Raw genomic sequence first — 56,061 nt, forward strand, 5'->3', positions numbered from 1 at the left:
CTAATACCCTATCGTTTTCATAGATTCTCTTAACACATTATTGGAGTGTTTAAAGGCGTTTAATTCGTTTGGTGTAAGTGGGAGTTCAAGGACTGACTCGACTCCATTTTTTCCGATGATCGTTGGTACTCCTGTGTATATATTAAATTCATCATATTCTCCTTCTAGTAACGCAGATGTTGGAATGATTATTTGTTCATCATTAAAAATAGCTTTAATGATTCTCACAACGGCAGCCGCAATACCGTAGTAGGTGGTCCCTTTTCGTTTGTAAATTTCCCATCCGACTTGCATCGTTTGATAAGCAATCGCATTTAAATCCAGTGGTTCTTTTATATATTCTGTTAAAGGAATTCCCGCTACTTTTGCATTTGACCATGGTACCATTTGTGAATCTCCATGTTCTCCTAAAACATAGGCGTGTATATCACGTGGATCGATGTCATTTAAGTAAGAAGATAGAATCGTTTTTAAACGGATGGTATCAATGGAGGTTCCGGTTCCAATCACTTGATTCTTAGGAAGACCTGATAGTTTCATAATATGATAACTAATAATATCTACGGGATTTGATGCAACCACAAAGAAACCGTTAAATCCTGATGCCATGACTTCTTTAATGACTGAATCACAGATAGCGGCACTGACTCCTAGTGTATCTAGTCGTGTTTGATTCCCTTTTGGTGCGGCTCCTGCAGTGAAAACAATGATATCTACATCATGAAGTTCTTTATAACTTGCAACTTTTACTTTTGTACGAGATGACATAAATGAAACACTATTAAGTAAATCTATCATTTCACCTGTTGCTCTTTCTTGATTGATATCAATTAATAGTATCTCGTCACATACTCCTTGATTAATTAAAGCATATCCACAACTTGATCCGACTAATCCTGTTCCTATAATTGCAACTTTGCTCATTTTTATTGCCATGTTTCCCCCTCCAAAATAGTAAGCTTAATATATCATATGGATTCTTCTCCTTTATTGCTCTATGAAAAAAGACCATCTCTAACAAGAGACAGTCTAGTTCGATTTTTCAAGATGATTCCTTTTATCTCTAACATAATTTACTAATGAAATCTGTTAAAAAGTTTCACAGTATGAAAAACTTATCGCTATTTTTAAATTTGACGAAATAATGCTAATAGGAAAATTTTAACCTCATGACCCTTTTACCATTCATGAACACTAAAATCATCAGTGTTAAAATTTCGGCTATCGGTAAGGATAAAAAGACACCTGATACGCCAATAAGTGGTGGTAATGCTAGTGTTAAAATAAATTGAAAAATAAGCCCTCGACTAACCGACAAAATATTGGCCTGAATATTTTTACCGATGGCTTGATAATAACCACTCATCGTAAAAATAATTCCAATAATGGGGCTACCCAAACAATACATTAAAATACTTTGATAGCCATACTCTAAATTTTCAGATGAAATTCCAAAAATGGATACGAGTTCTCGACCGTAACTATAAATTCCAATGAAAACAAGAATACCTGCTACCACGCTTATCACAATACTTAAATATAAAAATTGCTTCATACGAGTCCATTTATTCGCTCCAAAATGATATCCAATTAAGGGTTGAAGACCTTGTGAAATTCCTGTACAAACATTTACGAAGAAACAATTCACATACGATGCAACAGTGTAAATAGCTACATCGATGTTACTTCCATAAGCATACATGACATTGTTTTGAACAAAAATAATGGTTCCATACGAGAGCTGAATCATGAAACTAACAAATCCAATTTTCACAATTTCTTTTAAAATTTTTCCATCAAGTTTTAAATAGAGCTTCCTAATCTTAATGGTTGAGTTGCCTTTTAAAAAATAATAAAGTGAAATCAAAGTACTTAGAACAATACTCGCACTTGTAGCAATTGCTGCCCCTTTAATTCCAAAATCAAAAACTATTACGAGTAAATAGTCTAAAATAATATTTGCAATTGCTCCAATCCCAACCATCATCATCGCAAGTTTTGGGTTTCCATCTGTTCGTACAATAGGGTTAAGCGCTGTAGAAAAAATATAAGGAATGGTAATACAGTAAAAAATGGAGAAATAATCTTGTGCATATGGCATCACCATTTCATCTGCCCCAAGCATTCTTAAGATCGGATTTCTAAATAATAAACCGACGATTGTAATCAAAGCACCGATTGCTATTGAAGCCACCATCGTTGTTCCCAGATACTTTTCAGCTTCTTCGATATCTTTTTTACCGAGTGAAATAGCGATTAAACTACTAGCCCCAATTCCAAGCATTAATCCTGTTCCGATAATTAATGTAATGGCAGGCCAAACAATGTTGACTGCCGCAAGTCCTATTTCTCCAACCCCTTGACCAACAAACATTCCATCAATAATCGTATAAATCGTGTTTAATACGACACCAATGACTGATGCCATAACAAATTTTGACCAAACTTTAAATAAATTTGCATTTAAAATATGATCCATATTCATGCTCTCATACTCCTTTTTACCTCATATAAAAAGCTACGGAATAAATTCCATAGCTTTTCAGTGTTTCATTATATCACGTTTTTAACACTCCGTCATTTTAACGGTGTTGATTCCTGAGTACTGTGAAATATTCCCCATTAACTCTGTTGAATCTAATCGACGACGTGATTTATTGGTCGCTAGTTTAAACGTAATTTTATTGTTATGTTCTTCGATTACTTTTAATTGTAGCTCTAGAATTTGAGCTTGATGCTTTTCGGCAATTTCATTAAGATGTGCTAATGTTTGCGAGATATCTTCACAACGAATACTAATGGTTAATCGCGTATATTTTCCATCCGGAACGTAGTTTGAAGCCCGTTCGAATACCGTTAACGTCAAGATAATCGCAACAAATCCAACAATTGCAATAAAGTAGGCTCCACATCCAACAGCAAGACCTAAACATGCTACCGCCCAAAGACTAGCAGCCGTTGTTAATCCTTTGACTGAAGCTCCCTCTTTCATAATCGTACCGGCACCTAGAAATCCAATCCCAGAAATAACTTGTGCGCCAAGGCGAGTTGGATCTAAGTTTCCATACTGTGTTGCCGTAAATATTCCAAGTTGCATAATCACACAGGCTCCAACAGCAACTAACATATGGGTGCGCAGTCCAGCTGGCCGATGCGTACTTTCACGCTCCCACCCAATCAAACCACCAATGATCATTGATAAAATAGTGCGAATAACAATCTCAATCATCATCTGAGTATTCATATAATCCCCTCCCCAGTTGTTGAAATACGTCGAAACTCTATATTTTTATTATACATCTTATACCCTTATTTTTAAAGCGCTTACTGTTTTGTGGAAATAACTTCTTTTCAGAGTCATAGATGATTCAAAAATGGGATAACATCTACGATTTCAATGCCTATTTTTTCAAGTTCGGCTATCGCTTTCAAGTAACCATTCTGTTGCTCTAACACCTGTGGTTGATGCGCATCGTACCCTATAATACATCGACATCCAAGCTCACTTACAATTTTCCAGAAATCAAGACATGGATATAAATAATGTTTTGAATCAGGTTCACAGATGTAATTTGAAATATTAAATTCTAAAATTAAGTCATATTCTTTCGCTTTCTCACAAATCTGACGTGAAATCCGTTCGCAAACGTCATCAAATTTTCCATAGCCTCTGATGAAGATATCAGGATGTGCAAAGTAAGCAAAGAGTTTCGATTCAATAGCTTTAATCGCGGTGTCTAAATACAGCTCTAATGCTGTTTCATCAGTTTTCATTTTTCCATATCCGACATTCTTCTGTTCGTTCGATGAAAAATGATTACCAAAAATCACATAATCGACTTTATATTCCTCAATTATATGCCTAAGCCATGGAATATATTCCTCAAAATATTCGCACTCTAACCCAATTTTGATACTAATTTGATTGACATATTTTTGTTTTAAGATTTGCAGATGATTCACATAATCATCAAGTTGTTCTATATCCATTCGCATACTTGATGTGTAGCTTGAATCAAATGGCCATGGTGTGTGATCTGCGAATCCTAATTCTTGAAAACCAGATTTAATGGCACTTTCTATATATTCCTCGTCACTTCCCCCCGCATGCTTGCACCTTTTCGTATGCGTGTGATAATTCACTTTCTTCACTCTATTTTTCCCTCCCACTGCTAAGCATCTAATATTGAGATATTATAGCACATTAAATAAAAAATCTTTTGGAGATTAAAGTAAAGCTCAGAAGATTAACTCTATTATCTTTTTAATTTTTTCGCCTATAATCCTTATGAATAAAAAAAATCATCTCATATGAACTAGAATATGAGATGATTTTTTTTATTTATCTGATTTAGTTTTGGAATAAAATATCTTGTTTACCTTGATATTCAAAGCTGATGATTTCTTTTCCATCTAGGTCGGCTTTTGATAAGCAAACGGCACTAATACGACGGTTTTTATAATCTGTGTAGTAGTATGTTCCTGATTCTTGGCACATACAAGATTTATAGACGGTGTAATTCATATCTCCATTTGGATCAATTTCGCTTCCTTTTATGACGGTAACACCTGTTAGCACTTGGAAGAATGCTGAAACACCACTGACTTCATCATCTGCTTCGACAACTGTATCACGGAAATAGACTGTTCGAACAAATCGTGCAGCTGGAGAAGCATCTCCTGGGATTCCACACATATTAAGCCCATGACCAAATGGTTTAGCAACATATTCTCCAAATTGTTTTGGTGCTGGAGTTTTTGTATCTAATGTTACATATTGGCATAGATTTGTTAAATGCCAAGGGAAAGTTGGATCATTTGTTAAGGCTCCTACTGGATTGTCGTATACGTGCATTCCATCTTCCATGTACTCAATGACAATACTTTTTCCACTTAAATCTGTAAACATCCAGTGAAGTCCTGCAACAGGAAGCCCTTCTTTAACTGGAATATTCGTAATAATTAACTGTTTTAAGGCTTCTTTTAATTCATCTAAATTTGAGAAATTACTTAATGCCCAGTATAAGAAAGTTGAACCTGAAATATTCGTTTTTCCATCAACAGCTTTTTCGTTAAACTTAGCAAAATGCGTAAAATTTAACCCGGCACCTGCTAATCCTTTTTCATTAACTGCATCAAAAAGAAGGGGAAGACGATCCACAACAATTCCCATCCCAATACAAGCATACTTTGACGTATATGTTTCATCACTCACAATATTGAACCAATCATAATTTCTTGGAACAATATGAACAGCTTGTCCATATGTAGCGGGTACATCTAAATTTCGTCCAAATAAATGCTTATTATCTTTTGTAACTAAGCTAAGTCCTGTACACATATTTTTCAATCCCATCTTTCTATTAAAATAAAACATTAATTTTGAACTCATCAAAACACCTATTTTTAAGCTGATGGTTCCTAATTATAGTGTGTATCTATTTGAAAATATTATGTTAAGATACTTTCAAAAAATATGAATCCTGAACATCAGCTCATTAAACAATTTCTTATCGCTTCATAAATAAAAAAACACCTAAATGACAGAGGATAAATATTAAAACTCTATTTATCATTTCATTTAGGTATTTTCATTAAGCTCTATTTTAAATTGGACTTTATATTATTCGACTTGAATTGGTTAATTCACTCTAAAAAAACAAATCCATAGATATTAACTATCCTTCAAAATATAGATTTAATTTAATAGGGTTTCAATGTATTCCATATCAACATTCTCTTTTAAAAGCTCGCATAGTTGATCGTACTGTGACATTTTATAATCTTTATAATTCATTTGATTTTTTATTTCTAGATTTAATTTTTGTTTAAGTTGATTGATTAACTTGAGAGCAAAGTCACCTTCATCGAATAATCCATGAATGTAGGTTCCAAAGACATTTCCTTCTTTATTTTTCATCCCAAGGACGACATCATTCTCATCTTTAATCCAGATGTTTTCAGAATTCGTTGTGAAACTCATGCCATTATGGATTTCATATCCATTGATTTGATTTCCATCTAAATCAAATCCACACACTTGTTTCGTTGTTTTTATCGGATTAAATTCAGTGATCATTTCAAGTAAGCCAAGTCCCGCTTCCTCACGCGGATTTCCTTCGACACCTTTTGGGTCTTTAACGATTTGGCCAAGCATTTGATAACCACCACAAATTCCAAAAACTAAGGTTCCTTGTGTTCGTTGAAACTCAATTCCATTGGCAAAACCACTTTGTTTTAAATAGATTAAATCATCAATCGTATTTTTACTTCCTGGAATGATAATTAAATGAGCCCCTTCTAATTCTCTTGGGTTAAAGACATAGCGGACACTGACATCTGGCAATCGATTAAGAGCATTAAAATCTGTAAAATTCGACATGTGTGGAAGTCGAATCACCGCAATATCAACACCGCTCCCTCTTTTGGTCTGAACTCTGTCCGTTGCGCCGTCTTCTTCTTCAATGTCTAATTCAAAATAAGGTAAGACGCCAAGTACTGGGATGTTAATCAGGTCTTCAATTTGCTTCATCGCATCCTTAAAGTACTCGACTTTACCGCGAAACTTATTGATGATAATTCCTTTAACACGTGCTCGCTCGTCTTCCTCAAGCAACATAATCGTTCCAACAATTGAGGCAAAAACGCCGCCTTTATCAATATCAGCAACTAAAATAACGGGCGCATCTGCCATCTTTGCCGTATGAAAATTTGCAATATCTGTTGCTTTTAAGTTAATTTCAGCGCAACTTCCTGATCCCTCTAAAACGATTAGGTCATGATTTTGTGCTAACTGTTTGTAGGCTAGTGCCGCCTGTTCCTTTAAATATTTATTTAAGTCATGATACTGATAGGCATCCATCGTACAGTGAACTTTACCTCGAACAATGACTTGTGTTTTATAACCCACACTCGGTTTCATTAGAATTGGATTCATGTCTGCAACCGGTTCGATTTCGCAACTTTCGGCTTGTACCACTTGAGCACGTCCAATTTCATCGCCATCTTTTGTCACATAAGAATTAAGTGAAATATTCAGAGCTTTATACGGTGCAACGCTATATCCTTGCTTTTTAAAATAGCGACAAAACGCTGCCGCTAGAGTACTTTTTCCAACTGATGAGGCTGTTCCAAGTAACATGATTCGTTTTGTCTTCATGTTGTTTACCTACTTAATATCTAAATAACCGTGTGTCTCGGTTAAAATATTTTCGCCAACTTCAAATGAAACAGGATAAGAGAATAATGGCCCATCATAGACAAAACTATGATACTCACCATTTTCACCACATGCATCAGACCCCGTTGCTTTAATTTTCTCAACTAATTCTTTCGTTAAGACCTTGCCTAAAAATTCTTCACCTAAACATTCTAACTTCACATTTTTTAAAACCGTTGTAAACCCTAAATCAATAAATTCATGCGTTAACGCTTCACGATCTTCTAACCATAAAGGAAAGACTGCCTCAAGTCCAACTGCTTCACAACGATCCGTACACCAAGTACGATGGGCTTCTAAATCAATATCTCCAAAAACACAAGCCTCGGCGCCCTGTTCTTTGGCTTTACCTAGTGCTTCTTCAAACGTTTCTTTATAATTATCCCCAATACTTTCAACCAATAAAAGCGGAATATTTAATGACTTTGATACTTCTTCAAGTAGATGCTTAGGAACACCGTGAAACCAACTACGACATACCTTTTTATCCACTGTAATTAATAAAGCTAACGGTTCATGTCCTGCTTTAATCATACGATATAATGATAGCGTACTGTCTTTTCCACAGCTATATGACATAACAAATTTCATAACCTTATCTCCATTTCTCTAACGCTTCTAACATAAAGTTTTTGATATTAATTCCGTAAACATCAAGTAATCTTTCCTCATCTAAAACATCTTTTGAAAGACCAGATGCCACGACTTGTCCGTCCTTAATCATGATGACCTCTTCACTAAACATTTGAACTAAATTCAAGTCATGCAAAACGGCAATCACAGTTTTTCCCTGCTCCTTTGTCCATTGATTAATATGGTCCAAAATTTCAATCTGATATTTTAAATCTAAATGATTCGTCGGTTCATCAAGTAAAATGATGTCAGGTTCTTGAGCAAATGCGCGTGCTAAATAAACGCGCTGCAATTGACCACCTGATAATTCATTGATGAGTTTATCCTTTTCCGCTTCTAATCCGACTCGTTTAATACAATCGAGCACAATCTCTTTATCACGTTTTGATAGTGTGGAAAACAGTCCGGTTGAATGAGCATATCTTCCTAGTGAGACGGTTTCATACACGGTATAAGGAAAATAAAGGTCTGATGATTGCGTCATGAAGGCAATCTTTTTAGCAAGATGCTTTCGTTTGATGTGTTTAATATTCTGACCTTCTAATAGAATTTCTCCTTCATAATCTAGAAGGTTGGCAATTGCTTTTAAAATCGTTGTTTTTCCACAACCATTAGGCCCCACAATACATTGAGTTTGACCTTTTTTTATGTGTAGGTTAACGTCTTTAACAACTATTTTTCCATCATATCCACAATTGAGTTGATTAATTTTTAACATTTGACTCACCTACTTCTCTTACTGAAATATAGATAAGCAAAGAATGGGGCTCCAATTAAAGCGGTAATAGCTCCAACAGGAAGTTCGGATGGGGAGATAATCGTTCTAGCAACTAAATCTGTTAACACCATGAAAGATCCACCAAAAACGATACACATTGGAATGACCCATTTATGATTTGAACCGACCAGTTTCCTTACGACATGCGGTGTGATTAAATCGATAAAACCAATCGTCCCACTTAAAGCAATCGCACTTCCAGTTAAAATTGCAACTGCTACAATGAGGTTTGTTTTAACTTTTTTGGTTTCAACTCCGACGCTTTTTGCTTGATCTTCTCCGAAACTTAAAACGTCCATTTCTTTACAATATTTTAAAACGATAAAAAGACCGACGATAAAAAATGGGATAATAGCTCTCACATAGGGCCATCCCCGCATCGCAAATGAGCCCATTTGCCACATCGTTATTTGAGTAATATTCTCACTATTTAAAGCAGTTATGGTTGTGAGCATGGCATTTGTAAATAATGAAAATACCATTCCAGCAAGTATCATTGTATTATTTGAGAGCCCACGATCTACTTTGTTCGCGAATAAAATAACTGAAAAAACAGTGGCTAACCCACAAATAAACCCGATAACAGGTAAGGCCATATTCCCAACCAATGGAATTGAAAACCCTAGGATAATGTAAAGTCCAACACCAAGCGATGCTCCAGATGAGACGCCGAGTGTGTAAGGTGAGGCAAGTGGATTTTTTAGAATGGATTGAATGACAGCTCCACTAACAGCGAGAGAGGCTCCGACTAAAAAAGCGAGTAAGACGCGTGGTAATCGAATGACCCAAATGATTGAGACATCTTTATTTTGGATATTTTCGAGTAGCGGGAGATTAAATAGTTTATGCCCTATAATCGATAAGATATCAAGAAAGTCAATGTTCGAACTTCCGATGATGGTTCCGATACATATAATTAATACTACTAACGGAATCGCTAGTAGTATTAAAAGTTTGCGTTTATTAGTTTGCATAGTATTCAGGATAAACAGCCTGTGCAATTTCTTTTAAAGCTTTAATCACGTTTTGGCTACCACGTGATGAGGCATTTTTATCGATTAAATAAATGGCATCATTTTCAACCGCTGTGATTGTTTCAAATCCCGCACGTTCTTTAATTAATTGAGTCGCATTATCTAAGTAAGTTTCATTTGTCAAGATAACATCTGGATTAGCTGTAATAACCGCTTCCTCACTTGGTGAAATCCATCCTTCTTCATCAGCTAAAATATTTGTTGCGCCTACTGTTTCAATTAATTCATTAATAAATGTTGAATGACCAAAGCTATATAATTTTGATGATGAACCAATTTCAAAGTACACTGTTTTTTTATCTGTGATGGTATCACCAACGGCTTTAATAGCAGCTACTTCTTGTTTCATTTCATCAATTAATTCTTGTCCTTCTGTTTCTTTATTTGTTACATCCGCAATAAAAGCAATATCCTCATAAATTCCTTCAATGCTATCACTACTTGGGATATATACTACTGTAATTCCCGCTTCTTTTAATAAAGCGTAAGGATCTTCATCTCCTACTTTGTTATGTCCTGATGCAATAATAATATCAGGTTGCATTTCAATAATTGCTTCTGAATCTGGGTTTCTAAAATCGATGACTTCAGCATCTGCTGGAATTCCTTCGATATCTGTTGAATATTTATCCACACCAACTAGGTTATCAGCTAATCCTAGTGCAATTAATACTTCCGTATTAGATGGTGCAGTTGATAAAATGCGCTCAATCGAAACTGGCGCTTCAAATTCATTTCCTTCACGGTCTACCATTTTTGAAGATGTTGCATCTGAGTTTTGTGCTTGCTCAACTGGCGTTTGTGTTTGTTCAGTTGTTTCTTTGTTTTCGGGTGCTTCTGTTTGACACCCTGCTAATGACATCATTGTAACAAATGCCACTAAAGATGATGACACGATTTGTTTAAACTTTTTCATACTTCTCCTCCAAGTTTTAAAATTTTGAGGTTCATATGATACGTATGAAATTAACATAAAAAAACATACCACATTAAGGTATGACTACATTAAATTCTTTTACCTAATGACTTAAGTAAAATCACGTACGTATCCCATTATCCCATCCTCAGGGGATAATAGCACTCGCATATCAGGCAAGTCTCCCGACTTTGCATCATCCGCCGTCTTCCCTTCCCACATCAATTGATGCAGTGGCTCACTAAGACATTGTCCGCTTCACGGTTACTGAGATAGTTGAAGAATTTCACTTCATTCCTTATTAAGATCATATCACCTGCTATGAGTCCATGACTAATCAAGTATAGTCGTTACACTTCTATTTGTCAAATTTGTCTAATGATAGCCAATTACCTAACACTTTATGAATCATACCCAATCTTTATTCTCAATTGATTTGTAATTGGTTTTCCTTCGTTATTTTTAACGTTTCTGCCGTATTGAAATCATAAACTAAGCGGCTAATCTCAGCATAACTCACCACATGGTCATCTTTTAGAGCTATAACTAAATGAATAGTATCTGAATACTCAATCGCTGTCTCATGCTTAAAACGAGTTCCAATTGTTTCCTCAACTTTTTCAAGTGGTGTATATGGATGAAAGATCCATACTATATCCCAATCAGTAGGAAAAAACATTGAAAAATCTACCGTATCACCGTCGACACACTCTAAAAACTTCTCATCATCCAACTTAATAGCTTGTGATGTGCATCCTGTTAATAGCATACTTATTAAAATCATCATCCACCATTTACTCATCCTATCCCTCATTTCAATTCTCATCATAACATCTAAATTAATTTCAAAAAAGAGTTTATTTTAGTTCTAAATCTAATACTATTCCCATACATTGTAGAGAAGATTAAGTTACTGGGGTACGGCTTAATCTTACAAACTCCTTTAGTTTTATTACTTTATTTTCCTTTGGGTGTGTGTGTTGCTTCTTATGTTTACGTTTTGAATTTTTACAAACCGAAATGAATTCCTTTTTGAATTCTTTCACTGCCATGTTTTAATCAAAAAAAGACTGCTTTTCCTTGCCACGAAAAGCAGTCTTTTTTATTTTTCTAAAACTATTTCCCACATCGGCACCTTCCCTACCTCATGTTTCCCAGTTTTAGAATCGGTACGATGATCACATGTTATATAAATCATTGTATCACTGAGTTGATTGACTAACGGTAAAATGAATTGGGTATTTATTTTTTCTAAGAAGGCTAACTTACCCGCAAAATCTTTTTGATGAGCTAATTCATCAAGTCCATTAATATGCACAATTAAAACATCCACTTCTTGAATTAAAGAAAGGGCTACTTCAAGCTTTTGAACTAAATCTGTATTTTCATAACCTGTTGCTAGGCTTGGTTTAATTGATTTCATACCAAGCGCTAATCCCATTCCCGCTACTAAATCAATCCCACTTACCACTGCTCCAACTTTTTGATATCGATCATAAAAAGATGGAAGATGAACCACCGTAGATAATCCCCAAGGCCATAGCATGCAACCGTTTAATCCGTGTTGATTAAAAACAGCTTTAGAGTCCTTCATCAGTTTTTGAAGTCGCCAATCCTTTGGTATTAAAGTATCAAGGTCTTCACCTACATGAAAATGTGGCGGGTATAACTTAATATCTGAGGAAAAATTTTTTAGAAGCAATAAATTTTTATACGTGTCACCCGCATACAACGTTCCATCCGGTACGTGAATTTCTTGAAGGATACTTTCAATGTTTGACGGCAATCTTCCACCAGTAAAGTCTACTAATTTTCCATCCTCAACTCGTACAATATTACATCTTAATACAACTTCATTTTCCTGAAGAGAAATCCCATTTGCAAGAGCTTCGTAATAGGCACGTTCACCAATCTCAAACTGATTAGACGAATAACCAAGCAGATTAAAAATACAATTTAAACTATCCAGATCACGATTCAAAACCGAAAAATCACACCAGGATGTCGGATTAAAGTCAAGCTGCTCTTCCATCAAACCATCTAAAATAATTAGCACTTCTTTCATATCAAAATGCCCTCTAACGCGTTAATTAGCGCTAAATTTTCTGCTCGTGTGCGCACTGCAACCCGATAAAACCCTGCTGATAACCCTACATAATTATCACAGCTACGAATTAAAATCCCATCCTTTAATAATTCCTGTTTCAAATCCAATGACACTTTACATTTGAAAAATAAGAAGTTTACCGCCCCACGATACACTGTCAATGAGTCAAATTTTTCAAGAGCTGTGTATAGGAATTCATTTTCTTCTTTAACATAGGTCAGAGTTTTAGAGATATACTCTGTTTGAGTTAACGCCACCTGAGCTCCGAAATTAGCGACCGTATTAATCGCCCACGGTACCGCGATTTTATTGATTTGTTCAATCAGATGTTGATCACTTAAAACACCATATCCCACCCGAATACCTGGAAAGGCGAAAAACTTCGTCAGTGATTTAACTACGATCAACTGTTTAAATTGATTCACATCACTTATCATACAGTAGTCTTCTTTGTTCTCAACAAAATCTAAAAATGATTCATCCACTACGACTTTTGTCTTAGTTTGGACTGCTTTCTTTAAAACTTTTAAGATGAATTCTTTCGGTGTTAAAACACCGGTTGGATTATTTGGATTACAAATAAATAAAACATCAATCCCTTCCTTTATCGCGTCTATAAAACCATCTTCTAACTTAAAATCTTCTTTTAAAATATAATGCTCTATCTGACACTCCATCGATTTTAGGGCATCTTCATACTCTGAAAATGTCGGTGCAAACAACAATGCTTTTTTAGGTTGAAGTGCACGAACAACATTAAAAATCACTTCTGCTGCTCCATTTCCAAGTATGATTTGTTCTTCCTTTATATTTTCATAATTCGCAATAGCCCGTTTTAAATCATAGTACGTGATATCAGGATAATGAACAATGTTATCTAATGATTGAATCATGGCCTCTAACACATTCGGACATAGTCCAAGAGGATTAATATTTGCCGAGAAATCAATGATGCTATCTTCAAAAATTCCGTGTAATCTCGCAATCTGTGCAATGTTTCCACCATGGCCTAAGTTCATCTCACCACTCCTCCAATTAATAAGGCAACAATTAATCCTAAAAAACTCACCGTTGTTAAAATCATATTCGTTTGATATAAATCTTTCATTTCAATCGCTTTTGTTTCGTCGCCAATCGTCGGTTTTTCAACCAGTTTACTGAAATAATAATTCGCTCCTCCTAGCTTAATTCCTAAGGCTCCTGCTACTGCAGCTTCTGGATGTGCGCTATTTGGACTGGTATGATTATAACGATCACGCTGATAAATCTGATAACTTTGTTTATAATCTAATCCTAAAATAAATGATGCAATGATAATCAAATAGCCCGTTAATCTAGCTGGAATATAATTAAATAAATCATCCATTTTAGCTGAAACAAAACCAAATTCAAGGTATTTCTCATTTTTATAACCAAACATCGAATCACACGTATTGACTGCTTTATACGCCATCGCAAGCGGCGCACCACCAAGTCCTGCAAATAAAATCGGAGCAATAATGCCATCTGACATATTTTCTGCCACTGTTTCAATCACTGCACGAACAATTGAAGTTTCATCAAGTGATGCCGTGTCACGTCCGACAATATATGATAATTGATGACGCGCTTTTTCAATATCACCGGACTCTAACGTTTTAATCACTTTAAGTCCTTCAACTTTCAGCCCTTTAGCTGAAAGACAGAAATAAATTAAAATACCTTCTACTAAAATCCCGACCATCGGGTGGATAAAGAACGCTATTTTAACGATGATTAACGTGATTAAAAAGGTCGGAACAATAATACAAAGCCACGCAAGTGCTCCTGCTAATTTAAGGTTATTTGAATCTATTTTTCGAAATACACTTTCCAAATTCATCGCCCAACTTCCAATGATTCGAACCGGGTGATATGGATTATGTGGGTCGCCGATGATGACATCAAGGACGAATCCAATCATTAAAGACCACATGCTAAAACTCCTCTAATATCTCTATTTTAATACTTGTCTCTTTTGTAAGACGTAATTTATAACCGCCACCACAACGGGGTTGATACTCATAAAAATGTTTACGTTGATCATAAAACAAATGAAGTAATGTTCCAATCACACCGCCATGACAGACTAACAAAGCCTCTGATTCATGACTTTCTAACAACTCATCCACAAGTAATTCAAGTCCTTTTGAAATTCGTTTATAAAAATCTTGTTTTGACTCTCCTTGTGGACACGAAACTGCTCCCTCTTCATCCATGATCCATTCGATATAGCGCGCATCATCTTTCAACATGTCATACGACTTTCCTTCAAACTCACCGAAATCATATTCCCAAAATAATGGACGCACCTCATAAAAGGTTTGGGGATAAAGGAGTTCAAAGGTTTGATTCGCACGAATTGCACCACTTGTAAAGTTTTTAGCACAAACAGGATAGTTGTAACATTTTTGTTTCTCTTTGATTTCCTTGATGCCGGCTTCGCTTAAAACATCGTTTGTTTTTCCACAGTAAAGTCGTTGTTCATTACTTTTTGTTTTTCCATGTCTGATGACATATAAAATCATATTATTCATCTTTAAGGACCACCTCGATACCACAAAAAATCCGAATAATGCTATTACTTTCACGACTTAAAAATTGCAGGATGCGCCCTACTTCCTCTCTATAAAATCGTTCTTCTTTTTTTAATGGAACGATGCCTGATGAGATTTCATCGCAAACGATGACTTTAGTTTTTAAGTCGTCGAGATGCTCTTCAAAAAATGGTAATGATGAGATGCCATTTAAGGCGTTGTGATAAATAAAGTGGTGAATTCCGTATAGAACTGATTTTGATAAATCAAGGGTGTCTTGAATATAACAAATATCTTCATCCACTACTCTTAATGTTTCTTTTACGTAATTTAATTTTCCGTTATAGGCGCCACCAATTATGAGTTTCATCTTATCACTCCTAAGGTTAGTAATCCGATAAATTCACAAAGAACTAATATATAGCCCGCGACATCTCCGTTAAATCCACCGAGTTGTTTTTGGGTGTTACGTACAAGTAGCAAAGCAGCGATTCCCATGAAAAGGGGAACGGCAATCCCTAATATTCCAACGAGTAGATAGCTCCCCAAAAAGGTGATGAAGTAGATTAGGCTTAAGATAAGAAGGTCAAGGCGCCCAGTTCCTTGTTTAAATAATTTTCCTAGATAGCTTTCACTAATCGTCTCCTTTGTAATTAAAAAGTATCCAACAAGACTTCTTGAAATAATCGGAATGAGAATGAAAAACAGAAAGGATTGTTGATGTGTTAGAAGTGTCTGAAGTGCTGAAAACTGACAAATTAATAATAAGACTAAAGAAATAACAGCAAAGGCACCGACCCGAGAGTCTTTTAATATTCGAATTTTTTCTTCTTGGGAACGTCTTGATAATAAGGCATCACATACATCCATGAACCCATCTAGATGTAAAAATCCTGTCAGTAAAAATGGAATGGCAAGTAAGATAGAGGCGGTTAAAGTTTCCGTGACTTGAAGAGCGGTTAACAACAAAGCCGCCACGTACCAAAGTCCTCCGATGATGAGTCCGATGAAAGGATAAAGTTTCATCATATGACGTGCCGATGATTCATCCCATTCATATTTCGGTAGTGGAATAATCGTGAACATACTGATGGCCATATTAAGTGCGTAATATAAGCTTTTCATGAAGCGCCTCCTTTCCCTTGTGGACAATCGTATTTCCGTAAACACACTCGATGACAACGTCAGCCAATTTTGCGATTTCACAGTTTACATAGCCTAGTTCGCGCCGAAATGTCTCGGTGTACGCATCATAATGAATGGCATCACTAAACAAATAATCTGACACAATGACAAGGTGTTTTGTGTTTATCTTTTTTACGACTTCTAGCATTTGTACACTCACATTTGGATAAAACTCAGCCATTACAAACATTTCATTTGTCATCCACGAGGTTAAGCTATCGAGTAAGATAGTATCCTGTGGATTAATCGTATCGATTATTTTATGAAGCTGTCGCTTTGCTTCTAGTGTTTGAAAAGCGCGGCCTTCACGCTTTTGTTGATGAATTTTGATTCGTTGTTGATCTTCCTCATCATGAGGATTCATCGTTGCAATATAATATAGATTTCCGCCTTCATGTAGCATTTGTGCTATTTTTTCAGCATAATCAGATTTTCCACTTTTAGCTCCACCTACTACAAGGATGATCATATTTCAATTCCTACTCGTGCGGGAATCCCTTCTGTAAACGGATGCTTCACAGCCTTTATTTCAGATACATAATGAGCAAGTTCAACTAATTCAACTTTAGGATTACGCCCTGTCATGACAACTTCTAATGATGTTGGCTTATTCTTTAAAAAATCAACGACCAAATGCACAGGAACAAAGTCTAAATTAACCGTCGCAATCAATTCATCTAAAATGAGAACATCATAGTCTTCTTCGACTGCCTTTTTGGTGACTGCTTTAAAACGATTAGTATGTTCTATTTTTACGATTGCTTTTTCTTCTTCTGTCATATTCCAAACAAATTTTTTAGCTGGCTCACCTTTTACAACATGAAAAAATTCTGATAATTTCTCAATCGATTTTAATTCTCCTGTTTTATTACTTTTTAAAAATTGTGTTAACAATACTTTTTTCCCATGACCAACAGCTCTAAGTCCAAGTCCCATTGCAGCACTTGTCTTTCCTTTACCATCTCCACAATAAATATGAATTAATCCGATTTCCATAGTCGGCCTCCTTAAACTTTATAACTTTCTTCATTCCGCACTTCATCTAAATAATCATCATCAATATGCGCTTCATCAAATGTTGCCATGTTATTCATCATAGCCATTGCAAATTCAATCACCGAAAACGCAATGGGACAACCACTCCCCTCCCCTAAACGCATGCTAAGGTTTAGCATAGGTGTCAATCCTAATTGTTCAATCGCTATGTTATAGCCGATTTCTTCTGATTTGTGCGATGGAATGCAATAATCTTTTACATCTTTATTTAATTTAGTTGCCACTAATGCTGCTACAACTGAAATAAAGCCATCAATGACAACGGGGATTTGGTAATAAGCCGCACCTAAAAAGACACCGACCATTCCTGCAATATCAAATCCACCGACTTTAGCAATCACATCAATTGGATCTTGTGGATTTACTTGATTTAACTCAACTGCTCGTTTTACGACGTGCTTTTTTTTCTCATAGGCAGCTTTCGTAATTCCGCCACCTTTTCCAACAAGCTTATCCACAGAAATCCCCGTTAATCCTTTTAAGACAGCAGCTGAGGTTGTGGTATTTCCAATCCCCATTTCACCCACGCCGAGTAATTGGTACCCCTTTTCTCTAGCTTTTTTAACTGCTTCAATTCCAACTTCAATCCCTTGAACCGCCATTTCATGAGACATTGCGGGCCCTTTATAAATATTTTGCGTTCCTTTCGCAAGTTTTTTATGAATGACTCCTGGAATAATTTCGTCAGAATTAATCCCAATATCAATCACCATTAAATCAGCTTTATTTTGAGCTGCCAAAACTGCAACGCCTGTTTTACCTTTAATAAAATTTTTAGTCTGAGCCAATGTTACAAGTTGTGGAGCTGATGCTACGCCTTCTTCAACCACTCCATTATCAGCCGCCATTATGATAATACACTTTTTTTCAATCTTATTTACAACACGTCCTGTAATTCCGGCGATTTGAATTGAAAGATGTTCTAATTCACCTAGACTCCCTAGGGGCTTTGCTAATGAATCAACTCTTTTTTTAGCTAACTTCTTTGTTTCTTGATTAATGGGTTTGATACCTGCGAGGACTGTCTGTAACAAAAAATCTCCTCCTAACTTTTCTTTTTAAACGTTCACTTTCTCATTCATTTTACAAGATTATCTGAAGGCTTGCATCCTTTATTGTTTATAAACGACAAAAAAAGCCTACCTTACAACTATAAGATAGACTCTCAAATGAAATTTAAATAACATAACAACTACTAATTAATGATTTCCCCACAAAATCATTTCAACTACACACCAAACACTTTTAAAGGCAATTAGAATATGAACCACTCTTTTATTATAACTAGAATCAAATTAAAATTGGTCTGCTACAAGCAGACAAACTATTAATTTGATAAATAATATTTTCATTAATAAAGAGCAAAAAAAAGGAGCGTCAAACGCTCCTAGAAATTTATGAGTTATTGAAGATGATCAATTGCGTATTGTGCTTCCTCCGCTGTAAACTTCTCTCCATATTCTGATGTTAATTGATCATAAATAGCGCTCGGAGACATAGACATCATTTTTTGATAAGTTTCTGCTTTTTTTAACGCATTTTCCTCCCAATCCGCTTTTACATTATCCACCGCGTACTGTGCTTCTTCTGCTGTAAACTTCTCCCCGTATTCTGATGTTAATTGATCATAAACACCAGCTTTAGACATATTCATGGTATTGCTATACGTTGTTGCTTTTTTTAATGCATTTTCTTTCCAATCAACTTGCACATTATCAATGGCATATTGGGCAGCTTCTGGTGAAAATTTCTCTCCATATTCCGATGTTAGTTGATCGTATACTCCTGCCTTAGACATATTCATGATATCGCTGTATGTTGTTGCCTTTTTTAGGGCTGATTTGTATTCTGTTGGAATATTTTCTTCCACTTTTTCCTCTACTTGAGTAGTATTTTCTGTTTTTTGAGTAGTCTCTTCTACTTTATTTACTTGATCCACTTCTTGTTCAATAGTTTGATTTGATTCTGAATGATTTGATGAATCTTCCCCACCGAAAGCTCCAATCATGACAAATAAAATAATCAACCAAAACCACCATTTTTTATAAAATGATTTTTTATTTTTCGCCCCACATTCTGGACATACTTTAGCCTTAGATGCTATTTCTTTAGAACACGTTTTACATTTAATCATTTTTCCCATTATTCAGGTCCTCCTTCGTTTTTTTACTTCTCTATGCGATGATATATAACTTAATTAGATCAGTATCGATTGAAATGACACCTATTGATTATACAAATAACCTAAACCAAAAGGGTCTGCTAGGAGCAGACCCTTTTGGTTTAATATAAAAAATTAGCGTTTCAAAAAATCATTAAGTAATCCCCAAATCATGAATATAATAAAATTATAAACCATTAATCCAGTCAATAAATTATCTTTTATACCCGGAAGTCTCTGTTGAAGCTGTTTATAATTACTGTTGAGTAACGTCATACTAATTAAACAGATAACGAGTGATACATTTTCAATCCAAGTAATGATTGAAGTACCTTGAGTTCCCCCAAATATTAAAAACAGATACCAAAGCGTCGCAATAATGACAAATAGTAGATTTCCACGTCGGTATCCTGGAATTTGTCTAATTTCTTTTAAAACAAGATTTTTAGGTTCCTTGTTAGGAAGAATGTTTAAAAAGTCTAAACAAGATAAATATAGGTTAACTTGTTGCCTAATTAATGATTCTTTTAGTTCTATTGGCCTATGAATCAGTTTGGATAAGTCTGACTTTAATTCATGCACATTTTGATATCGATCATTCGGTGAGAGTTTCGTACATTTATCGATGATTCTCCCAATCTTAGATCGATTTTTTTGATACATATCACCAGTTGTTAATACATTTAGTAACACACCAATCGAGTAAATATCACTGCGTGCATCCGTTTGTTCAAATCCAAATTGCTCAGGTGAAGCGTAACCTTTAGTTCCTAAAATGTGTGTATCGAGCTGGCGATTATTTTGGTAAACACGCGATACATCAAAATCAATCAGTTTCAAAACTCCGTCTGCACTAATCATGACATTGGATGGTTTAATATCGCGGTGGATAATTGGGGGTTTTTGATTGTGTAGTACTTCTAGTACTTCACATAAGCGAATTCCACATTTAATCGCAAAACTTTCATCTAACGGCTCATTCATATATTCTTGTAAGGTTCGTCCGTTGATAAATTCCTCGATAACAATTAAACAATCTTCACATTCAAATATCTCTTCTATTTTTGGAAGATGTCGATTTTTAATATGTTGTAATTTTCGATAAACATCTAGATTATAATTTTTCAGAATTTTCTTAATATAAATTTTACTTGTTAACGAATTTTGAACAAGTAAAACGTCACTTTTAGGTGAATGATTTAATTCAACTAATGTTTCATATAATGAAATTTGATATTCTTGTTCTAGTTGATCCATATAATCCCCTTAACATTGATTTAAAGTTTAACTCATTATACTATTATACTATACAAGTCCAAGTAAGTTTTTAACAGCGTAAAAACTTTTGACTAAATTAAATTTCTAGGACCTAGGAACGATCAAACTATTTCTGTAAATATATAATTTGTGATTTGAGGTGTGAATATGAGCGATAAAAAAACGACAGAGCTTGATACAATATTAAACTTTATTGAAGATGAGAAAATGTTAGATGACTACTTAAAACTTCAATTACCCAAAAACACATTAACGTTTATCAATTATCTTGAGGAAATTCGTTCAAACAAAAACTTAAAGAAAGGCTTGTGGATTGAACAAGCTGATATTTCACGTTCTTATGCATATCAGATTTTTAATGGAACTAAATCTCCTAGTCGCGATACCATTTTAAAATTATGTATTAGCGGTGGTTTTTCCCTTGAGGAGACTAATAAAGCTTTGACTCTTGGCGGATTTAATAAGTTGTACGCTAAGAATCGTCGTGATTCTTTATTAATTTTTGCACTGAATAAACAGTTAAATCTGATTAATACGAATTTATTTTTAGATCGTTATGAACAAGATTCCCTTGGAAATATCGATTAAAAGATAGGTTTTATAGCAATTCCTCTTATCTTTTGATAAAATGAAGTGCATATCATTTGACAAATATTTTTTAAGGGGAAGTTATGGAGAATTATAAGATTGGACAATTAACTAAGACAATGGGAGTGTCTCCTCATTTATTAAAGCATTATGAAAAATTTGATTTAATTATTCCAACGAAAGACCATGAAACTAATTATCGTTATTATGATTTTGGGCAGTTTGGAAGATTGATTCAATCTAAAAAATTTCGTAATATAGGTTTTTCGATTAAGGATACTTCTGACTTAGTTAAAGGAATTGATAATACAAAACTAAATGAGATGCTATCAAAGCATATTGACTCTCTTCAAGTTGAAATTGAAAATTTAAAATTACAACAAAAGTTGGCGATAGATTTATATGATTCGAGTGTAGAATGTGATGAAAGATTAAATCAATGGTTCATTGAAATGATGCCAACTCGATATATTTTAATCCAGAGTGATAATAAAAGATTAATTGAAGAACACCATAGTTTAATCGGAGAAATTAATTTAATTGATCATGCCCCAATTACAGAGTCGTTATTATATATTCCAAAGTCTAATTTAAAGACGGAGGATTTTAGTTATCACTGGTGTTTGGGGATTTCACAAACTGCACTAGATTTTTTACAGTTAGCAGTTGATGAACGATTTATTCGTATAGATTCTTGTCGTGTTTTTACAACTTATTTAAAAGTTAAGATCCCGTATACTGAAAACAAAGTTCTAATTCATGCGATTAAGGAAATCTTCACTGCGTATCCGTTTCATTGTAGTGGGGATATCATCGCTATCTTATTAAAATCGACTTGCGAGGATGAGATTCTGTATCAATATTTTAAAATATATATTCCAATCGACTAACCTGTGTCCTACACTCGGGTTAGTTTTTTTTTATGCTGATTTGAGAATCTGTGTCTATTCCAAATATGTAAATTAATTAGAAAATGAATAAAAAAAGTAGATTTTTTATATTAATTTTTTCACAAATCCTGTTGACTTGCCACTTACCCTCACCCTTAAACTGAGATTGTTAAATAAAACACAAAGTTTATTTGGGGAGGTTATCATCATGAATCATTTTTCTAAACGTGCTGCCGCTGCTTTTTTAGTCATGGCATTACTTACAACTGGATGTTCTGCTAATGAAGCATCAACATCATCTGATTCAGTATCTGAATCAACGCAATCAAAAGGAACACTTAAAGCTGGAACTTATACCGCAACGGGGACTGGAAACAACGGAACCATTACAGTCGAAGTTGTCTTAAGTGAAACAAAAATTGAAAGTATTAAAATTTTAGAATCAACAGAAACGGCAGGACTTGGAGATAAAGCTTTAGAATCTTTAATTGAAGAAGTCGTAGCAAACCAAACAATTGCCGTTGATACGGTAACAGGTGCAACAAATAGTTCAAGTGCGTTATTAACAGCTATTGAAACATGTTTAACAGAAGCAGGCGCTAATATTGAAGATTTTAAAACTGAAATTGCTAAAGTTGGAATCGACGAAGAAATCACAACTGAAATCGTTGTTGTTGGGGGAGGTGCTTCAGGTTCGGCTGCTGCCTTACAAGCTGTTCAAGATGGAGCAAAAGTAACATTAGTTGAAATGACGGCATCTCCTGCTGGTCAAGGAACAATGGCTGGTGGATTATTTGGAACAGATTCAACTCAACAACAAGAACAAGGTAAAACAGTAGATGGTAAATGGTTCTATGATCAATTCGTTGATACAAGTAACTATACTGCAAATGGTGGATTATTATCTAAAGTAATTCAAAACTCTGGACGCACTGTTGACTGGTTAATCGAAAATGGGGTGAATTTAATCTTAGCTCATCCTTCAACTGGTGGATATGAAGAGCATAAGTATACGCATCCTAATTCAACTATCCATGGATATGTAGATGGAGGAACTGTTGCTATTACAACATTACATGAACAAATTGTAGCACTAGGTGGAGAAGTTCTATATTCAACTAAAGCAACAGATTTAATGATTGAAAATGGTGAAATTAAAGGAATTCAAGCTGAGAAAGAAGACGGTGGAATCTTAACAATTAATGCTGATGCCGTCATTTTAGCAACAGGTGGATTTGCTGGAAACGAAGAATTAGTAACTAAATATTTTGGTGAAGGCGTAGGAAAAGGTCGCGTTGCAACAAATATCGGAACAGGTATCGAAATGGCCATCTCTGCTGGGGCTGCAGCAAGTTATGAAGATGCTATTACAATGCATTATGGAGTTAACCGCGGTGGATCATCTTGGGGATCTGCACTAAACTCTGCTTTAATTAATCCATTCTTATTTGTTGATGTTGATGGAAATCGTTTCATGAATGAAGAATCATTTATTTTCGAACCAATTAAAACATCAAATGTTATTAAATCATTACCTCAAATGACAGCTTATGAAATCTTCGATCAAACGATGATCGATATCGTTAAAGAAAAAGGAGCTGCTGGTTTAACTGATGTTTATACTGGTGAATTAGCAACTAATCCAACAGTATTTATTGAAGTTGGACACGAAGTTAACACAGCCGACGCTGCTAAAAAAGCTCATACACCAACGGATATCATGCCTGATATTGAAGCGTTAATTGAAGCAGGAAGTATTATTACTGCAAACAGTCCTGAAGAATTAGCAGAAAAATTAGGAATGGCTCACTTAGTTGATACTATCGCACGTTACAATGAATTATGTGAAACTGGTGAAGATACTGATCACTTTAAATCATCTAAATATTTAGATAAATTAGAAGGAACTTTATATGCTGTTAAAACAACTCCTTCAGTCTTCTTAGGAACTTTAGGTGGAATTGATATTAACGATAATGCTGAAGTATTAGATCCTAACGGAAAAGCAATTAAAGGATTATATGCTGCTGGATCAGAAACAAATGGAGCATATGGAAACAGCTATGTCTTCTTTGAAGGTGGAACTTTAGGATATGCTTATGGAACTGGTCGTATTGCCGGTGCAAGCGCAGCCGCAAGTTTAAAATAAAAAACATCATTGTTTACCTAACATGTCAATCCCTATTACATACATCCCTCTACTATTAGCACTAGTAGAGGGATTTTTTGTACTTTAAGCTTTCTTTTATGTTATTTTTCTCTACCCTAATATCGAAGTCCCGCATATTATAAAATTGGGATGCTATTTATCCTACCCTATTTTAAAGAAGAGTGATAAAAAATGATCTTGATTGGAATGTTACATCATCGTAAAATGCCCACTTCCATTGAAAGAACTTCTTTTTATGCCCTTGCCGCTAAAGAAGAAGGGGTAGATTTTATTTATTTTTCACCTAAAGGGGTGGATTTTAAAAATAAAGTCATTAATGGCTATGTGTATAAAGACGGAATTTGGAAACGTGCAACTAAACGATTTCCTGATGTCATTTTCAATGCAGGGAGTCCTGCAAAGCTTAATCGTTCAAAACAGATCGTTAACCGATTAAGAAAAGAAATTCCATTTACAAGTTATCCAGTAGGAAATAAAATGGCGGTATATAAGCGTTTAAAAAAGGCAAAAGTTTTTTCACGTTACTTAATTCCAACTCAAACAGTTTCTTCAACCCAAGAACTGTTGAAGTTTATACAAAAGAATGGAAAAATTGTCTTTAAACCGGTTGGTGGTCATCAAGGTGAAGGTGTAACCTTTATTGAACGAAAAGGACAAAAGTTCTTAGTTCAATTTGAAGGGGTAGATCATATCTATACCCTATCTCAATTAAATGAATTTGTGTCAAAAAGAATCCTTCATACAAACTATCTTGTACAACGCTATATTAACTCTAAAAATAGTGATGGTGAACCAACGGACTTTAGACTACATGTGCACAAAGATGGAAATAAAAAGTGGATTATATCAGTCATTTATGCACGAAGTTCTACAACAAGAAGCTTAATTACAAATGTTCATCAAGGAGCAAAAGTCGCCGTCTTAGATGACTATTTAAAAGAACACAATCCACGTCATCGAGAAGAAATGAAGAAAAAACTTGAAATCTTCGCCATAAAGCTTGCCAATCACTTAGATGATTTACAGGAAAAATCTCATCTTCATAAATTTGACGAACTCGGAATTGATATCGGAATTGATGAACACAACAATATCTGGATATATGAAGTCAACTGGCTTCCTGGCACTCCACACTCCTTCTATGGAAAGTATGGAATCGAAACTAACACTATTCGTTATGCCGCAAGCTTATGTAAAAAATGATGTGTGAATGAACGTAAGATTAGCAAAAGAATGCTACATCAGAAGATTAGGATAAGAAACTTAGTAATATGACATCAAAAGTATTTCTAATACCTAAAGTTCCTAGTCTTATTTCCTATCATTCCATTTATAAAAGACTTCCCACATACACACTTGGATAAAGCTGAACTACTCAAATGAAATCATCGTCAAAGCTATTAAATTATTGTTTACAAAAGGAAGTAATAGGTAATGAAAACCATTATATTTATAAATAGTAACAAAACCGGCTCTAGTCGTGAAGCTATTAAAGCCGCAGATAAAATGGGATACTTTACAATTTTATTAACTGATAAATCCGGATTTACAAATCGTTCAGAATACCCTGAAATAAAATTAGTGAAACGAGTCAATTTTAAAAACATGGATGAAGTTCGTAACGTCATAAGTAACTTACAAAAAACAGGTAAATTTGAAATTAAATGTATCATTAGCTTTATTGATCAATATTGTTATGTAGCAGCTCAATTAGCAGAAGAATTTGGTCTTAGTCAATTCACAACAGCTGGAATTATGAATATGGAAGATAAGTTATTATCACGAAATGCGGTTAAAAATTCTCCTTATAGCCCCCGTTTTATTAAACTAAATCCAAATGAAAGTTTTAGTAAGCGTGAAGTTAAAGACTTAATTCCATTCATGTTAAAATCTCCGTCTTCAGCAGGATCTAAAGATGTTTTTAAAATTACATCGATGGATGAGTTTAACACTTATCGAAAAAGACTCACTAAAAAATATCCACAAGAGCCTCTACTTCTTGAGGAATACCTTGATGGCCCTCAATATTTAGTTGAATGTATGGTTATTAAAAAAAGCGTTCATATTGTCGCGATTATCGAGCAAGAGATTACATTTTACAATCGTTATATCATCACGGGGTATAATCTAGTGATTGATCCAAATCCAAAATTCTATGAATCTCTTAAAGTTGCTGTAAAAGATATCATTGAACTTCACGGGCTTGAAAATGGTTCCTGTCATCTTGAAATGCGCCTCGTTAATAAACAATGGAAGCTAGTTGAAACAAATCCTAGAATTTCTGGTAGTGGAATGAATGAGTTTCTTGAAATTGGATTGGGTATAAATCTTGTAAAAGAAACGTTAAAACTAGCACTTGGTAAAGAGCCTGATTTAGAACCTAAACACAAAAAAAATGCATTTGCACAATATATTATTGTCAAACAAAAAGGAATCTTAGAGCGAGTCTTAGGAAAACAAGCTGCACTTACATCCCCTAATGTTAAATCAGTTTATATTAAACCTAGAAAAGGTACACTCTTAACCCCCCCAGAATCAATGGGAAATCGTTATGCTTATGTTGTAGCAATTGGAAAAACTGAAAATGAAGCCAAAAAAAATGCTAAATATGCTGCTTCAAAAATAAAATTCGTCTTAATGCCTTATACAAATCGTAATGTCAATCGAACTAATACTCGAAATCTTAGTCGAAATTCAAATCGAAAACCAAGACGTTAGCTCTTTAAATTTCCTATTTAAAACTCCAACCCTATTGGAGTTTTTATTTTGGAAAAAATTATCCGTTCGCTCTCAATTCGCATATGATAGCATTGGGGTAGTGTTTTTATCTATCCTAAGGAGAGAAAAATATGATATTAATTGGATATTTAAGCCATCGCAAAAATCCAAGAACGGTGAAGCAGGCTTATTACTTTGCAGTCGCTGCCCAAAAAGAAAATGCAGAATTTTTATTTTTTTCACCAAAAGGGATCGATATTGCAAATCGGAAAATCAATGGATATATCTTAGTTAAAAATCAGTGGAAAAAAGTTGAACGCCGTTTTCCAGATGTTATATTCAACCACGGAAATCCAGGTAAAATGGCTCATTCCCAAGATAAAATTGATGTCTTAAAACAAGAAATTCCTTTTACAAGCCATTCCATTGGATCAAAAATGACAGTTTATTATCGCTTAAAAGAAGCGAAAACTTTTTCAGAGTATTTAATTCCTTCTATTACGGTTTACTCACCTAAAGATGTTTTAAACGCTTTAAATAAATATAAAAAAATTGTATTTAAACCGAATGATGGTCATAAAGGGATTGGTGTGACTTTTATTGATAAATTACCTAAAGGATATAGTGTAAAAGTAGATCATCAGAAATTTATATATAATGAAGCACAATTGATGAGATTTGTGAAACAACGTATCAGAGGTAAAAAACATTTAATACAGCCCTGTATTAATTCTAAGACACGATATGGTGTCCCTTTTGACTTAAGACTGCATGTGCAAAAAGATGGTAATGGTGAGTGGAAAGTTGCCTTAATTTATGCCCGTGTAGCTCGTAATAATTCGTTCGTTACTAATTTAAGTAGCGGAGGATCTCGGGTTCCAATTGAAAAATTTTTACGCCAACAATACCCAAAAGAATACAGTGCCATGAAAAAACGCCTTGAAAGATTTGCATTGGATTTGGCACGGCACATGGATGAGATTCAACAACAAGTTCATTCTGAAACTTTAGATGAGCTTGGTATTGATATTGGTATTGATCAAAATAAACATTTTTGGATTTATGAAGTAAATTGGCGCCCTGGACTTCCTCATGCATTATTTGGAAAAGTAGGTGCTGAGCGCACAATGATTCAGTATACGATTTATTTAGCTAAACAACATAAATCTCACCTCAATAACCGATAAGGATAGTTGTTCCCTTCTTAATTAAGTTCAATTCATTATGATAAAGTTCTACTATTAAATACATCATATTTTTATTCCTTATAATACTTATAGCAAGATTGTCACTTAACTTAACATCGGGAACTATGAAATTCAAATCATAAGGGAGACCCACCCTAAATCATAAGGAGATATTATTATGAAAAAACTTTCAATAGGTACGATTAGAAAGGTGATTCACGGTTCTCTTGTTAAAGGAAATGATAATCTCATGATTTCTTCCGTTGTGACACAAGCAAAACAAGTAGAATCTAGTAATACCCTTCTTTTCTTACTCAATCCTAGAACTTTTGACTGGAGATTTATCAAAAAATACTTACCTTGTGCAATTGTTACAGATCGGCCTATTGGTCACTGTCCATTCGGTAATAACTGTACAATTATCAAAGTTAATAAAATAAAAGAGTCATATTATGACTTTATTGATTTTTATCGTAATCAATTTGATATCCCCGTTATCGCTGTCACTGGAACATGTGGTAAAACAACAACAAAAGATATGACACGTCATATTTTAAAGCATTTTTATAAAACAGAGGGAACCGTGAAGTCTACTAACGGGGAGTCTAAACATCTCTCTTACTTAATGAAATTAAATGATAGTGTTGAAGCAGCTGTTTATGAAACTGCCGTGGCTGCTCCTGGTTATATAAAAAAAAGCTCACGATACTTTAAACCACAAATCGGAATCATCACAAACATCGGTATTGACCACCTTGATCAATGTAAAACACTCGAAGGTTACATAAAAGCTAAAGGTGAAATGGTGAAAGCAGTTGGTGAAAAAGGAACCTTAATCTTAAATGCCGACGATGATAACATTAAAAAAATTAGCTTAGAAGATTTTAAAGGAAAAATTATTTACTATGGTGTAGGCGAGAATGCCGATTATCAGGCTTCAAACATTGAATTCGTACCTAAAGGAATGAGTTACATTTTAACTGTTAATAATAAAAGATACAAAGTTTTCATTCCTGGTTACGGTGTCCATCAAGTTTATAATAGCATGGCTGCCATTGCAGCTGCTTATGAAGTGGGAATTAGCTATCGTGATTCTATTAAACTCCTTCCTTCATTCAAACATTTAAATTCTCACTTTGAAGTTATGAAAGGATTGAATCAATGTCAGCTGATTGTGGATACTTGGAACATCAATCCTACTTCACTCGAAGCAAGTATTAAAACAATGTGTGAAATAGCTAAAAATCGTAAAAAAATAGCGCTAGTTGGTAGCATTGATGCACTGGGGAAAAACTCAAGACAACTTCATCAAAAAGTTGGGGATATGATTTGCCAGTATGATCTCGACGTATTAATCACTATAGGATCCCAAGCTAGATATATTGCTTTGCAATGTCGTCGAAATGGATTTAAAGGGAAAGTATATAGCTTTTCATCAACAGAAGGAGTGCGTCGATTATTGAATCAAATTGTTGATAAAGATACAACACTACTTACAAAATGTTCAATGCATGACCCGGCAGTCATTAACTTCGTAAATAACCTTAAACTTAAAAAATAATAAAAAAACTGTTCAGATTTAAATATACTCTGAACAGTTTTTAAATTCTATTCGACTTCTCACTTTGCTCCTCGAATTATCTCAGTCTAAATAAGTTTTTCACACTCGGAAAACTTTTACTCAAAATAGTGGAAGCTTATTCTCTTAAAGATGTTAGATTGCCCCTATCGTTCTCCTTAGTATCAACAGAAGGGCTTAAGTAGTAAGTCTGATTATAAATGTATGAATTAAAGTTCTTTTGTATATAGAATTGCATATTGCTTAATTTGTATTTTAGGATATGTTATATTTAAAACTAGGAAATCATCAATCTTTTACATTTAATAAAAGATTGTTTATCAATATGTTTTTTTTACTAGGAGGGGCTTTTAAATGTTTAACGATATTTTAATCAAACCAAACAATAATGAACTTCATGTTTATAGTTACTTTGATCGTGAATTTATTTGTAGCGTTAAATTAAATGATAAAATTCAAATAGAATGTTATGATGACATTGTTTTTCTTTCAGGAGAACTTAAACAAAACACGATTACGAATCAACTACATTTAGTTGACCGAAATGGATTTGTTTGCCCTATTGAATTTGGAACAGTTTATAAAAAGCTTTGGTTAATTGAAGATGAATCAATGTTTAATAAATTCTAATTAATGATTACTAAAAAGGTTCAGAACTCAAGTTTCTGAACCTTTTTACTTGATGTTAGTAGCTTTAGTATGACTTGAGTAGAAGTGATAAGACTCAACCCTATACTATTTTATTGGCTACTTATGAACAATGATGCTATCCTCACTTATCCTATCATTTAAAATTGATTTTCGTATGCGCCTGATTTTCATCATCCAATTAATATCATTTAAATTTAGTATCTTCCTTTTATAAGTAAATCATTGATCAGTTCACTGATTCTCAGTCTTTCATCGTATACCCATTCAACATCAAATTCAATATTGAAACTTTTACAGAATGAGTAGTATAGGTTAACCTCTTGATAGTAGGTTTCTAAATTTGATAAATTAACTTCACCTAGATGAGGTCTTGGTACTTCACCCACTTTTTGAACAAAATAGCTTTCGATGAAAAATAGTAGCGTCGATAAGACTTCATCATTATGCACATCAATTGGTAACTTCATCAATTTCCATTCCACATATTCATCCAATTTATAACGACGGACTTTATCTAAGACTAAAATATAATCACGGATATCCATCTTACGATAATACAGGGTCTCAACAGGCATTGTACTCCAAAGCGCCAGCTTTTCTTTGAGCGGTAATCCTTCAATCTGAAGTAACACTTCACTTGGTCCAATGACAGCTTGTTCAATCGGGTCATCTTCCATCTCAATCTTTTCTTTTAAAAATGAATAAGAACGTCCATACCCTGCTACATATCCGACTTCATAAATTCCAATCCTTCCTGCTCGTCCTGCAATTTGTTTGACTTCTTGGGACGTTAAAAATCGTTCTTCTTCTCCATCAAATTTGCATAAATTCATGAATACAATGCGTCGAATTGGCAAATTAACACCCATTCCAATCGCATCCGTTGACACTAAAATTAAATTTTTCTTATGCACAAAGTCATAATACTGCATTTTACGAACCTCGGGTGGCAAATCACCATAAATCACACTCGCATTGATTCCCATCTCCTTATACTGTTTTGCTAGCTGTAAAACTTTTCGTTTTGAAAAAAGGATAAAGGCATCTCCTTCTTGTGTATCCTGATGATTAAATGGCTCTTTTTCTATAACTAATGGCACAAGTCTTTCATATTCAATGACTTCAAACTCATCGCCACAATCTTTAATCATTTCAAGTAAGATTTCTTTTGCATTTAACGCCCCACAGACATGAATCTCAGAACATCGAAGCCCTAAAAGAGCACGCGTCCAAGAAGAGCCACGCTGATAATCTCCAATCATCTGAATCTCATCAATAACTGCTACATCGTAAGTCTGATCTAAATTCACTTTTTCAACCGTTGAACTTTGATGGTTTGCTTCGGGAATAATAACCTCTTCCTCCCCCGTTAATAACGTACAAGGTACCCCTTCTTTATTTAACCGTTCATAAATTTCAAGCGCCAAAATGCGAAGAGGTGCAAGATATACACCTTTTTGACTTTGTTTTAAACGTTCAATAGCTCGATGGGTTTTTCCCGTATTCGTCTGACCTAAATGCAAATAAATTTTACGTTTAAGATTTCTTGCTTCCTGATATTCATCTTTAGGGTTTTTGGGAAAATGTGTTTTAAATGAATCCGCCATTAAATTAGGAATATGACTACTGACGAGCGCCGTTAAAATACCCGATGATAAATACTCTGGAAGATGCGATTGAACAATTTCATCAAATTCAAAGCTTGTATTATTTTTGTCATTATAGTCTTCTAATAATCGAACTGATATTTCATCTAACAAGTCGCGATATTCCTTATACACTTGATGATACCCTTTAAGCGATTGACCATCCATTTCAGTCAGCACCTTTAACTTTTTTCGAACTGCCGCCTCGTGATTCCACAGGTTTCCTATCTTAGTGTGGTGCACGACTTGTTTAATGCCGAATAGCTGTTCTTTTAATTGTTTGAGGTCACGGATTTCACGTCTATTTTTTTTCATAATCATCACCTTCAACAAATTTCGACTTTCTACTCATTATTTATAGGATGGTCATTTTTTAAAAAACATTGCTCACTTTTTACTTTTCTTTTTATATGCTATACTAACAGTGTTGAAAAAATTTTTTATAAACTAAGGAGTTGTTTGTTTGATCAAGCATCGTAAAATGGATTCCGTCCTTTAAGAGAGGACATCCAATTTGTCCTCTCACAGTAGCAAAAATCGTACTACTAACTAATTGGAGGATTTAAAAATGAACTTAATTATTAGAACTGAACATGAAAAAGAATTTAACCAAATTTATGACTTTGTGCGTATAGCATTTGAAACAGCTCAAGTATCGGATGGAAACGAGCAAAACTTTGTCAATGAGCTTCGCGCCAGTGAAAACTATATTCCTGAACTTGCCTTAGTCGCTTTAGTTGACGGAAACATTATTGGACATATCATGTTAACAAAATATATCGTTCAAGATTTGAATCAAAATCATGACGTTTTATTACTTGCTCCACTTTCTGTTGACCTAAATTATCGCGGTCAAGGTATAGGTTCAAAACTTGTCATGAAAAGTTTTGAGCTAGCTCGTAAGATGGGATATACAGCTGTTGTATTAGTTGGGGATCCTGCTTACTATCAACGATTCGGCTTTAAATCTTCTGTTGATTTTGGCATCAACTGTCATGAAATTCCTGCTCAGTACATTCAAGCTTGTGAATTAGTTGAAGGAAGTTTAGATAACGTCTTTGGCACTCTTACATTCTAATGAAAACACCTTTAGGAAACTCCCTAAAGGTGTTTTATTTTTAGTCCAAGTAGTGTCGCTAATTGAAGAGCCTGTTCTGGTGAGACACTTAATCCTTTTAAATTTTCCATTGGAATTACAATTCCGTCTATCTTACAGTTTGAAAAATCGAGACCATTCAATGAGGTGTGAATAAATTCTGCTATCTCTAATTGATTTTCTTCAAATGCAACTTTATTAAACTGACATTCATTAAAACTTCCATGTGAAAACTGATTACTTAGTAAATTTACTTTTTTAAACGTTGAAAAGGAAAAGTTGATATATCGTCCACTATTTTCTTTAAATAGTGTTTGTTGGATGCCACAGTTTGAGAAATCACTTCCTGTCAGACGACAGTTTTGAAAAATACAACGATGTATAATTCCATCAGGCATTTTAATATTAGACAAATCACAGTTTTCAAAAATCGTATCCGTTAAATCAATATGATCAAATTCACATTCTAAAAACACAACATTTTTAAAATGACATTGATTTAAACTTAGACGCTCAATGGATAAATATGAAATTTCTTCGTTTTCAAATTGCATCCCATGAATGTAGTAGTCTTCTGCCAAGCACTCTGTGAAGGTAAGGTTATGATTTAATTTCCCTGTTCTTTTCGGTTTCTCAATTTTCTCCATTGTCTACTTCTCCTCTACTTATAAATCATTTCGTATAATCTATTTATTTTCTCATTTAAGGTATGTATACTAAAAATTCCCGCTTCTTTGATATATTCTTTCCCCTCTATGAATAGAATCGTAGCGGGAACGGAATAGACGCCAAAGTGTGATGAAATTTCAGCATCCTTATTCACATCTATTATCCGCATTTCAATTTCAGGATACTGCTCTATTATTTTTCCTACTTTCGGTAATAACGCAAGACAAGCACTACATTGGCTTCCTTTAAAATAGAGCAACATCATTTGATGTGTTGAAAGTTGTTGAAGCAACAAATCTTTATTCATATAGGGCTCCTTTTTGTCTCATTCTTAATAAGTATTATTATATCCTGATATAGTTTTAATCTCACCTTAATTTATAAAAAAGGTTCGCTCTTATTGAGAGCGAACCTTTTTGGCTTAATCGACTGATTTAAGTGATTCTACCATTTCGATTTTTTTCAATTTATAATACATTGCAAAGTTTACTACGAAGGCGAATAAAATAGTTAAGCCTGCTGAGTAAATAAAACTTAGTGGAGCAATTTGTCGTCCAAACATCATATTATCAAGTTCGACTGTGAGCATGATATAACGATGTAGTAAAATTCCAAGTCCAAGTCCAACAACCGTTCCAATCAAGGTTAAAATGATATTTTCTCGATAAATATAAGCTGAGACTTCTTTATCATAGAATCCTAATACTTTAATCGTTGCAATCTCACGCATACGTTCTGAGATGTTAACATTCGTTAAATTATACAAGACGACGAATGCTAAAGCTCCGGCAGAAATAATCATTAATAAAACGACATAGTTCAAATTCTGAATCATGTTATCAAAATTACTTCCAATCGATGAGTTCCAACTTATCCCACTTACACCCGCTTGATTCATATAATCTGATGAAACCGCCTCTTCAAGTTCTAACGTATCATCATTAGCAACACCTAAAATACTTTCAAATGTTGGCGTCTCATTAAATAATTCTTCATAATAAGTTGGTGATAAATAAACATAATGGAATAAATAATTTTCAACAATTCCCGCTACTTTAGCCTCTGCTTTTTTACCATCGGCATTTTCAATCGTCACATTATCTCCAACTTTAACCCCCAATTGTTTACCTACTTTCTCACTCAACACGACTCCATATTCTGGAAGTTCAACCTTTTCTTGTGTCACACGATTTCTGAGTGAAACAAATGGATCTAAATCAGCAACTGAATGGGGAACGAAGACATTAACATCTTTTGTCACGTCATCATCAGATAGTTTACCATTCTCACTATGAATTGATAAAACGCCCTGAATTCTCGGATCATTTTGTAGCTCAGTAACTAGTGCTTTTTCATCTGAAAGTGAAATATCTTTATTTAACTTCATCGTCATATTATATTTAAATATTTCTCCAAATTGCGTATCCACAATTGTACGAATTGAATCTTTAACTCCAAATCCTGTTACAAGTAACGCCGTACATCCCGCAATTCCAAAGACTGTCATGAAGAAACGTTTTTTGTAACGGAATAAGTTTCGTACCGTTACTTTCGCAATGAAGTTTAGGCGATTCCAAATGAATGGAAGACGTTCTAGTAAAATTCTTTTCCCTTCTTTCGGTGCTTTAGGTCGCATTAAAATAGATGGTGTTTCTTTTAATTCCGCATTGACTGCAAAGAATGCTGATAAGGTTGTGACCCCTACTGCAATAAGTGTTGCAATGATTACCAATGGCCAACTAAATACTAAAATAGTATCTGGTAAAGTATACATCATACCATAAGCATCAATCACAACATTCGGGAAAACATTAAATCCGATTATGGTTCCTAAAATTGCCCCTGTCATACTTGCTAGTGCAGCATAAACTAAAAACTTCGATGCAATTTTGACTTTACTATATCCTAATGCTTTTAACGTTCCGATATTTAATCGTTGTTCATCTACCATGCGTGTCATTGTTGTTAAACAAACTAAGGCAGCAACTAAGAAGAAGAAAATCGGGAAGATTTGTGAGATGGCTTCAATACTCGAAGCCGCATTTTTATAATCTACATATGAATAATGAGAATCTCGATCTAGCACATACCATTCTGGATAAGTCATATCATTAATTTGATCCTGTGCTTCTTGTAGCTTTTCTTCGGCCTCTTTAAATTGTTCTTCTGCTTCGGCTTTTCCATTTTCATAGTCCGCTTCAGCTTTAATTAATTCTGCTTCACCTTTTTCAATTTCATCTTCTGCTGTCTTAAACTGTGCATAAGCATTTGATTTTTCCGTTTCTAATTTAGCTTTTTGCTCTGCTAATTCTTGTTTTGAAGCTTGAATCGTACGTTTTCCAGCTAAAATTTGATTTTCTCCATCAATTAAGGCTTGTTTATTTTTCTCAAGTTCAGCTCTTCCGGCATTTAATGTCTGTAGCGCTGATTCATAACTTTGTAAGATAGGAGCAAGTTGCGCTTCAATAGCCACTCTTTGTTCATCTGTTAAATCTGGATTTTGTAGTGAGGCTTGTAGTTGATTTTTATAGGCATCAAGTTGTGCAACTTGTTCTTCCCCAGATTTAAGCTGTGCCTCAGCAGCTGCTATTTGAGACTGTGCACTTTCTTTTTGAGCTAAAAAATCATTATACGCACGATTTAACTCATCCTCTGCTTGTGTTAACTGTGCTTCCCCCTGTGCAATTTGTTCCTCAGCTGATTGAATCGTACTTTCAAACTCTGCTTTATTAGAAGCAAGTTGAGCTTTTCCGTTTACTAAATCTTGTTTCGCTGTTTCGATTTGACTTGCGGCATCCTCAAGTTCTGCTAGTGCCTCTGCTTTTTGCCCCTCGTATTCTATTCGATTTTTATCAAGTTCTGACTGTGCTTCTTCCATCACTTCATCATATCGATGCTTTGTTTGAGTTTCGCTTAGCACTTCAATTTCATCTACTACGTGAGACACTGTGTCTTTATACTGATCTGAGAATGTATCAAGAGCTTTTGTGTTCGATAAACTCACATACATTTCAGTATAGATATCTGATTTAAAATCACTTTGTGGAATCATCATAAAGCTTGAGATATTTCCGCTCCCGATATTTGATGTTCCTTTATCTGCTGACAAATAATATGGAGTTTCAACAATTCCAACGATCGTATATTCAGTTGTTTTTAATGTATCACTTAACGGGTCATCTGTCCCTGATTGTAATTGTATTTTTGAACCTAGTTCAATTGAGCCAAGATATTTACTTTTTTCAACAACAGCTTCTCCAGATTTTTCAGGTAATCGCCCTTCAACTAGTTTAACTTGGTTAATATAATCTGGATTATTTGAATTTAAGTTATCAATTGGTAAGGCATGCAATCTGATAACTAATTCATTATCTTGATATTTTGTTAAAACATCTTGTGTAAAGGTTGGAAAAACCCCTGACACATCATTTAAACCTTTAACAGCTTCAACATCCTGATCGGTGAAACCAAGGGTAGAGATTAATCTCAAATCCATGAAATTATAATCATCATAGTATTGATCTACTGTCTTTTGCATAGCAAGCGGAGCAGATTTGATTCCGACAAAGAAGGCAACGCCAAGAGCAGAGATCATTAGAATCGACATAAATCTTCCTAATGATTTTTTGATATCACGGAAGGTATCTTTTGTTAAACTCTTACTCATTCTTACCACTCAATCCCTTCTACTGGCATTGGGTTTTCGTTGATTTCGATCTTAGCTACTTTTCCATTACGAACATGGATAATTTTATCCCCCATCGGTGCAATAGCTAAGTTGTGGGTAATCATAACGACCGTCATCCCCATTTTACGACATGTATCTTGTAATAATTTTAAGATTGCTTTTCCGGTATTGTAATCTAATGCACCGGTTGGTTCATCGCATAATAATAATTTTGGATTTTTGGCCAATGCTCGTGCAATAGCAACACGTTGTTGTTCTCCACCCGACATTTGAGCAGGAAAGTTATTTTTACGATGTCCAAGTCCCACTGCCTCTAAAACCTCTTGAACATTTAACGGATTTTCACAAATCTGAGTTGCTAGTTCAACATTCTCAACAGCTGTTAAATTTTGAACTAAATTATAAAACTGAAAGACAAATCCGATGTCATGACGACGATATGTAATTAATTCCTTATTTGAATAATTATTAATTTCGTTTCCATCAACTAAAATCTTTCCACTGCTGGCATGGTCCATTCCACCTAATATATTTAAAACAGTACTTTTTCCCGCTCCACTTGCCCCAGCAACAATGACAAATTCACCTTTATTAATGGAAAAATCAACACCGCTTAAAGCTTCAATTTCAACTTCTCCCATTTTGTAAACTTTTTTTACATCTTTAAACTCAATGTAACCTGCCATCTTATCACTCCCTATTTTGTTTCCTTATATTTTTAGCATCCTGAGATAGCTTACTCACAGATTTGAGCATTAATGCTAAATAAACAGATTATTGACTTTTGAACATATGTCTATTATTATTCATTTTAATAAAATGTACAATAATCAATCTTTTACACCGTGTTAAATAATCAACATTCTTTAACTATATGTTCAATAAATAAAAAAAGAAGGGATTATATAAAATGAAACCTAAACTAGAAGACCGCCGTGTTAGGAGAACAAAAAAACTATTAAAAGAAAGTTTTATTGAATTAATGTCTGAAAAACAAATCAAAGATATTACGGTAAAAGACCTTACTGAACATGCTGATTTAAATCGTGGAACTTTTTATCTTCACTATCTCGATATCTATGATTTATTAAATCAGCTTGAAGATGAAGTCATCGAAAATGTTTCAATGATGATCCAAGATTTTAATTTTAGGAATTCTAATCAATCGACTTATTTATTACTAGAACAACTCTTTGAATATATTTATGATAATAAACATATTTTAAAAACCTTTTTGCAGAGTCATTCACAAGGACATTTTTTTAATAAAATCCAACTCTTAATTAAAACGATAGGGCTTGATACACTGAAAAATCTTTATCAAGAAAGTGATTCTATTGAGTATACTTTATTCCTATCCTTTGTTTCAAATGGCGTTATTGGTGTTACAGAACAATGGATTTCTGATGGTATGACCCTAACACCAAAAGAAATGGCACTATTAATTGATAATATTATCAATCATGGTGCCAAAATCCTTATTCAAAAATAAAAAAAGAACTGTATCCTGTGATACAGTTCTTATACAAAGAAGAAAGACAAAAAAAGTAAACTAAAAATGAAAAAATTAAGCGCATAAATAGCGGTAGAGAAACTTAGGAGAAGAAGAACTTCTACTCTTCTATCATATACAGTTATTCGCGATGTTAGACTGTTTTTTTTATTTTCTCCTATCAATCGTCAGTTTTTTTAAATTAATTTGATTTTTTTGTTGCATTTTATCTCTATACGTGTTATTCTATAAAACCAACCCCTTGCGTTAAGACAAGGAATGTTTCGAAGGTTGAAGGAAGAACAATTTCCACGTACTGTTCTTGATGTGTTTTTGCATATATCATCGTCGGTAATGATGATAACCGAAGCATTCACAAAAAGGAAGTAATTACCACAAAAGATAATTACGAGCGCTTTTTCATAAATAGAGCTCAGATTGACAACATAAATGATGAGAGTCATCTCCTCACAGAAACCAATATGAAGGCTAATTCCTTAGATTCCTAAGGAAACGTGGCCACTAGGCTCTGTTTATTTTTCTTGTTTAAACGCACATGCGTTTTATAGGAAGAAGGCCTGTAAAACCTTTGGGGTTAATAAAACACCAAAGGAGGAATTTGTAATGAAACAAATTCAAATGTTAAAAGATGCAGCAAAAGGTTTAGTAATTGGAACAGCTTTATTCTATGTTACACCACATGTGATTAACATCATCGCAATGTCAGTTGCAACAAAATAATTTCATAAAAAATCCCACGATTACATATCGTGGGATTTTTTATTATTGTTCTAAATGATTATTTGGATGATTAATATTATCGACAAAATCTTTTGCTTTCTCCATTAAATCTTCTGTTTTATTAGCTACTTTTTTAGAAGCATGTTGAACACCTTGTACCATATCCTCTGCTAACTCTTCAGCACCACGAGCTGCTTTTTTAGCACCTTTTGAAATACCGTGAGCCATATCTTCCGCTAACTCTTCAGCACCACGAGCTGCTTTTTTAGCTCCATATTTTAAATCTTCAGCTAAATCTTCAGCTTTATTTGCCACTTTTTTAGCTAAATGTTCTGTATCTGTTACAACCTTTTCATATTTATCATGAGTTGACATAAGTATACCTCCTTAAATTGACTATAAGACCGTTTGAAGTGTTTCTCTTAAAATATCCACTGATTTATGAAGTTGATCGCGTTCTTCTTTTGTAATATTTAAATTATATACTTCACGTACTCCATTACGATTAATAATGGCAGGAACTCCTGTGAAGATATCTTTAATTCCGTATTGTCCATTTAAATAAGCTGAAACTGGTAAAACACAATTTTCATCATTTAAAATAGCTTTGACAATACGTGTTGTACACATCCCAATACCGTAATAAGTTGCACGTTTACGATCGATAATGTGATATGCTGCATCACGAACATTCACATAAATTTGCTCTAAATCTTCAAATTTATATTGTGGATCGTCTTGAATAATATCTAGTAAAGGTTTTACCCCAACTGTTGTGTGAGACCATAAAGGTGTTTCTGTATCACCATGTTCCCCAACAATGTATCCATGCACGTTACGTGGATCCACATTTAAATATTTACCAATTTCATGTCGTAAACGAGCTGTATCAAGCGTTGTACCTGTCCCGATGACACGATGACGTGAAAGACCCGATTCTTGCCAGGCAACATATGTTAAAACATCTACTGGATTACTTGCAATTAATAAAATTCCATTAAATCCTGATTTCATCACATTTTTAACCACATCGCGCATAATTTTAGCATTACGTTCAACTAAAGCTAAACGTGTTTCTCCTGGTTGTTGATTAACACCAGCTGTTACGACAACAATATCTGCAGTACCACAATCAGCATAAGTTCCTGCCCAAATTTCAGTTTTATCAGGAGCAAAGGCAATACCATGACTTAAATCCATTGCTTCTCCTTCTGCTTTATCATGGTTAACATCAATTAAAACTAGCTCCTCAATTCCACCTTGATTAATAATTGAGTACGCAAAACTCATTCCAACAAAACCTGTTCCGACTAATACAACGCGTCTTACTCCACTTTTCAACTTTTACACCTCTAATCAATCTTACTTTTATTGGTAGCCTCTTTAGAGTCACGCTACTATCTTTAGTATTTAAATCAACATCAGATTTATGCGAAAAAAATTGAATTTTGGTGAATTAAACTAAATTACGTAAAATAAAAAAACTATTGAATTGGCTAACTAAATCACACAACTGATCCCTTATTTTTCTACTATACGAACCTTATCCCTTTCCGCACTTTAATCAGCTTAAAAAAATGAAGATTACCTCTAAAAAATTTATCAAATCATTAAAAATATATCCAACTTTTGAATTAAATTTAAATTTCATTTTTTAGATATAGCTTTGAGTTATATATAAAATTATCTATTTTTACCTTCCATTAGATGTGCTATACTTATTTCAATTCATACATTTAGGGGGCTTTCTTCATGGAACAATTTAGCTTAACAATTGATCCACAACCATACAGAGATTTAGCTTTTTGTTATTGTGGAATGCATGAATGCGAACCTGGACATTCGTATGGTCCAGCTATCCGTCCAACCTTTTTACTTCATTTTGTTTTAAAAGGTAAAGGTGCCTATTATTTAAATGATCAAAAATACGAAATTAAAAAAGATCAATGCTTCTTAATCCGCCCTAATGAATTAACTTTTTATCAAGCTGACCAAGAAGATCCTTGGACTTATATTTGGGTTGGCTTCGATGGACAGATGGCAAAAAAATATTTAGAACATGCTGGTTTTATTGATAATCGCTTAGTATTAAATGTCCATGATTGTGAAACCTTGAAGTCCTATGTCGCAGAGATGTTAAATTGTAATAAATCAACTCATGCGAACGAATTAAAATATCAAGGGCTTCTTTATCTCCTTCTTTCTAAACTCTCAGAATCGAGTCATATTCAAACAAAACAACCAAGCCTTCAAGAAGATAATCACTATGTGAGTAAGGCCATTGAATTTATCGAAAATAATTACTTTAACTATATTAAAGTGAGCGATATTTCCCACTATCTATGTTTAAATCGCACTTATTTAACTTCACTTTTTCAAAAGCATTTAGGAATGTCCCCCCAGAACTTTTTGATTCAATTTCGAATGACTAAGGCGGCAGATTTATTACTTCAAACCGATTTATCTGTCGCTAATATTTCGCACTCTTGTGGATACAGTGATCCCCTTGCTTTCTCAAAAGCTTTTAAAAAAGCAAATGGGATTTCACCAAGTGAATACCGTCATTTAAACCATTAAAAAGCCAGGATCGCCTGGCTTTTACTGTATATGATAAGGTTGTAAGTCATTAATGAAAGGTAATTTTTCTAGTAAATACGTTGCTAAATTAACCCCAGGCCCTACAAACAGAGTCAAAATAATTGTTCCACCCCCAATAGGACCTTGCAATAACAAAGCAATAATCATACAAATAGCATCCATCATTAGTTTAGCTGTTCCAATTTTCAGGTTACTTACTTCGCTAATAGAAACCGTAATATCATCATTTGGATGAGCCGGTAATTTAGACTTTAAGTAAAGTGCTAATCCTGTGCAGACCAAAATAACAGCGATACTAAATACTACAATTTTTTGCATTAACGTTTCAGGTACAATAGGACTCACAACAAACACCCAAAACTCAGTTCCGATAGCCATAAAAAAAGCCGTAATCAACGTTGTGAACTTTGGTCTTTCACATCTGATACAAGTTGAAATCGCAATTGCTAACAAAGCCATGACAAAAATAACAATTGAAAGGTTAATATTAAGTCGGTGAGCCAAAGCGAAATTAATTGAATCAATCGAACCTGCTCCTAAATCAGATTGTACCGTCAACGAAACCCCAAGTGTTAACATCATAATACCTATCAAATACAAAACATAATCCCTCTTATTTCTCTTCATCTTTTTATCCCCTCTTTTACTAAATCATAACTAATTATAGCGTTTTCTAAAAGAGTTAAACATCTCAAAATGTTTGAATTAGATGGTCAAATGTTAGGTATTGAATAAGAAAAACTCTCGCCCTGATGTGCGAGAGTTTTTCTTATTTATGCCCTATTGATGTGACTTGTGTTAATTGAAACTCACTATTGTTTAAAGAAATGTTAAACGCCTGTCCAAATCCTTTAACAAGACGACCTTTAAGTGGGACTAACTCAAAGAAATCAAAGTCTAATGTTTTTAAAACCATCATCATTTGAGCTCCTTGTCGTCCACCAAATAATTCTAATAACTCCTTGCTTGACTCAACTTTTGAAGCTATACATTCAAAAGAAACGCGTTCTCTTGCAAAGACCGTTTTACAATCTGCTTCATCTTCAATTAGCATGACTGAACACTGTGGATTTTGCACTAAATTATGATAATGTGCAGCAGCCTTACTAATATAAATATAGATTTTTTGATCTTTCATCATAAAAGGTGCATAACTAATTTCAGGCATTTTATTTTCATTTAATGAACTAATCATTAAACTTTTCTGATTTAATAATGTTTCCATTTCTTACATCCTTACTATTTGATATTTAATATTTTTTCAATAACGAAAAGCATCCCTCTAAATCCCATATAGGGCGTATATGGATAAATCAAAACTTGATTTAAATTAGGGTTACTAACCTGTAACTCTACTTTAGCTTGATGTTCCATCTCTAAGCTTGGACCATCTCCACAAATCATGAATAGTTCTTTAGATTTTAAATATTTTATTCTTTCTAATTCAGGGCGACCAGATATCCAATCTGCTTCTACTTCCGTTTGGTACAATACTTCTAAACGATCAGTAGCAAGTCCTAGCTCTTTTAAAATAGCGTCAAATCCTAGCACCGTATCATAGTCACCAAAAATCGCGCATTCCTTTGTTTCTTTATAAAATAAAAATTTACGTTTTAAACTAAACAAATGCTTTTTTACTGCTTCAACTTCTGCATTTAGATACTCTCGATTCACTTCATACCCATCGATTTTATTAACTGCTTCAATAAAATCAATCGTATTTTGAAGGCCATATACATGGTGATAAATATACGGAATTCCGTAAGTTTTCTTCATCCACTTAGCAGCTTTCAAGGCTTCTTTGCGCATAACAATATTTAAAGACGCACGACTAGCCTGTTCAATTTCTTCAACAGTTGTCTCACATGTGAAAACTGTTTGAACTTCCTTGTTAAAGAAGAGCTTCATCATACGTTTCATTTCTTCAACATCAGAAGCATAATTATATTTATCAATCGTACAGCCTAAAATATTATATTTATTAACATCACGAGGATAATCACCAACTAACTTCTTCACGAGTAATTCTAATGTTTGTTCAACTCCAATATGATATTGATGCTTAAGTCCTCCAGTCGTGATGGCAATAAGTTTAGACTGAACTTGACTTTGTAAATCGCTACACACACTCTCAATATCCGCACCAATAATTGAGGAAATCGAAGAAGCCATGACAAAAATGTATCGAGGTTTAATATTCTCATCAACCTCTAAAATAGCTTTTTCTAATCGATCATACTTTCCAAACGTTACATCACTTTGATCCATATGGGTTGAATAAATGCGGGAACCTTCCCCTGCATTCAAACTTCCAATTCCCTCAACTGCATAGTGAGTTGTTCCTGCAGGGCCAAACTCAATGATACAGGTATCTTTAATCGAACAAAGTGTCCAAATCGACCCCATCCGATCATTTGCAACCGGATAATATTTACATAGCTGCATGTTTGCCACCTCCCATTGGTTTAGAATCTTCAGTCATTAACTTAATCATATCTTGCATGACACCAATTGGGAGCTCATAACCGATTTTTTGAGCGTGAGCATCAAAGGTCATTTGCATCATTCCTTTTTGTTTTAATAACATTGGACTTTCATGACCTACATACAAATCTGCCCCAATCGTATCGTATAACTCTCGTAATGGCGCAATATTTGCAATACGACTAATATAAGGATTATAGCCTTTGTCTAATAAACTCTCCTTATAAGGTGAATCTTGCTCATATAATTCTCGTAATTGAACAAAGACGGGTTCTAAGCCTAAATCACTTAAGAAATCGACCATTTCAAGTGCCATCATTGGCGTATTTCCATAAATTAATTTTTTCCCTTTTAATAGTGAATAACATTTCATGGCTAACTGTTCGTAACGTGCCTTAACTTGTTTTAAATCTCGTGAAAAATCAATTTCAAGTATTTTCGATAACTCTTCATAATTTTTAGAAATAGTCTCTACATTTAAATGCTTATCAAAGTATAGATACTCAATATTAAATTTTCGCTTCATTTCTTTCGCTAAATCTAATCCAATCATATCTGTAACAATGTTTAACTTAGCAGTTGGAGCCTTTTTTATTTCAGCTATTGTACAACTTGAAGGGATAACGGTTTGGATTTGAACATCATATTTTTTTAATAACTGTACAAGTTCTGTTTCCTCTACCTTATCCTGACGATGTCCAATAATATTAACTCCTTCTTGTACCTCAACTTTTTCCATCGCATGACTTAAAGACTTTAAGGCTCGTGACATACCAGGAATATGTGAATTACATTTAAAATGTTCAGTGTTCACAACAAATATCGGAATCCCTACCTCTTCCTCAAGTGTATAAGGAATAGATGAATAATCCTCCCCTATTAACTCTGGAACACATGTCGTAACGAGCATGACTGCATCAGGATGTTCTATTTCAATAATCTCTTTTACTGCCCTCTCAACCTGTGCCACGGCACCAAATACGACTTCTTTATCATCAAGCACTAATGAATAAACACTATCTTTTCCTTTTTGACGATGATAAGCAAAGTTTTTCGTATAGTACGTACATTCACTTGTTCCAATGACAATCATTGTCATATTTTTAACATAAGATGCCGTTAAGGCAACGCCAAATAAAGGGCAATGTGTTCCTGGGAAAATAGCATGTGATAAACTTTTAATATCTTGGTCCGTCTTAATTTCACTCAGACGATTTAAACTCTCTAATGTATACATAACGATCCTCCTTTAAGCGGTCTTAATCGTTTGAATCGGATGAATACGCGGTTTATTTGAAATAGGATCGTTATCAATATCACATTCAATTTGATAAACATGCTTAATCATCTCTTGATTAATGGTTTCTACCGGTGTTCCATCTGATACGATTCTTCCTTGTTTCATAATCACTAATCGATCACTATATCGGCTAGCTTGGTTAAGTTCATGTAATACCATCACAATGGTTATCTTGAATTTCTCATTGATTTCACGCACAAGTTCCATAAGCTCAAGTTGGTGTGAAATATCAAGATAAGTCGTTGGTTCATCGAGCAGTAAAACATCAGGTGTTTGACAAAGGGCCTGTGCAATATAGGCCCTTTGTCGTTCACCACCAGATAAGGACCCAATAGGTTTATGTTTATAGTGTGCTAGCCCTGTTTGTTCAATTGCCCATTCTACTAATTCTTGATCTTCTGTCGTCTTACATTCAAACCATTTCTTATGTGGTAAGCGACCAAAATAAACAAGTTGCTCAACGGTTAAATCAGTCGGTGCTAAATTATGTTGTGATAACAAACATATTTTTTGAGAAATAAATTTATTTTTAAGTTTGGACAGCTCGTTATTTTCCAGTAAAACAGCCCCTCCCATTGGTTTAATCATACGTGATAATGTTTTAAGTAACGTTGACTTTCCACACCCATTTGGACCAATAATCGAGACCACTTGTCCTTTTTCAATTTTTAAGTTCAAATCTTTAATAATGATTTTATCCTCATAGCCAGCTGTTAAGTTCTTTGCTTCAATCATACATCAGTTCCCCCTTTTTCTTAATAAATATAAAAAGAATGGACCGCCTACAATCGACATAATTACCCCTACTGGAATTTCAATTGAACCACCTACTGTTCTTGCAAGTGTATCTGCAATTAAAAGTACAATTCCGCCAAGGACCATACTAAATGGAATCGTATATTTATGATCACTTCCCATTAACATTCTTGAAATATGTGGAACAATTAATCCGACAAAACTAATAATTCCAACAACAGCAGTCGAGGTAGCTGCTAAGAAAACAGCAACTAGTGAAATAATAAGTCGCGTTCGATTCACATTGAATCCCAAATTTGTCGCAGATTCTTCTCCAAGTTGTAAAACATTTGCACTTCGAATTAAAAATAAAGACAAGATTAGTCCAATGACGGAATACCAAACTAACATGTGAACATCTTGCCATGTTTTTGTTGCAAGACTCCCATTTAGCCATAAAATCGCACTTTGAATTTTATCACTATATAGTGTGGATAATAATGAGATAAAGCCTCCTAAGATCGTATTAACAGCAACCCCTGCTAAAACAACACGTTCAGGCTTTAATCCATTTTTCCATGCCATCATAAAAACTAATGCACAAGCAACACATCCTCCAATAAAGGCAGCAACAGGTAAGATACTTGCTAATTGTGGGGCTGTTAATAAAATGACAATTGCTGCGACACTAGCTCCACTTGAAACCCCTGTAATTCCTGGGTCTGCAAGTGGATTTTTCATCACTGATTGGAGTAAAATTCCTGAAACAGCTAAATTTGCTCCGACTAATGTCGCTAAAATATTTCGTGGTAATCGCATTTTATAAACAATGGTTGTCACAACCTTGTTATCGTTATTTTTTAAGGCACTTAAAATTTCACCTAAACTTAAATTAACACTCCCCACCGTTGAAAAGACAAAAATCAAACTCAGTAAAGTGATGAAAGATAAGATAATAATGATATATTTTTTATCTATTCTCATTTTTAGTTACCGTATAAGATTTCTCCAAGTTTTGTGATTGCTTCTGTTACTTTTAAATTTGCTGAAACATTGAAGATAGTTGAATCTAAATCATAAACTTTCCCATCTGCAACCGCATCTAATTGTTGATAAGCTTCATTTTTATCAAATGCTTCATCGAACATTTTAGATGTTTCTTCGATATTTCCGTGGGCAAAGCGTAAAACATAATCAGGATTTTGTGCTAAAATTTGTTCTAAACTGAATTGGATATATGCTGATTCAATGTTTGTATCAATCTCTGATGCAATATTAATCGCACCTAATGTTTTTGCAAGGTCTCCTAAATAAGAACTTTCTGTTGCTAACATGAAGTTGTCACCAGCACCAAAGATGATCGCAACTGTTGGGGCTTGTTCTGTTTTATTTGCTAAAGCAGCTTCCTCAGCTTGTTTTAATTGATTCAATAAAGTTGTTGCTTCATCTTGACGATTAATCGCATTCCCCAATTCTTTAATACTATTTAAAAACGCAGTGTATGTTCCTGTTTCAAAGAAGAAGGTATTCAATCCATACTCAGTTAAACTTTCCTCTACACTTGATTTAAAGCTAGCATCCATGATAAATAAATCAGGGTTTAATGATGCAACAATTTCTAAGTCTGGATTCATTGCTTGTCCAACTTGCGGTAAATCTTGATATCCATCAGGTAATGTTTGTGATGTTGCTGGTACTCCTAAAACTTCTGCATTTAATTCTGCTAACACTTGTGTTGCCGATACAGTTGCTGCAACAACTTTGATTTCTTCTACTTCTTTTTCAACATCTGTTGTTTCTTCCTCTTGTTTTGTACTTGATGATGTCTCATCCACAACTGGTATTTGCTCTTCTACTTCTGTTCCTTTTGATGATTGACATCCGACTAATAATGTTGTTGATACTAAGATCATTGATAATAAATGTTTAAATTTCATAACTCTTCCTCCGATATTTTGATATTTAAATAGCCTGTGTTAATTTAGTTGCTAATTCTAAATACACATTCGCCATTTGACTCTCTTTAATCTTTTCAATAACTGTTTTCCCATCATTTTCTGATAGTTGTACATCTTTATCACGTGGGATGTAATGGAAAATCTGACTATCGATTTCTGTTGCTAATTTTTCAACTAATTCAACTTCATTTTCAACATTTTTAGCGTTGAGAATTAAGCCTTTTAATCTAGCATAGCCTCGATTTTTAAATTGATTGATGGCTGTTGATATATTACTAGCAGCATACATCGACATCATTTCTCCTGATGTTACAATATAAACTTCTTCTGCATATCCGTTGCGAATAGGCATTGAAAATCCACCGCAAACAACATCACCTAAAACGTCATAAATTACGATATCAGGTTGATAAAATTCGAATGCTTTTAATTCTTCAAGTTTCTCAAAAGCGGCAATAATTCCTCTGCCTGCACACCCAACTCCAGGAGTTGGTCCCCCTGCTTCAACACACAAAACACCGTTATAACCTTCAAAGACAATATCTTCAAGTTTTGTGTCATCTCCCTTTTGATTCATGACCTCTAAAACGGTTGGAATAAATTTCCCATTCATTAAATTTTTTGTTGAGTCAGCTTTTGGATCACATCCAATTTGCATGACTTTGTATCCGAGTGTTGATAAAGCAGCTGATAAATTAGAGGTCGTTGTTGATTTTCCAATTCCACCCTTACCATAAATAGCGATTTTTCTCATTGCTTTTCTCCTTATTTTGTTGCATAATATAAAACATAATTGATAATCATTATCAATAGTTATTATAATGTAGCCAATTAAAACTTGCTTGAACAATATATAGAATTTTTGTAACTATATTAATTTGTTTTTGAAAACTAACTATTCTGGGGGAAATCATATGGATAAAATCCAACAAGTGTTATCTGATTTTTATCATTGTTTAACCATTCCAATCTCTTTTTTTAATGAACAAAAAAAAATGATTTTGAATCATGCAATGACACCAAATCTTAATAAGATATTAGATTCTTCTAATCTTTTTGACGACTATCAATCATCTAGTTCATCATTAATTTACATTTGTCGAGATGAAAAAATTCACTTCATTCTTTCTCCTCTTTACCAATATAAACAACAAAAAGGATTATTCGTAATAGGACCCTTTCATAGTGATGAAAATTTAATAAATAACAATATTCCATTTAAACCACATTGCTGTTTAAAATCAATCGGAAAATTATTTGAAAGTATTGTTCGTCATCGCCTGTTTGAAAAACATCAATTTCATTCCTCTGTTAAAGAAGGAATCTATTTTATTCACAAATATTATGAAAAAGATATTAAACTAGATGAGGTTTGCCAGTATTTAAACCTTAATAAAAGTTATTTTTGTTCCATTTTCAAATCGGAGACGGGCATGACATTTTCACATTTTTTGAATCGTGTACGAATTGAAAAAAGTAAACAGTATTTAAAAGATAACCAATATAGTATTTTAGAAGTAGCCTTAGCAGTCGGATTCAATAATCATAATTACTATAGTTCTACATTTAAAAAACTTACAGGATTAACTCCTGCACAGTATCGACAAAAAGTTTCAAATGAATAAAAAAGGCTTCTCTTAGATATTTTCTAAGAAAAGCCTTTTTTTACTTTATATTAAATCAATATGATCAATGCTTTCAATTCTAATGATTTTTGTCGTTAATTTTTTCTTTTGATCTGTGAAACTTATCTTAATCCATTCTTCATCAACATCAATTATTTCACATTCAAAATTCACTTTTCCTGCAAAGGCTAATGCTCCTTCACAACTCATGATGCAGTGTTTTCCAACTAAATCACGAATTATCTTTGACATTACTTGATCCCCCTCTAAATTTCTTTTGAGTTTATTAATCCGTTTTTCAAGTATTTGAACACGTGCTGGATAGCTACTATAAACAAGTATTATAACGAAAGCTAGAAATCCAAAATACTCCAAGTTCCATCGCCTCCTTACCTCATAATTAATTATACGTATCTGCCCTCTAAAATATATAAGTCCCGATTAATTTTCTATAGAAGAAAAGCTTATCTAAACTATCGTTCATCAAGATATCAACGCATTTAAATAACTAAAACTCAATTTTAATATCTGGGTATTAATCATTTAGGATATAGTATTAAATTCATACCTAATATACAGATTTTTGAAACTGCTTGAGATCTGATTGTTTCTAAAAATAAAGATTTCGTATATGATAAAATAATGAGGTGAATTTTATGAAGAATAAAGTGATTATTCGTCGGGAAATTTTACAAAAAAGAGATGCTCTTTCAGATTGCGAAAGAACCAAAAAAAGCGAACTTATTTGTCAGCGATTAATGACTGATAAACGATTTATAGCGGCTGAGACAATTTTAGTTTACATGCCAATTAAAAGTGAGGTCTCAACCATTCGGTTAATTGAGAAAGCCTGGACACTTAATAAACGAGTTGGACTTCCAAAAATTCAAGGTGATGAGATGAATTTTTATGAGTGTCGTGATTTTAGTGAGTTAAGTTTAGGCGCTTTTAATATTCTTGAACCTAAAACCGAAGTATTAATTGAACCATCTCATGCATTATTGATTATGCCAGGTGTCGTTTTTGATCAGCATAAGCATCGAATTGGATACGGCAAAGGATTTTATGACCGGTATTTAAAAAATCACCCTAATCTTGAGACCATCGCTCTTGCTTTTGATTGCCAAATCATTGATTATTTCGAGGCAGAAGCTCACGATATAGCGCCAAATTTCATCCTAACGGAAAGTCATACTATATAATAAAAAGGTCACAGATATGAATTTCTGTGACCTTTTTATTATTTTAAATAATTCGTTCCAAAATCAATTAAGGATCTAAAATCAATTAATCGACAAACAGCTCCACCAATACTTGCTTTTTTAACTTCAACTGCTTCTTCATAAGCAGCTCCTAATTCATTAAAAGAACTTGAATCAAGTGCTAAATCTTCAAATTCTACTAAAGTACGTTTCCCATTTTTCATGATAACTGCTTCGTGTTTAACTGTTTCACGGCAGTTTGCAAAATACTCAGCTAAATGCAATGCTGTAACATTTTCATAGTCTACCCCTAGACATAAAACTTTAGCATCTTGAGCATATAACTTTTGTAATGGTGAACCGTCCCCTAACATTGAATTTAGACGATGATTATTTAAATACCATTCAGCCTTACGTCCTGTTGCAATAAAAGAAGCGACAGGATGTGCACTTCGGCTAACATTTTGGCTCATTGCAAAAGTACAAGCAATTTCACCAGATTCAATTGGAGATAGATTAACATCATAAGCCGGCGTATTCTTTTTAATTTTATCTTGCCACTTAGTTGGTAAATCTAAATCGAAAAAACTCGGACACACTTGGTCGAGACGATGACTTGGCATAATAACGGTTGTATGATATCCCGTTACCTCATAAATTGCTTCAATTACTGTTTGTGCCCCACCAATAATAAAATTGAAACTTTTTAAATTACTATAAACCATTAAAAGCTCAGTGTTTTCTACACCTAACTCTTTTAGCCCTTTAATTAGGTCGTTTTTAGTAACAGGTTTATTTGTTTTGCTTACTATGTCTTTTAATATCATCATGCTCAACCCTTCCCATTTATTCTAATTCTCTTTATTAAGAATAAGTTTGCTCCCACATAACGCCTATCCTTAATTCATTCCTGTTCTAAGCCTAGCTAATACCCCATTGCCAACTTATTACCTACATTGTATAAAACTTTATACCATTTGAAAAGTGGGCATTCGCACACAAGAAAAAAGTACCATAAAAAACAAAAAGCTCCTATTCCATTTAAAAAGAATAAAAGCTTTTTTACAATTAACTATTTTTTATGCATTTGATCAATCTTCTTAACTTTCTCAACCCTTTGAACATATTTTTCAACACTTGAAAGATAATCCGTATGCATCCACGTTTTGACAATCTCGAGAGCAATTGCTGAACCAATAATTTTTCCACCCAAGCATAAAACGTTTGTATCGGAATGAGAACGAGCCAAGCTCGCACAAAAGGGGTCTTGGCATACAGCCGCATACACCCCCGGTACTTTATTTGCAATCATTGCACTTCCATAGCCAACACCATCGACAAAGATTCCGCGCTCTACTTCTTCATGACTTACAGCTAAAGCTGCTGGATAAACGTGATCAGGTAAATCACACGCCTCCTGACTATTTGTTCCAAAATCTACAACTTCATGACCTTCATTTTCTAAATATCTCTTAATTTCTTCTTTTAAATCATGTCCTGCATGATCACATGCCATTCCAATTTTCATCCACATCACCTCAAAATATCTAAACTTTAAATCATCTATCTTGATTATAATTATCCATTTCAAGGAATTTATACTAATTTTCAATCTAAAAAAGAGCCGGACTATCCGACTCTTTCATTTACGCGATTATTATAAAGTGATTGTTGCTTTCCATAATCCGTGTAAGTTACACCAAGCATAAACTTCTACTTCACCTTTGAAATCTCCGATTGGGAAGATTGCTTCTGGTTTTTCAGTTGCTTTGATTTCACGACGCATTACTAAATCCGAAGCTTTTACAGCTACGAATGGAATCCAGTGTTTTTCGATGCTTGGATGCTCTACTTCACCAACAGAAACTTTTAATACCCCATTTTCAACAGTTGGAACTGGCATGTGTTTTTCAACAGCAGCTTCAGTTGAGTTAGGTACTAATTCTTCCATTTTTTTACCGCAGCACATTACTGGAACTTTATGATCTTCAATTAATTCAATGACATTTCCACAAGTTGGACAAATATAAAATTTCATTGTTATTCCTCCATTTAATTGGTTTATTTTTCTTTTTAACTATATTTATATTATAACGATGACTCTTTAAAACTACAACCAAAATGCACTCAATTTTTATAAATAATAATTATTATTAATATTATATGATGCATTTTAAAAAATAAAAAAGAGTAATCACTTATAGTGTGATTACTCTCGATTTTTTTATAACTGCAATTCTGGTTTTAATTCACAAAATTCTGATTTTAGACGTGGCATAACTCTAAAATATGAATATAAGAGCCAGACTGTTGCACCTACCCAAGCAAATGGACTTGCTAAACAAACGCCCGCATATCCGATTAATCCCGGCAACGTAAAAGCAACACCCGTACGCATAATTAATTCCATTACACCCGCAAACATAGGTGCTACTGTGCTTCCAAGACCTTGTAAAGTAAAACGATATAAGAATAGTAATCCTAAGATTGGGAAGAAGGTTGCCACTGTATTTAAATATTGTTGTGAATAAGTTAAAACTTCAGTTCCTTCTGTTTCAACAAAGAATCCAACAAAGTAAGTTCCAAAGAAGACAACAATTAAAGCTGACACAACATTTACACATAATGTTAAAATTGTAGCCTGTTTAACCCCTTGACGTACACGTCCAAGCTCTCTCGCTCCGATATTTTGAGCTGAGAATGTTGCCATCGTCATTCCAATTGCAATAGATGGTTGAATTACTAACTGCTCTACTTTGGTTGCCGCTGTAAAGGCTCCAACAACTGTTGATCCAAAACTATTAATTGCCACTTGTAAAATCATAACCCCAACTGCTGTAATTGAATATTGTAACGCCATTGGAATTGAAACTGCCATAAGTTCTTTAACCAATAATCTATCCAATTTAAAGTGGTGCTTTTGTAATGTAAGGATATCCGATTTTTTCTTCATGTAAACGAAACATAAAAAAGCTGATAATCCTTGAGAAGCAATCGTTGCAGCAGCTGCTCCCGCTACTCCCATATTAAAGTTAATAATTAAAACTAGGTCTAATACGATATTTGTAATGGAAGCAATGATTAAAAAATAAAGTGGTGTTTTACTATCTCCAAATGCACGTAAAACCGACGCTAATAAGTTATAAGAAATAGTGGCAATAATTCCACCAAAAATAATACTTACATAGGTATTCGCATCAGCTAAAATATCAGCTGGCGTATTCATAATTTGTAATAACGGCTTAGCAAAAATCATGCAAATAATGGTGATAATGACTGTTGCGATAGCTGACAGGTAAATAGACATTGCAGTTGCCTTTTTTACCCCTTCCTCATCATTAGAACCAAATCGCTGTGATATAATTACTGAAAAACCATGAGTTAATCCATTAATAAAACCTAAGATTAGAAAAACTAATCCTCCTGTTGCACCAACTGCTGCTAAGGCTTGAACCCCCACGAACTTTCCAACAATCGCTGTATCCACCATACTGTATAATTGTTGAAATAAATTTCCGATTAAAATCGGAATCATAAATGCCAAAATTAACTTAATTGGACTCCCTTTCGTCATATCCGTCATCGTTTTCTCTCCTCCTCTTTTATACTCTATATCCAAAATTTTTCAAAATTCTATAACATCTTAACAGTGGTCTAGAAATATGTCAATGGGTTCCCTACGCTAAGTAGCGAGCCAAAGGCTCACTACTTAGCTTTCCTCCACTAGTAGGGCAATTCCTCATAATAGCTTGCTACCCTATTAAACAAAAAATTATACCCCAACTTTTGGGATGGGCCCCCCAGCGATTAACTATTCCTCTACTGCCGGAGCACTCCTTTATAGCTGTCGGCCTTCCCATTAATTAAAGGCTCACTACTTAGCTTTCCTCCACTAGTCAGGCAATTCCTCATAATAGCTTGCTACCCTATTAAACAAAAAATTATACCTCAACTTTTGGGGTGGGACCCCCCAGCTATTGGCGTTAGACAATCTATTCTTCCACCGCTGGGACACTCCTCTATCATTGTCTGCCTCTATATTAAGCAAAACACAACGGAATCTCTATGAAACACTCCTTAACATCTTACCATCTAATTCCTTGTTCAAAATTAAAGAAATTA

At 34.1% G+C, this 56,061-nt stretch carries 55 protein-coding genes and 1 riboswitch; of the genes, 13 read left to right on the forward strand and 42 right to left on the reverse strand.

Features of this window, described 5'->3' with window-relative positions; translation table 11 throughout:
• The 22 genes from J6D32_RS11465 to J6D32_RS11570 form a co-directional block, all read right to left on the reverse strand.
• Positions 1 to 936, reverse strand: a complete 936-nt coding sequence (locus tag J6D32_RS11465; RefSeq protein ID WP_055164508.1) for an L-lactate dehydrogenase — start codon at positions 934 to 936, stop codon at positions 1 to 3.
• A gap of 211 nt (positions 937 to 1,147) precedes the next feature.
• Entirely contained in the window at positions 1,148 to 2,485 is a 1,338-nt protein-coding gene (locus J6D32_RS11470) for an MATE family efflux transporter (RefSeq protein WP_006784167.1), read from the reverse strand.
• A gap of 81 nt (positions 2,486 to 2,566) precedes the next feature.
• A complete protein-coding gene (locus tag J6D32_RS11475; RefSeq protein WP_009606867.1) occupies positions 2,567 to 3,244 on the reverse strand; it encodes an MgtC/SapB family protein in 678 nt (225 codons plus the stop codon).
• A gap of 113 nt (positions 3,245 to 3,357) precedes the next feature.
• Positions 3,358 to 4,152 (reverse strand): histidinol-phosphatase, encoded by a 795-nt coding sequence (locus J6D32_RS11480; protein WP_055164510.1) that lies wholly within the window; start codon positions 4,150 to 4,152, stop codon positions 3,358 to 3,360.
• Positions 4,153 to 4,351: 199 nt separating this feature from the next.
• Positions 4,352 to 5,392: a choloylglycine hydrolase gene (bsh, locus tag J6D32_RS11485; RefSeq protein WP_009606361.1), complete on the reverse strand. Its 1,041-nt coding sequence runs from the start codon at positions 5,390 to 5,392 to the stop codon at positions 4,352 to 4,354.
• 306 nt (positions 5,393 to 5,698) lie between these two features.
• A complete protein-coding gene (locus tag J6D32_RS11490) occupies positions 5,699 to 7,159 on the reverse strand; it encodes a cobyric acid synthase (protein WP_006784171.1) in 1,461 nt (486 codons plus the stop codon).
• 9 nt (positions 7,160 to 7,168) lie between these two features.
• Positions 7,169 to 7,810 (reverse strand): Dph6-related ATP pyrophosphatase, encoded by a 642-nt coding sequence (locus J6D32_RS11495; protein WP_006784172.1) that lies wholly within the window; start codon positions 7,808 to 7,810, stop codon positions 7,169 to 7,171.
• Between the two features lie 4 nt (positions 7,811 to 7,814).
• Positions 7,815 to 8,570, reverse strand: coding sequence for an ABC transporter ATP-binding protein (locus J6D32_RS11500; RefSeq protein WP_006784173.1), 756 nt, complete (start codon positions 8,568 to 8,570; stop codon positions 7,815 to 7,817).
• Between the two features lie 5 nt (positions 8,571 to 8,575).
• Positions 8,576 to 9,604 carry a FecCD family ABC transporter permease gene (locus J6D32_RS11505; protein WP_006784174.1) on the reverse strand — a complete coding sequence of 343 codons (1,029 nt, stop codon included), beginning with the start codon at positions 9,602 to 9,604 and terminating at the stop codon, positions 8,576 to 8,578.
• Positions 9,594 to 10,580, reverse strand: a complete 987-nt coding sequence (locus J6D32_RS11510; protein ID WP_055164517.1) for an ABC transporter substrate-binding protein — start codon at positions 10,578 to 10,580, stop codon at positions 9,594 to 9,596. The genes J6D32_RS11505 and J6D32_RS11510 overlap by 11 nt, the downstream gene beginning before the upstream one ends.
• A gap of 158 nt (positions 10,581 to 10,738) precedes the next feature.
• A riboswitch (cobalamin riboswitch) is annotated at positions 10,739 to 10,915 on the reverse strand.
• 92 nt (positions 10,916 to 11,007) lie between these two features.
• Positions 11,008 to 11,382, reverse strand: coding sequence for a hypothetical protein (locus tag J6D32_RS11515; protein WP_006784176.1), 375 nt, complete (start codon positions 11,380 to 11,382; stop codon positions 11,008 to 11,010).
• Between the two features lie 300 nt (positions 11,383 to 11,682).
• Entirely contained in the window at positions 11,683 to 12,645 is a 963-nt protein-coding gene (locus tag J6D32_RS11520) for a phosphoglycerate mutase (RefSeq protein WP_006784177.1), read from the reverse strand.
• Positions 12,642 to 13,706, reverse strand: a complete 1,065-nt coding sequence (cobD, locus tag J6D32_RS11525) for a threonine-phosphate decarboxylase CobD (protein ID WP_006784178.1) — start codon at positions 13,704 to 13,706, stop codon at positions 12,642 to 12,644. The genes J6D32_RS11520 and cobD overlap by 4 nt, the downstream gene beginning before the upstream one ends.
• Complete coding sequence (gene cbiB, locus J6D32_RS11530) at positions 13,703 to 14,641, reverse strand: adenosylcobinamide-phosphate synthase CbiB (RefSeq protein ID WP_006784179.1); 939 nt, start codon at positions 14,639 to 14,641, stop codon at positions 13,703 to 13,705. Before cbiB ends, cobD begins: the two co-directional genes overlap by 4 nt.
• Position 14,642: 1 nt before the next feature.
• Positions 14,643 to 15,242, reverse strand: a complete 600-nt coding sequence (locus J6D32_RS11535; protein ID WP_006784180.1) for a histidine phosphatase family protein — start codon at positions 15,240 to 15,242, stop codon at positions 14,643 to 14,645.
• On the reverse strand, positions 15,235 to 15,612 hold the full coding sequence (locus tag J6D32_RS11540) for a bifunctional adenosylcobinamide kinase/adenosylcobinamide-phosphate guanylyltransferase (RefSeq protein ID WP_006784181.1): 378 nt from the start codon (positions 15,610 to 15,612) through the stop codon (positions 15,235 to 15,237). The genes J6D32_RS11535 and J6D32_RS11540 overlap by 8 nt, the downstream gene beginning before the upstream one ends.
• Complete coding sequence (locus tag J6D32_RS11545; protein WP_006784182.1) at positions 15,609 to 16,367, reverse strand: adenosylcobinamide-GDP ribazoletransferase; 759 nt, start codon at positions 16,365 to 16,367, stop codon at positions 15,609 to 15,611. Before J6D32_RS11545 ends, J6D32_RS11540 begins: the two co-directional genes overlap by 4 nt.
• Complete coding sequence (locus J6D32_RS11550) at positions 16,342 to 16,896, reverse strand: bifunctional adenosylcobinamide kinase/adenosylcobinamide-phosphate guanylyltransferase (protein WP_006784183.1); 555 nt, start codon at positions 16,894 to 16,896, stop codon at positions 16,342 to 16,344. The genes J6D32_RS11545 and J6D32_RS11550 overlap by 26 nt, the downstream gene beginning before the upstream one ends.
• A complete protein-coding gene (locus J6D32_RS11555; protein ID WP_009606366.1) occupies positions 16,893 to 17,423 on the reverse strand; it encodes a cob(I)yrinic acid a,c-diamide adenosyltransferase in 531 nt (176 codons plus the stop codon). The genes J6D32_RS11550 and J6D32_RS11555 overlap by 4 nt, the downstream gene beginning before the upstream one ends.
• Positions 17,424 to 17,434: 11 nt before the next feature.
• Positions 17,435 to 18,517 (reverse strand): nicotinate-nucleotide--dimethylbenzimidazole phosphoribosyltransferase, encoded by a 1,083-nt coding sequence (gene cobT / locus J6D32_RS11560; protein WP_006784185.1) that lies wholly within the window; start codon positions 18,515 to 18,517, stop codon positions 17,435 to 17,437.
• Positions 18,518 to 18,885: 368 nt separating this feature from the next.
• Positions 18,886 to 19,626, reverse strand: a complete 741-nt coding sequence (locus tag J6D32_RS11565; protein WP_006784186.1) for an Ltp family lipoprotein — start codon at positions 19,624 to 19,626, stop codon at positions 18,886 to 18,888.
• Positions 19,627 to 19,779: 153 nt separating this feature from the next.
• Complete coding sequence (locus J6D32_RS11570; protein ID WP_009606355.1) at positions 19,780 to 20,901, reverse strand: serine/threonine-protein kinase; 1,122 nt, start codon at positions 20,899 to 20,901, stop codon at positions 19,780 to 19,782.
• A gap of 168 nt (positions 20,902 to 21,069) precedes the next feature.
• Between J6D32_RS11570 and J6D32_RS11575 the strand changes: the two genes are divergently transcribed.
• The 8 genes from J6D32_RS11575 to J6D32_RS11610 all read left to right on the forward strand — a co-directional run bounded on the left by J6D32_RS11575 (position 21,070) and on the right by J6D32_RS11610 (position 30,684).
• Positions 21,070 to 21,510: a helix-turn-helix domain-containing protein gene (locus J6D32_RS11575; RefSeq protein ID WP_006784188.1), complete on the forward strand. Its 441-nt coding sequence runs from the start codon at positions 21,070 to 21,072 to the stop codon at positions 21,508 to 21,510.
• An 83-nt stretch (positions 21,511 to 21,593) separates the two neighbouring features.
• Positions 21,594 to 22,400, forward strand: a complete 807-nt coding sequence (locus tag J6D32_RS11580) for a MerR family transcriptional regulator (RefSeq protein WP_006784189.1) — start codon at positions 21,594 to 21,596, stop codon at positions 22,398 to 22,400.
• Between the two features lie 208 nt (positions 22,401 to 22,608).
• Complete coding sequence (locus J6D32_RS11585) at positions 22,609 to 24,549, forward strand: FAD-dependent oxidoreductase (RefSeq protein ID WP_006784190.1); 1,941 nt, start codon at positions 22,609 to 22,611, stop codon at positions 24,547 to 24,549.
• 192 nt (positions 24,550 to 24,741) lie between these two features.
• Positions 24,742 to 25,773: a YheC/YheD family endospore coat-associated protein gene (locus J6D32_RS11590; RefSeq protein WP_006784191.1), complete on the forward strand. Its 1,032-nt coding sequence runs from the start codon at positions 24,742 to 24,744 to the stop codon at positions 25,771 to 25,773.
• Positions 25,774 to 26,004: 231 nt separating this feature from the next.
• A complete protein-coding gene (locus tag J6D32_RS11595; protein ID WP_009606362.1) occupies positions 26,005 to 27,288 on the forward strand; it encodes an ATP-grasp domain-containing protein in 1,284 nt (427 codons plus the stop codon).
• 131 nt (positions 27,289 to 27,419) lie between these two features.
• On the forward strand, positions 27,420 to 28,475 hold the full coding sequence (locus J6D32_RS11600) for a YheC/YheD family endospore coat-associated protein (protein ID WP_006784193.1): 1,056 nt from the start codon (positions 27,420 to 27,422) through the stop codon (positions 28,473 to 28,475).
• A gap of 178 nt (positions 28,476 to 28,653) precedes the next feature.
• Positions 28,654 to 30,036 (forward strand): Mur ligase family protein, encoded by a 1,383-nt coding sequence (locus J6D32_RS11605; RefSeq protein WP_009606359.1) that lies wholly within the window; start codon positions 28,654 to 28,656, stop codon positions 30,034 to 30,036.
• A gap of 372 nt (positions 30,037 to 30,408) precedes the next feature.
• Entirely contained in the window at positions 30,409 to 30,684 is a 276-nt protein-coding gene (locus J6D32_RS11610; RefSeq protein ID WP_006784195.1) for a hypothetical protein, read from the forward strand.
• 215 nt (positions 30,685 to 30,899) lie between these two features.
• Here the strand turns inward: J6D32_RS11610 and J6D32_RS11615 are convergent, their stop codons facing one another.
• The gene (locus tag J6D32_RS11615; protein WP_006784196.1) at positions 30,900 to 32,666 is read right to left on the reverse strand and encodes a helicase-related protein; all 1,767 of its coding nucleotides are present in this window, start codon (positions 32,664 to 32,666) and stop codon (positions 30,900 to 30,902) included.
• 253 nt (positions 32,667 to 32,919) lie between these two features.
• Between J6D32_RS11615 and J6D32_RS11620 the strand changes: the two genes are divergently transcribed.
• The gene (locus J6D32_RS11620) at positions 32,920 to 33,429 is read left to right on the forward strand and encodes a GNAT family N-acetyltransferase (protein ID WP_009606368.1); all 510 of its coding nucleotides are present in this window, start codon (positions 32,920 to 32,922) and stop codon (positions 33,427 to 33,429) included.
• Between the two features lie 23 nt (positions 33,430 to 33,452).
• On the opposite strand, the gene J6D32_RS11625 is transcribed toward J6D32_RS11620, so the two are convergent.
• The 4 genes from J6D32_RS11625 to J6D32_RS11640 all read right to left on the reverse strand — a co-directional run bounded on the left by J6D32_RS11625 (position 33,453) and on the right by J6D32_RS11640 (position 38,490).
• Positions 33,453 to 34,094, reverse strand: a complete 642-nt coding sequence (locus J6D32_RS11625; protein ID WP_006784198.1) for a pentapeptide repeat-containing protein — start codon at positions 34,092 to 34,094, stop codon at positions 33,453 to 33,455.
• A gap of 14 nt (positions 34,095 to 34,108) precedes the next feature.
• Positions 34,109 to 34,423 (reverse strand): thioredoxin family protein, encoded by a 315-nt coding sequence (locus J6D32_RS11630; protein ID WP_155061911.1) that lies wholly within the window; start codon positions 34,421 to 34,423, stop codon positions 34,109 to 34,111.
• Positions 34,424 to 34,537: 114 nt separating this feature from the next.
• A complete protein-coding gene (locus tag J6D32_RS11635; protein WP_155225903.1) occupies positions 34,538 to 37,783 on the reverse strand; it encodes an FtsX-like permease family protein in 3,246 nt (1,081 codons plus the stop codon).
• A 2-nt stretch (positions 37,784 to 37,785) separates the two neighbouring features.
• The gene (locus tag J6D32_RS11640) at positions 37,786 to 38,490 is read right to left on the reverse strand and encodes an ABC transporter ATP-binding protein (protein ID WP_006784201.1); all 705 of its coding nucleotides are present in this window, start codon (positions 38,488 to 38,490) and stop codon (positions 37,786 to 37,788) included.
• A 224-nt stretch (positions 38,491 to 38,714) separates the two neighbouring features.
• Between J6D32_RS11640 and J6D32_RS11645 the strand changes: the two genes are divergently transcribed.
• Positions 38,715 to 39,296 carry a TetR/AcrR family transcriptional regulator gene (locus J6D32_RS11645; protein ID WP_006784202.1) on the forward strand — a complete coding sequence of 194 codons (582 nt, stop codon included), beginning with the start codon at positions 38,715 to 38,717 and terminating at the stop codon, positions 39,294 to 39,296.
• A gap of 783 nt (positions 39,297 to 40,079) precedes the next feature.
• Here the strand turns inward: J6D32_RS11645 and J6D32_RS11650 are convergent.
• Complete coding sequence (locus J6D32_RS11650) at positions 40,080 to 40,412, reverse strand: hypothetical protein (protein WP_006783745.1); 333 nt, start codon at positions 40,410 to 40,412, stop codon at positions 40,080 to 40,082.
• Between the two features lie 21 nt (positions 40,413 to 40,433).
• A complete protein-coding gene (locus J6D32_RS11655) occupies positions 40,434 to 41,378 on the reverse strand; it encodes an L-lactate dehydrogenase (protein WP_006783744.1) in 945 nt (314 codons plus the stop codon).
• Between the two features lie 411 nt (positions 41,379 to 41,789).
• On the opposite strand from J6D32_RS11655, the gene J6D32_RS11660 reads away from it, so the two are divergent.
• On the forward strand, positions 41,790 to 42,614 hold the full coding sequence (locus J6D32_RS11660) for an AraC family transcriptional regulator (protein ID WP_006783743.1): 825 nt from the start codon (positions 41,790 to 41,792) through the stop codon (positions 42,612 to 42,614).
• Between the two features lie 21 nt (positions 42,615 to 42,635).
• Here the strand turns inward: J6D32_RS11660 and J6D32_RS11665 are convergent, their stop codons facing one another.
• The 8 genes from J6D32_RS11665 to J6D32_RS11700 form a co-directional block, all read right to left on the reverse strand.
• On the reverse strand, positions 42,636 to 43,262 hold the full coding sequence (locus J6D32_RS11665) for a YczE/YyaS/YitT family protein (RefSeq protein ID WP_147633381.1): 627 nt from the start codon (positions 43,260 to 43,262) through the stop codon (positions 42,636 to 42,638).
• A 142-nt stretch (positions 43,263 to 43,404) separates the two neighbouring features.
• Positions 43,405 to 43,860, reverse strand: a complete 456-nt coding sequence (locus J6D32_RS11670; protein ID WP_055164529.1) for a HugZ family pyridoxamine 5'-phosphate oxidase — start codon at positions 43,858 to 43,860, stop codon at positions 43,405 to 43,407.
• 14 nt (positions 43,861 to 43,874) lie between these two features.
• Positions 43,875 to 45,080, reverse strand: a complete 1,206-nt coding sequence (locus tag J6D32_RS11675) for a nitrogenase component 1 (protein ID WP_147633382.1) — start codon at positions 45,078 to 45,080, stop codon at positions 43,875 to 43,877.
• Entirely contained in the window at positions 45,067 to 46,356 is a 1,290-nt protein-coding gene (locus J6D32_RS11680) for a nitrogenase component 1 (protein WP_006783739.1), read from the reverse strand. The genes J6D32_RS11675 and J6D32_RS11680 overlap by 14 nt, the downstream gene beginning before the upstream one ends.
• A 12-nt stretch (positions 46,357 to 46,368) precedes the next feature.
• Positions 46,369 to 47,154, reverse strand: a complete 786-nt coding sequence (locus tag J6D32_RS11685) for an ABC transporter ATP-binding protein (RefSeq protein WP_006783738.1) — start codon at positions 47,152 to 47,154, stop codon at positions 46,369 to 46,371.
• Between the two features lie 3 nt (positions 47,155 to 47,157).
• Entirely contained in the window at positions 47,158 to 48,138 is a 981-nt protein-coding gene (locus J6D32_RS11690) for a FecCD family ABC transporter permease (protein WP_006783737.1), read from the reverse strand.
• Between the two features lie 2 nt (positions 48,139 to 48,140).
• Positions 48,141 to 49,091, reverse strand: a complete 951-nt coding sequence (locus J6D32_RS11695; protein ID WP_055164538.1) for a helical backbone metal receptor — start codon at positions 49,089 to 49,091, stop codon at positions 48,141 to 48,143.
• A 25-nt stretch (positions 49,092 to 49,116) separates the two neighbouring features.
• Positions 49,117 to 49,866 (reverse strand): nucleotide-binding protein, encoded by a 750-nt coding sequence (locus J6D32_RS11700; protein ID WP_006783735.1) that lies wholly within the window; start codon positions 49,864 to 49,866, stop codon positions 49,117 to 49,119.
• Between the two features lie 160 nt (positions 49,867 to 50,026).
• On the opposite strand from J6D32_RS11700, the gene J6D32_RS11705 reads away from it, so the two are divergent.
• Positions 50,027 to 50,737: a helix-turn-helix transcriptional regulator gene (locus J6D32_RS11705; protein ID WP_055164541.1), complete on the forward strand. Its 711-nt coding sequence runs from the start codon at positions 50,027 to 50,029 to the stop codon at positions 50,735 to 50,737.
• A 45-nt stretch (positions 50,738 to 50,782) separates the two neighbouring features.
• On the opposite strand, the gene J6D32_RS11710 is transcribed toward J6D32_RS11705, so the two are convergent.
• A complete protein-coding gene (locus tag J6D32_RS11710) occupies positions 50,783 to 50,989 on the reverse strand; it encodes a hypothetical protein (RefSeq protein WP_006783733.1) in 207 nt (68 codons plus the stop codon).
• Between the two features lie 404 nt (positions 50,990 to 51,393).
• Between J6D32_RS11710 and J6D32_RS11715 the strand changes: the two genes are divergently transcribed.
• Positions 51,394 to 51,939 carry a 5-formyltetrahydrofolate cyclo-ligase gene (locus tag J6D32_RS11715; protein ID WP_009607210.1) on the forward strand — a complete coding sequence of 182 codons (546 nt, stop codon included), beginning with the start codon at positions 51,394 to 51,396 and terminating at the stop codon, positions 51,937 to 51,939.
• Between the two features lie 38 nt (positions 51,940 to 51,977).
• Here the strand turns inward: J6D32_RS11715 and J6D32_RS11720 are convergent, their stop codons facing one another.
• From J6D32_RS11720 to J6D32_RS11735, 4 genes are all read right to left on the reverse strand, one after another.
• Positions 51,978 to 52,769, reverse strand: a complete 792-nt coding sequence (locus tag J6D32_RS11720; RefSeq protein WP_006783630.1) for an AAC(3) family N-acetyltransferase — start codon at positions 52,767 to 52,769, stop codon at positions 51,978 to 51,980.
• 242 nt (positions 52,770 to 53,011) lie between these two features.
• On the reverse strand, positions 53,012 to 53,467 hold the full coding sequence (locus J6D32_RS11725; protein WP_006783631.1) for an RpiB/LacA/LacB family sugar-phosphate isomerase: 456 nt from the start codon (positions 53,465 to 53,467) through the stop codon (positions 53,012 to 53,014).
• Between the two features lie 129 nt (positions 53,468 to 53,596).
• Positions 53,597 to 53,977, reverse strand: coding sequence for a desulfoferrodoxin family protein (locus tag J6D32_RS11730; protein ID WP_006783632.1), 381 nt, complete (start codon positions 53,975 to 53,977; stop codon positions 53,597 to 53,599).
• A 186-nt stretch (positions 53,978 to 54,163) separates the two neighbouring features.
• Positions 54,164 to 55,522 (reverse strand): MATE family efflux transporter, encoded by a 1,359-nt coding sequence (locus J6D32_RS11735; protein ID WP_006783633.1) that lies wholly within the window; start codon positions 55,520 to 55,522, stop codon positions 54,164 to 54,166.
• Between the last annotated feature and the right edge of the window lie 539 nt (positions 55,523 to 56,061).

It is taken from the genome of Turicibacter sp. (assembly GCF_017941855.1).
Lineage (GTDB): Bacteria > Bacillota_I > Bacilli_A > MOL361 > Turicibacteraceae > Turicibacter > Turicibacter sanguinis.

What these genes read in the sequence shown, in the direction of transcription:
- J6D32_RS11465 (WP_055164508.1), bottom strand. Translation starts at nt 936, where the DNA reads ATGGCAATAAAAATGAGCAAAGTTGCAATTATAGGAACAGGATTAGTC.
- J6D32_RS11470 (WP_006784167.1), bottom strand. Translation starts at nt 2,485, where the DNA reads ATGAATATGGATCATATTTTAAATGCAAATTTATTTAAAGTTTGGTCA.
- J6D32_RS11475 (WP_009606867.1), bottom strand. Translation starts at nt 3,244, where the DNA reads ATGAATACTCAGATGATGATTGAGATTGTTATTCGCACTATTTTATCA.
- bsh (WP_009606361.1), bottom strand. Translation starts at nt 5,392, where the DNA reads ATGAGTTCAAAATTAATGTTTTATTTTAATAGAAAGATGGGATTGAAA.
- J6D32_RS11490 (WP_006784171.1), bottom strand. Translation starts at nt 7,159, where the DNA reads ATGAAGACAAAACGAATCATGTTACTTGGAACAGCCTCATCAGTTGGA.
- J6D32_RS11495 (WP_006784172.1), bottom strand. Translation starts at nt 7,810, where the DNA reads ATGAAATTTGTTATGTCATATAGCTGTGGAAAAGACAGTACGCTATCA.
- J6D32_RS11500 (WP_006784173.1), bottom strand. Translation starts at nt 8,570, where the DNA reads ATGTTAAAAATTAATCAACTCAATTGTGGATATGATGGAAAAATAGTT.
- J6D32_RS11505 (WP_006784174.1), bottom strand. Translation starts at nt 9,604, where the DNA reads ATGCAAACTAATAAACGCAAACTTTTAATACTACTAGCGATTCCGTTA.
- J6D32_RS11510 (WP_055164517.1), bottom strand. Translation starts at nt 10,580, where the DNA reads ATGAAAAAGTTTAAACAAATCGTGTCATCATCTTTAGTGGCATTTGTT.
- J6D32_RS11515 (WP_006784176.1), bottom strand. Translation starts at nt 11,382, where the DNA reads ATGAGTAAATGGTGGATGATGATTTTAATAAGTATGCTATTAACAGGA.
- J6D32_RS11520 (WP_006784177.1), bottom strand. Translation starts at nt 12,645, where the DNA reads ATGAAAGAAGTGCTAATTATTTTAGATGGTTTGATGGAAGAGCAGCTT.
- cobD (WP_006784178.1), bottom strand. Translation starts at nt 13,706, where the DNA reads ATGAACTTAGGCCATGGTGGAAACATTGCACAGATTGCGAGATTACAC.
- cbiB (WP_006784179.1), bottom strand. Translation starts at nt 14,641, where the DNA reads ATGTGGTCTTTAATGATTGGATTCGTCCTTGATGTCATCATCGGCGAC.
- J6D32_RS11535 (WP_006784180.1), bottom strand. Translation starts at nt 15,242, where the DNA reads ATGAATAATATGATTTTATATGTCATCAGACATGGAAAAACAAAAAGT.
- J6D32_RS11540 (WP_006784181.1), bottom strand. Translation starts at nt 15,612, where the DNA reads ATGAAACTCATAATTGGTGGCGCCTATAACGGAAAATTAAATTACGTA.
- J6D32_RS11545 (WP_006784182.1), bottom strand. Translation starts at nt 16,367, where the DNA reads ATGAAAAGCTTATATTACGCACTTAATATGGCCATCAGTATGTTCACG.
- J6D32_RS11550 (WP_006784183.1), bottom strand. Translation starts at nt 16,896, where the DNA reads ATGATCATCCTTGTAGTAGGTGGAGCTAAAAGTGGAAAATCTGATTAT.
- J6D32_RS11555 (WP_009606366.1), bottom strand. Translation starts at nt 17,423, where the DNA reads ATGGAAATCGGATTAATTCATATTTATTGTGGAGATGGTAAAGGAAAG.
- J6D32_RS11565 (WP_006784186.1), bottom strand. Translation starts at nt 19,626, where the DNA reads ATGGGAAAAATGATTAAATGTAAAACGTGTTCTAAAGAAATAGCATCT.
- J6D32_RS11570 (WP_009606355.1), bottom strand. Translation starts at nt 20,901, where the DNA reads ATGGATCAACTAGAACAAGAATATCAAATTTCATTATATGAAACATTA.
- J6D32_RS11575 (WP_006784188.1), top strand. Translation starts at nt 21,070, where the DNA reads ATGAGCGATAAAAAAACGACAGAGCTTGATACAATATTAAACTTTATT.
- J6D32_RS11580 (WP_006784189.1), top strand. Translation starts at nt 21,594, where the DNA reads ATGGAGAATTATAAGATTGGACAATTAACTAAGACAATGGGAGTGTCT.
- J6D32_RS11585 (WP_006784190.1), top strand. Translation starts at nt 22,609, where the DNA reads ATGAATCATTTTTCTAAACGTGCTGCCGCTGCTTTTTTAGTCATGGCA.
- J6D32_RS11590 (WP_006784191.1), top strand. Translation starts at nt 24,742, where the DNA reads ATGATCTTGATTGGAATGTTACATCATCGTAAAATGCCCACTTCCATT.
- J6D32_RS11595 (WP_009606362.1), top strand. Translation starts at nt 26,005, where the DNA reads ATGAAAACCATTATATTTATAAATAGTAACAAAACCGGCTCTAGTCGT.
- J6D32_RS11600 (WP_006784193.1), top strand. Translation starts at nt 27,420, where the DNA reads ATGATATTAATTGGATATTTAAGCCATCGCAAAAATCCAAGAACGGTG.
- J6D32_RS11605 (WP_009606359.1), top strand. Translation starts at nt 28,654, where the DNA reads ATGAAAAAACTTTCAATAGGTACGATTAGAAAGGTGATTCACGGTTCT.
- J6D32_RS11610 (WP_006784195.1), top strand. Translation starts at nt 30,409, where the DNA reads ATGTTTAACGATATTTTAATCAAACCAAACAATAATGAACTTCATGTT.
- J6D32_RS11615 (WP_006784196.1), bottom strand. Translation starts at nt 32,666, where the DNA reads ATGAAAAAAAATAGACGTGAAATCCGTGACCTCAAACAATTAAAAGAA.
- J6D32_RS11620 (WP_009606368.1), top strand. Translation starts at nt 32,920, where the DNA reads ATGAACTTAATTATTAGAACTGAACATGAAAAAGAATTTAACCAAATT.
- J6D32_RS11625 (WP_006784198.1), bottom strand. Translation starts at nt 34,094, where the DNA reads ATGGAGAAAATTGAGAAACCGAAAAGAACAGGGAAATTAAATCATAAC.
- J6D32_RS11630 (WP_155061911.1), bottom strand. Translation starts at nt 34,423, where the DNA reads ATGAATAAAGATTTGTTGCTTCAACAACTTTCAACACATCAAATGATG.
- J6D32_RS11635 (WP_155225903.1), bottom strand. Translation starts at nt 37,783, where the DNA reads ATGAGTAAGAGTTTAACAAAAGATACCTTCCGTGATATCAAAAAATCA.
- J6D32_RS11640 (WP_006784201.1), bottom strand. Translation starts at nt 38,490, where the DNA reads ATGGCAGGTTACATTGAGTTTAAAGATGTAAAAAAAGTTTACAAAATG.
- J6D32_RS11645 (WP_006784202.1), top strand. Translation starts at nt 38,715, where the DNA reads ATGAAACCTAAACTAGAAGACCGCCGTGTTAGGAGAACAAAAAAACTA.
- J6D32_RS11650 (WP_006783745.1), bottom strand. Translation starts at nt 40,412, where the DNA reads ATGTCAACTCATGATAAATATGAAAAGGTTGTAACAGATACAGAACAT.
- J6D32_RS11660 (WP_006783743.1), top strand. Translation starts at nt 41,790, where the DNA reads ATGGAACAATTTAGCTTAACAATTGATCCACAACCATACAGAGATTTA.
- J6D32_RS11665 (WP_147633381.1), bottom strand. Translation starts at nt 43,262, where the DNA reads ATGAAGAGAAATAAGAGGGATTATGTTTTGTATTTGATAGGTATTATG.
- J6D32_RS11670 (WP_055164529.1), bottom strand. Translation starts at nt 43,860, where the DNA reads ATGGAAACATTATTAAATCAGAAAAGTTTAATGATTAGTTCATTAAAT.
- J6D32_RS11675 (WP_147633382.1), bottom strand. Translation starts at nt 45,080, where the DNA reads ATGCAGCTATGTAAATATTATCCGGTTGCAAATGATCGGATGGGGTCG.
- J6D32_RS11680 (WP_006783739.1), bottom strand. Translation starts at nt 46,356, where the DNA reads ATGTATACATTAGAGAGTTTAAATCGTCTGAGTGAAATTAAGACGGAC.
- J6D32_RS11685 (WP_006783738.1), bottom strand. Translation starts at nt 47,154, where the DNA reads ATGATTGAAGCAAAGAACTTAACAGCTGGCTATGAGGATAAAATCATT.
- J6D32_RS11690 (WP_006783737.1), bottom strand. Translation starts at nt 48,138, where the DNA reads ATGAGAATAGATAAAAAATATATCATTATTATCTTATCTTTCATCACT.
- J6D32_RS11695 (WP_055164538.1), bottom strand. Translation starts at nt 49,091, where the DNA reads ATGAAATTTAAACATTTATTATCAATGATCTTAGTATCAACAACATTA.
- J6D32_RS11700 (WP_006783735.1), bottom strand. Translation starts at nt 49,866, where the DNA reads ATGAGAAAAATCGCTATTTATGGTAAGGGTGGAATTGGAAAATCAACA.
- J6D32_RS11705 (WP_055164541.1), top strand. Translation starts at nt 50,027, where the DNA reads ATGGATAAAATCCAACAAGTGTTATCTGATTTTTATCATTGTTTAACC.
- J6D32_RS11710 (WP_006783733.1), bottom strand. Translation starts at nt 50,989, where the DNA reads ATGTCAAAGATAATTCGTGATTTAGTTGGAAAACACTGCATCATGAGT.
- J6D32_RS11715 (WP_009607210.1), top strand. Translation starts at nt 51,394, where the DNA reads ATGAAGAATAAAGTGATTATTCGTCGGGAAATTTTACAAAAAAGAGAT.
- J6D32_RS11720 (WP_006783630.1), bottom strand. Translation starts at nt 52,769, where the DNA reads ATGATGATATTAAAAGACATAGTAAGCAAAACAAATAAACCTGTTACT.
- J6D32_RS11725 (WP_006783631.1), bottom strand. Translation starts at nt 53,467, where the DNA reads ATGAAAATTGGAATGGCATGTGATCATGCAGGACATGATTTAAAAGAA.
- J6D32_RS11730 (WP_006783632.1), bottom strand. Translation starts at nt 53,977, where the DNA reads ATGAAATTTTATATTTGTCCAACTTGTGGAAATGTCATTGAATTAATT.
- J6D32_RS11735 (WP_006783633.1), bottom strand. Translation starts at nt 55,522, where the DNA reads ATGACGGATATGACGAAAGGGAGTCCAATTAAGTTAATTTTGGCATTT.